Below are 57,671 nucleotides of genomic sequence, written 5' to 3'. Positions count from 1 at the left end.
CTTTCCTTGCCCCGGTTCCAAAGCGGGGCAAGCGCAACGAACCCGGATACGTCGCCCATACGGCACGGCGTCTGGCGCAGGTGCGGCAGATGGACGATGACAGGTTCGCGGCGCTGACGACGGCCAATTTCCACCACCTGTTCACCAGGGCGGCCTGAACGATGGAAATGACCATTCTGGGCTGCGGGGGATCGGCGGGCGTTCCCATGATCGGCGGACCCGACGGGGCAGGGGACTGGGGCGAATGCGATCCACAGGAACCACGCAATGCCCGTACCCGCTCCTCCGTCCTGCTGCGCGACGACAGGGGGCATGCGCTGCTGGTCGATACGGGGCCGGACCTGCGCGCGCAGCTGCTGGCGCAGCGGATTTCGCGTGTCGATGCGGTCATCTATACCCATGCCCATGCGGACCATATCGCGGGGCTTGATGAACTGCGGGCGATCAACCGCATCATGGGATGTCCGATTCCGGCCTATGCCACGCAGGATGTCATTGATGAACTGATCATGCGCTTCGATTACGTGTTCCGTCCATGGACGCCGCCATCCTTCTACCGTCCGGTCCTGGTCCCGCATGTCGTGACCCCCGGCGACGAGGTGGAAATCGCGGGCATGAAGGTGCGTATTTTCGAGCAGGTGCATGGCCGCACCCTGACCCTTGGCCTTCGGGTCGGGCCGATGGCCTACTGCACCGATGTCGCGGAACTTGATGAAACGGCGCTGGATATCCTGCACGGGGTCGATACCTGGGTGGTTGGATGTTTCCAGCGTGCGACCCATGTTTCCCACGGCTGGCTGGAACAGGTCCTGCGGTGGCGCGAACGCATCCAGCCCCGGCGCACCGTCCTGACCCATATGGGCCCCGACATGGACTGGGGCTGGATGCAGGCGCATCTGCCACCGGGGGTTGAGGCCGCGCATGACGGGATGGTGCTGCGGACCTGACGGCCGCATGACGGGGACCCTACCAATGCTTCATGCTGAAAATTTAGGTTGAATCCCGCGCATCCGGAGCGATAGCGTAAATGGACGGGCCGATCCGTGATCGGGACCCGCTGTTTACGGGGTGACAAAATCACTAGGTTATATCAGGGCAATAATGCCCGACCTCACGATACCACGCCCATGCAGGCGAAAGGTCGTGTCATCACCGCCAAACGTTAAAGAGACAGGTTGCCGATACCCCCTTTGCATGCAGGGGACGGATTACAAGACAAGATACGACGAACGCTCATCCTAAGGTTCACCCCGAACCCTGCTGATTTCGGAGAAATCTGCTGATGGCCAATGAGTTCAATGTCTTTTCCCTTGCGACGGCAATGCGCGACGAACACCGCGAAGTCGAAATGGGACTGTCCGACTACCTCGAACACTGCAAGGCTGATCCATCCTGTTACGCCACTGCGGCGGAGCGCATGCTGAGCGCGATCGGAGAGGCCGAGACGATCGATACGTCACGCGACCCGCGCATGTCGCGTATCTTCATGAACCGTACGTTACGGATCTATCCCGCCTTTGCCGATTTCTACGGGATGGAAGAAACCATCGAGCAGATTGTCGGCTTTTTCCGTCACGCGGCGCAGGGGCTGGAGGAACGCAAGCAGATCCTCTACCTGCTCGGCCCTGTGGGGGGGGGCAAGTCCTCGCTGGGCGAACGCCTCAAGGCGCTGATGGAAAAGGAGCCGATCCATGTCCTAAAGGCGGGACGGCAGATCAGCCCGGTTTTTGAAAGCCCCCTCGGCCTGTTCGACCCCGAACGCATGGGACCCGCGCTGGAAAAGCAGTATGGCATTCCGCGTCGCCTGCTGACGGGCATTGCAAGCCCGTGGGCCATAAAGCGGCTGGAGGAATTCGATGGCGACCTTTCACGTTTCAGCGTCGTCAGGCTGCATCCCTCGCGGCTGCGCCAGATCGCGATCGCCAAGACCGAGCCCGGCGACGACAACAACCAGGACGTGTCCGCGTTGGTGGGAAAGGTCGATATCCGCCAGCTGGAAAACTACAGCCAGAACGATCCCGACGCCTACAGCTTTTCAGGCGGGCTGAACCGCGCCAATCAGGGCATCCTCGAATTCGTGGAGATGTTCAAGGCGCCGATCAAGATGCTGCATCCCCTGCTGACGGCAACGCAGGAGGGTAATTATGTCGGCACGGAAAACATCGGGGCCATTCCCTTTACGGGCGTCATCCTGGCCCATTCGAACGAGGCGGAATGGCAGACCTTCCGCAACAACCGCTCCAACGAGGCATTTCTGGACCGCGTATGCGTCATCAAGGTGCCCTACTGCCTGCGTGTGACCGAAGAGTCGCGGATTTATGAAAAACTGATCGATACCTCCAGCCTGTCAGCCGCCCCGTGCGCGCCGAACACGCTGGAAATGCTGGCGCGCTTCGCCGTGCTGTCGCGGCTGAAGCCGCACCCCAACTCCACCCAGTTCGCGAAAATGCGTGTCTATGACGGGGAAAACATCCGTGAAACCGACCCCAAGGCGCGCACGATGCAGGAATATCGCGACGCGGCGGGCGTGAACGAGGGCATGAACGGGATTTCCACGCGCTTCGCCTACAAGGTGCTGTCGGCCACGTTCAACCACGACCCGACGGAAATCGCGGCCGATCCGGTGCACCTGATGTATGTCCTTGAACATGCCATCCGGCGCGAACAGTTCCCCGCAGAGGTCGAGGCACAGTACCTCGCCACGCTCAAATCCGATCTGGCCGGGCGTTATGCCGAATATCTGGGCCATGAAATCCAGAAGGCCTATCTGGAAAGCTATAACGATTATGGCCAGAACCTGTTTGACCGGTATCTGGAACATGCGGACGCATGGATCGAAGATCAGGATTTCAAGGATCCCGACACCGGACAGATGCTCAATCGCGACCTGCTGAACTCCGAACTGACCAAGACGGAAAAACCCGCCGGGATCGCCAACCCCAAGGATTTCCGTAACGAGGTAGTGAAATTCGCCCTGCGCGCGCGCGCCAATAACGCAGGCCGCAACCCGTCCTGGACGTCCTATGAAAAAATCCGCGACGTCATTGAAAAACGGATGTTCAGCCAGGTGGAGGACCTTCTGCCGGTCATCAGCTTCGGTTCGAAAAAGGACAGGGAGACCGGGCACAAGCACGATGAGTTCGTCGGACGCATGATTGCGCGCGGTTATACGGAACGCCAGGTCCGCCGGCTGGTTGAATGGTACATGCGGGTCAAGCAGTCCGCCTGACACATGGAACATGGTGGTAATGCGCAGTGGACATCATTGACAGACGTTCCAATCCCCATGGGAAAAATATCGAGAACCGGCGTCGGGTCATCGAACGCGCCCGCGACGCCGTTCAGAAATCCGTGCGCGAGGCCATAGCGCACGGTAGCATACAGGAGACCGGACATGACAGAAGCGTCACCGTACCCGCCGATGCCCTGCATGAACCTTCCTTCCACCGCGTCTTCAGCGAGGGCAGCCGCGATTTCATCCTGACGGGCAACAAGGAATTCTGTCGCGGTGACAAGCTGCAGCGCCCACCCGGAGCAGGTCAGGGCGGTGGCAGCGGGGAAGGAAACGCATCAGAAAAGGGGGAGGGGGAAGACAGCTTCCGCTTTGTCCTCAGCCGGGAGGAATTCCTTGATCTGTTCCTCGACGATCTGGAACTGCCGGACCTTGTGAAGCGTGAACTGGCGACGACCGAAACCACGACCCCGGTGCGGGCGGGGCTGAGCAATGACGGCTCCCCCTCCCAGCTGGACCTTTCGCGCACGATGCGCCGCTCCATCGCGCGGCGCATCGGGCTGCGCCGGCCGCGCCCGGATGACATGACCCGGATGGAACAGCGCATCCATGCGCTGGAACAGCAGCGCCCCCTGAGCGATGGCGAGCTTGCCGAACTTCAGGACCTGCGGGAACAGCGCACGGTCATGCAGCGGCGTCTGGCCCGCATTCCATGGGTGGACCCGGTTGACCTGCGCTATCGCCGCCATGCCGTGATGCCCCAGCCGGTCACGCGGGCGGTCATGTTCTGCCTGATGGATGTTTCCGGATCGATGACGGAGCGGATGAAGGACCTTGCCAAGCAGTTCTTCGCGCTTTTGCACGTGTTCTTGGAACGGCGTTACCGCACGCTTGACATCGTCTTCATCCGTCATGCCGAACGGGCGGAGGAAGTGGATGAAAACACATTCTTCCACGATCCCAGCACGGGGGGGACGCTTGTCTCCTCCGCGCTGGAACTGATGGCGGGCATCCAGAAACAGCGCTATCCGGTTCACAGCTGGAACATCTATGCGGCACAGGTGTCCGACGGCGACAACCTGCCGTCCGACATGGGACGCGCCTGCGCCCTGCTGAGCGATGAAATCCTGCCGAACGTGCAGTATTTCGCCTATATCGAGGTTTCCGCCTCCGGCGCCGTCATACGCGGACAGACCGACCTGTGGCGGGCCTATCACGAAATCTCCACGCATGTGCCCCACCTTGCGGTCCGGCGCGTGGCCGAACGCAAGGACATCTTCCCTGTCTTCCGCGACCTGTTCTCCCAGCAGCCTGAAAGGGAAAACGCATGATGGACCTCCACCTCGGCCCCGCGCCTGTCCGGACCGGGTCGTCCCTGCTGTATCAGGGGAACGACTGGAACTTTGAAATACTGCGCGACTGCTATGACGCGGTGGCGGAAATCGCGGATCGTGAACTCGGTCTTACGGTCTATCCCAACCGGCTGGAGATCATCACGTCCGAACAGATGCTGGATGTCTATACCGCCCATGGCATGCCCCTGGGCTATCGCCACTGGTCACTGGGCAAACGGTTCATTTCCCATGAAAACGCCTATCGCCGGGGGATGATGGGGCTGGCGTACGAGGTCGTCATCAATTCCGATCCCTGCATCAGTTACCTGATGGAGGAAAACTCCGCCACGATGCAGACACTGGTGATCGCGCATGCCGCGTTCGGCCATAACCATTTTTTCCACAACAACCGCCTGTTCCGCGAATGGACCAACGCATCGGAAATCCTCGATTACCTTGAATTCGCCCGCGGCTACATCCACCAGTGCGAGGAACGCTACGGCATCGCGGCGGTGGAACGCATCCTTGACGCCGCCCATGCGCTGCAGGGGCAGGGGGTACATCGCCATTCGGGGGCACGGCGCCTCGACCTGCGGGGCGAACAGCTGCGCGCGCAGGCCCGCCGGCAGCATGAGGAGGCAACCTTCAACGACCTGTGGCGCACGCTGCCCCTCGACGATGAGCAGCCGCCGGAGACCGCATCCAGCGACCCGATGCGCCGCCGTCTTGGCCTGCCAGAGGAAAACCTCCTCTATTTCCTGGAAAAGCACGCGCCGCTGCTTGCATCATGGGAACGCGAGGTCATCCGCATCGTCCGCATGATCGCGCAGTATTTCTATCCCCAGCCGCAGCTCAAGATGATGAATGAAGGATGCGCGACGTGGGTTCATGATTACATCATGCGGCGGCTGCATGAAAACGGGCGCATCGATGACGCATCGTATCTGGAGGCCATCCATTCCACCAGCAACGTCATCACGCAGCCCGACTTCGATGCTGGCGGCGGCCCCTCCTTCAACCCCTATGCGCTGGGATTCGCCATGATGCGCGATATCGCGCGCATCTGCGCCGCTCCAACGGCGGAGGACCGGGCATGGTTTCCCGACATCGCGGGCAATGGACAGCCGATCGAGACGCTGAAGCATGCCTGGGCCGAATTCCGCGATGAAAGCTTCATCCTGCAGTTCCTCTCCCCCGCCGTGATACGGCAGTTCCGCATGTTCCGCATCCACGATGACACGTCTACCCCCTACCTGCTGGTCGATGCGATCCACGATGATGCGGGATATCGCGACATCCGGCGCACCGTGGCCCAGGCCCACGACCCCGCCAACATGCATGCGGAAATAGAGATTACTGGCGCGAACATGCATACCGACCGCCTGCTGACGATGGAGCACCGCACGATAAAGGGGCACCAGCTCCAGCCGTCGGACGCGCGCCAGACGCTGCAGCACATGGCGGACCTGTGGGGATATGGCGTGCAGCTGATCGAGCGGGACATGCACGACGGCACGGTGCTGACCACCTATGAGGCGACGGGAGGGAACGCCCGGAAACGCGAATGATCCTTTTATGGGACAAAGGGGCTGCAGAATGCTTGCAAGCCCCCGATTCACGGCTTATGAGGGTGCGCCAACGGTCGGGTACCCGCGGCACTGGGGACCCTCCACTGTCTGATGAGGTTCCTGCAGCATGTCTTCCACGACGAAACCGGTTTCCACTCCCCGCATTGAGGATCGCATCCGCGAGGCCCTGGCATTTGACGACGTGCTGGTGGTGCCGGACGAATCCAACGTCCTGCCGTCGGAAACATCGACGAAAACCCGCCTGACACGACGCATAAAGCTTAATATCCCGCTTGTTTCCTCGGCCATGGACACGGTGACCGAGGACAACATGGCGATCGCCATGGCGCAGAATGGCGGCCTTGGCGTCATTCACAAGAACCTGACCATCGAACAGCAGGCCGAACAGGTCCGTCGCGTCAAGCGTTTCGAATCCGGCATGGTGGTCAACCCGGTCACGGTTTTCCCTGACCAGACCCTGGCGGAGGTCAACGCCATCATGTCGCGCCACGGCATCAGCGGCCTGCCGGTGGTGGAACGCGAGACCAACCGGCTGGTGGGGATCCTGACCAACCGTGACGTGCGCTTCGCCACCGATCCGGGGCAGCGCGTCTATGAACTGATGACGCGCGAAAACCTGGTGACCGTCAATCACGACGTGGCGCGTGAACAGGCACGCCAGCTCCTGCATCGCCATCGCATCGAAAAGCTGCTGGTCATCGATGAGGAGGATCGCTGCGTCGGCCTGATTACGGTCAAGGACATGGACAAGGCCGTCATGCACCCCAACGCCAACAAGGATGAGCTGGGGCGCCTGCTGTGCGCGGCGGCGACGGGCGTGGGCGAAGATGGCCTGACGCGGGCGCGTGAACTGATCGACGCGGGCGTGGACGTGATCGTGGTCGATACCGCCCATGGTCATTCGCGCGGGGTGCTGAGCGCCATAGAGAAGATCAAGGCCATCCGGGAGGACATCCAGATCGTGGCGGGCAACGTCGCCACGCCGGAGGCCGCGCGCGCCCTGATAAAATCAGGCGCCGACTGCGTGAAAATCGGCATTGGCCCGGGGTCGATCTGCACCACGCGTATCGTCGCGGGCGTTGGCGTTCCGCAGTTTTCCGCCGTCATGGAAACAGCAGCAGCCTGCCATGAACTCGACATTCCCGCCATCGCGGACGGGGGCATCCGGACCTCAGGCGACGTGGTCAAGGCGATTGGCGCGGGGGCGGATGTCGTCATGATCGGCTCCCTGCTGGCGGGGACCGAGGAAGCACCAGGCGAGGTCTTCCTGTATCAGGGCCGCACCTATAAATCCTATCGCGGGATGGGCAGCCTTGGCGCCATGGCGCGTGGTTCGGCCGACCGGTATTTCCAGCAGGAAATCAAGGACACCCACAAGATGGTCCCCGAAGGGATCGAAGGGCGCGTTGCCTACAAGGGTGCGATGGGGGCCGTGGTGCACCAGCTTGTCGGCGGCCTGCGCGCGGGCATGGGCTATACCGGGTCGGCCACCGTGCCCGACCTGCAGCGGCGTGCCCGGTTCCGGCGCATCACGGGGGCGGGGCTGCGTGAAAGCCACGTCCATGACGTGTCCATCACGCGTGAAGCACCGAATTACCGCCAGGATTGATAGCGTCATAACAAAAGCGATTACAGTTCAATGACCCCCAGTGCCCGGCTGTCGGCCACCATCGACCTTCTTTCCGCGATGGAGGCCACGCCGTACCGGCCAGCCGACGCGGTTGCCAATTCGTTTTTCCGCGAACGCCGTTATATCGGCGGGGGCGACCGCCGGGCCATTTCGGCGCGGGTCTGGGACATCCTGCGTCACTGGCGGCGGCTATGCTGGTGGATCGAACGGGCCGGCGCCCCGGTTACGCCACGCAGCCTGACGCTGGCGATGGTCGTGCTGGCGCGTCAGGACCGCATGACGCCGGAGGAGCTTTTCAGCGGCGAACGTTACGCGCCCACGCGCCTTTCGGCACGGGAATCCGAGTTGTGCAATTTCCTAAGGGAACAGCCCCTCGATCATCCCGAAATGCCCCGTCCCGTCAGGCTGGAAGTGCCGGACTGGCTGCTGGCGCATCTGGATAACGCATTTGGCGACCAGACGGAGGCGGAACTTGCGGCAATGGGGGGCGAGGCCACGCTGGATTTACGCGCCAACCTGCTGAAAACCACGCGGGAGGCGGCACGCGCGGCCCTTGGGGAAGAGGGTATCGTGACGCGGGAAACCGCGCTATCGCCCTGGGGCCTGCGGGTCGCGGGCCGGCAGCCCGTGACCTCCACGGCGGCGTTCCGGGCGGGACTTGTCGAAATACAGGACGAAGGCAGCCAGCTGATTGCCGCTGTCGTCGGGGCGGAACCCGGGATGCGGGTGCTCGATTATTGCGCGGGCGCTGCGGGCAAGACGCTCGCGATGGCCATGACGATGAACAATCGCGGCCATATCGTCGCGTGCGATGTCTCCGAACCGCGGCTGGAGGGGGCAGTGCGGCGCCTACGCCGCGCGGGCGTGCACAACGCGGAACGTCACCTGCTGGTCCCCGGCGACAAATGGGCGCGTCGTCGCGCCGGCAGTTTCGATCGGGTTCTGGTGGACGCGCCGTGCACCGGCACGGGAACGTGGCGGCGCAACCCCGACGCGCGCCTGCGCCTGCGGGAAAGCGATTTGCGTGAACTGATGGAAAAACAGGCCGATATCCTTGACCGGGCGGCAAAGCTGCTGCGGCCGGGGGGGCGTCTGGTTTACGCCACCTGTTCCATCCTGCCCGAAGAAAACCAGAACCAGATCGCCGCCTTCGTGCAGCGTAATCCGGAATTCCGGATGGTCACGCCACCAGCGGTCGAGGGGGGCATGCCCGCCGGATTGCTGGTTGACGGAAAAATGAGCCTTTCGCCGTTACGCAACGGAACGGACGGCTTTTTTGCCGCTATCATGGAACGTGCCGCCTGAGAGGCTTTTTTCAATCCTGATTGACGGGCATGCCGGCCACGGCAATGGCAGCGGGTTCATGCACTCCGGCATGACGGCCATCCTGTCTGCCGGACGGCGTGACGATGCCTGCTGAAACGGAACGATACGGGAAATAAAGATGCAGGATAATCTGGCGATTGGCATTCTGTGTGTTCTGGGCGGCGGAATCGCGGCCCAGTGGGTCGCATGGAGGTTCAGGCTGCCGGCCATTGTCCTGCTGTTCACGCTGGGGCTGATATATGGGCCGGGTCTGGGCCTGCTGCATCCGGCGGCGGCAATCGGACAGTATTTCCACCCCCTGATTTCAATGGCAGTGGCCTTTATCGTCTTTGAAGGCGGGCTTGCGCTTGACCTGCGCCAGTGGCGGACCTCGGGGGAGGGGGTGCTGCGGCTGACGGCGGTGGCGCTGCCGATCAACTGGGTCCTGGGGACGCTGGCGGCCCATTTTGTCGGCCACCTGCACTGGGGCACGTCATGGCTGTTCGGGGCGATCATCGTGGTGACCGGCCCGACAGTCGTCCTGCCGCTGCTGCGCCATACCAAGCTGCGTCCGCGCGTGGCCGCCTTCCTGCGATGGGAAGCCATCGTCAATGACCCGGTGGGGGCGATCCTTGCGACGTTCGTCATGGAATTCCTGCTCCTCCAGCCCTCCCACACCGCCGGCGTATCGCTGGCGGCCGTGGAAATCTGGCCCCATCTGCTGTTCAGCACCATGTTCGCCATCGGATGCGGCATCTTTCCTGCTCTGCTGGTCAAATTCCTGTCCATCCGCGACCTGCTGCCAGAGATCCTGCGCATTCCGATTATCCTGACCCTGGCCATGAGCATGGCGTCGGTCTGCAATCTGGTCATGGAGGCAACCGGCCTGATGGCGGCCACGGTGTTTGGCATGGCGCTGGCGAACCTGCATGTCGTCGGGATTTCCGAACTGCGCCGCATCAAGGAATCCCTGGGCGTCATCGTGGTGTCATGCCTGTTCGTCATCCTGACGGCCGACCTCCATCGCGAGGTGCTGGAGCGGCTGTCGCTGCCAATCCTCGCCCTGACGTTCACGGTCCTGTTCGTTGTGCGTCCACTCGGGATTTTCCTGTCGACCATCCGTTCCGACCTGTCATGGCAGGAACGGCTGTTCGTGGGATGGATCGCGCCACGGGGCATCGTGGCCGCGGCCGTCGCGGGCGTCGCGGGCCTGCAGCTTGGGGAAACGGGCGATCCCAGCGCGGCCCTGATTACCCCGGCCGTCTTTGCCGTCATCGCCACGACCATGCTCCTGCATGGATTTTCCCTTCGACCGCTGGCCCGTTACCTGCACCTGACCCTGTCCGACGAACCCGCGCTTGCGATCATGGGGGCCAACGCATGGTCCACCAATCTGGCCGTGACCGTTCATCAGCAGGGCATTCCCGTGATGCTGGTCGATACCTATTCCGGCGCGCTGGAAAAGGCGGCGCGACAGGGCGTGCCGACCCTGAAGGCCGAACTGCTGTCGGAAGAGGGGCTCGAAAGTCTGGAGGAACGTCCTGCGGACTATCTGATCGCCGCGACGCCTGATGCCATCTATAACGGTCTGGTCTGCGCCCGACTGGCCCCGGACTTTGGACGTCAGCGGGTCTTTCAGGTCAGTCCGGGTCTGGCCCGGCTTGACCTATATCGCGGCGTCAGCCGTGAATCCCGGGGGAAGGTACTGGGGGAACCGACATGGAATTTCTCCATGATTGATTCCCTGTTCGACCGGGGCTGGCGTTTCCAGGCCCACGTCATGACGGCCCCCGCGCAGGAAAATGAGTTCCCCCCGGCGAACACGCTGCTGTTCATGATCATCCGCAAGGGCGTCGCAATCTGGATTTTCTCGGCCGAAGACGAAATACAGTCCGAACCGGGGGAAGGGGACATGGTCATCCTGCTTCAGCCCCCGCCGCATCCTGCCCCGTTGCATCCTGCCCTGGCGCCTGCCGCCCTGCCGCAGTCCTGAGGGACGTTATCGCTGCCCCGGGGGCAGGACCTCGATTTCCCTCATGCCCATCCTGAGCAGTTTACGCAGTTCAGGCTCCGCAATGGCGATGCAGCCTTCGGTGGGACGACAATGGGGCGGCGGAAGGTGAAGGAAAATGGCGGACCCGCGCCCCGGCACAGGCGGCGCGTCGTTATATCCCAGCACGACCACCAGATCGTACAGATGATCATCGCGCCACAGTCGCTCATGCCGCGCCGGATGGGGCAGCATCACATAGCGGTTATAATCGGAATGGGTAGGATCATCGCACCACCCATCCTGTCGCGACAGCGGCTCCACCGGCAGATGACAAACAGGTGATGCCACCCGGTCGGCACGGTAAAAAACCTGCCGCAAAGGAAAAATTCCCGTCGGAGTGGCGTGATCTCCCTCAATTTTGTGGGTTTTGATGCCTCCCGCCCCGATGGTGGCAGGGATCCGTTCGTTCATGCAATGCAGTTGTGCGTCCAGACCGGTATTCGATTGCAAAATAGCGCGTATCATGAATTTCTCTGTGCAGGGTCGCATTTATGTTATGTCCGGCCTGAGGGGCTGGATATGGTTTCGCGATCATTGGGCGACAGCCTGATGCGACATGTTATCGTATCATGAAAGTCGAATAACCGATTCCGAATCTCGGAACGGACAAAGTTATAAAAGAGGGTTCGATGGCGGGTGCACGTCCCATTCTGATAGCGGACGACGATCAGACGTTACGTCAAATGCTCGTTGAACAGCTGCAGGTTGAAAGTGAATTTGAGGCGATCGAGGCAGGGTCCGTTGCGGAAGCGTGGGAAAAGCTGAATGCACCGGGCGCCCGTTTCGATGCGATCATCCTGGATGTTTCGCTACCTGACGGTGACGGACGGGATTTCTGCGCCGATCTGCGGCGCAAGGGCAAACGTATTCCGATTATCATCCTGACGGGATCGGATGATGAAACGGACGTGGTGCGCGGGCTGGATGCCGGCGCCAATGATTACGTGGCAAAGCCGTTCCGTATCGCCGAACTGCTGGCGCGGCTGCGTGCGCAGATGCGTATTTTTGAAAACAGCGAAGACGCCGTCTTTGCCATTGGGCCCTATATTTTCCGCCCTTCGGCCAAGCTGCTGCAGGAAACGGAAAAGAACCGTCGCATTCGCCTGACCGAAAAAGAGGCGGCCATCCTGAAATTCCTGTATCGCGCGGGCACGCGTCCGGTCCCCCGGCAGGTCCTGCTGAACGAGGTCTGGGGATATAACGCGGCGGTGACGACGCATACGCTGGAGACGCACATCTATCGCCTGCGTCAGAAGATCGAGCCCGATCCGACCAATGCCACGCTGCTGGTCACCGAAGGTGGTGGCTACCGCCTTGACCCCGAAGGCGGCAAGAACGCGGCCTGAGCACGCGCCCATTGCGGAAAATGTGGGGTGAAACGCCATCCGCGTTTCCTCACACCGACTGTCCCGGACAGGAAATGGTGTTCCCGCCCTTCCTGCCCATCCTGTCGGGGAGATGATTTCTCCCCGGGCACAGGTGGTTATTCTCCAGCTGCCAGGTCGATCATTACCGGCACATGATCCGATGGTTTGTCCCAGTCACGGGCCGACCGCAGGACCGACATCGCCCTGAGGTCCGGCACAAGATCGGGCGTCACCCATACATGATCCAGCCGCCGTCCCCGATTGGAAATGCTCCAGTTCCGGTTGCGGTACGACCACCATGTATAAAGCTTCTCCTCAGGCGGGACGAAATGCCGCATGGCATCGACAAAGCCGCTCTGCTGCCACGCAAGCAGGCGGGAGGTCTCCTCCGGCGTGTGGCTGACGATCTTCAGAAGCTGCCTGTGGCTCCAGACATCCTGTTCCAGCGGCGCTATGTTCAGGTCCCCCACCACCACGGTGCGACGCAGGTCGCGTGCCGCGAACCAGGCGCGCGCTTCGTCCACGAATGCAAGCTTGTGGGCGAATTTCGGGTTTTCCACCGGGTCGGGAATGTCACCGCCCGCAGGGACATAAAAATCATGCAGGATAATGGGATTGTCATCCGTGCCGCAGGCCACGGCGATATGGCGGCAGTCCCCCCGGCTGCACCAGTCCGGCATGTCCGGCAGCACCCGTATGGGAAGCCGGCTGAGGATTGCGACACCGTTATAGCTTTTCATGCCGCGAAAGCATACATGGGCAAAACCCAGCGCCCGCACGGCCTCCAGCGGGAACAGGTCATCCGTTACCTTGGTTTCCTGCAGGCAGACGATGTCAGGCTGGATTTCACCACACAGACGCTCCAGCAGGGGAAGCCGCAGGCGAAGCGAATTGATATTCCATGTCACGATACGCATAGGGGTGCATTACCCATCGGACCGGCAGTGACAAGGGCAATCCTGCAACAGGGATGACAGTTTTTCCTCCGCATGGCGACTTCCCCCCGATCGGGCGACAGGGGGCCGGTGGGACGAAAACAGGAACGGTTTTCCAAGCCCCCTTGAAATTACATGCGAAAATCTCGAAATACCGTGTGCCCTTCCTTGAAATGAGTTTTATTCACCTCGGGACTTGACATCATTGTTTTCCAATAAGTTGTGTCACCGTTTCGCCTCTTTTACGTACAGGCGGCCGCATAATCATTTCAAATCAACAGGTTATTCGTTGTGACGTTTTTTTGGGCAATCCAAGGGCAAGGGAGGAAAACCGCCATGCGCATGATTTTTTCTGCCTCTGCTCCACAGGCTTATCCACAGCATCGGTGGATGAACGGTTTTCAATGACCGCTGACACACAGACCCTCGCCACCATCGCCCCCCCGCAGGGTGTCGCCGCGATCCAGAAGGCGCTGCAGACCATGCCGATGTCGCCGGGCGTGTATCGCATGCTCGGCCGGAAGGGGGAGGTGCTGTATGTCGGCAAGGCGCTGGCGCTGAAAAAACGCGTCACGTCCTATACCCAGATCCACCGCCTGCCGGAGCGGTTGCGCCGCATGGTGTCGGAAACGGCATTCATGGAGATCGTAACCACCCATACCGAGGCCGAGGCCCTGCTGCTGGAGGCCAACTACATCAAGCGCATGCAGCCGCGTTACAACATCCTGCTGCGTGACGACAAAAGCTATCCGTGGATCATCCTGACCGACCGGCATGATTTCCCCCAGATCGCGAAACATCGGGGCAAGCCGGTCAAGGGCGCGTCCTACTGGGGGCCATTCGCCTCCGCATGGTCGGTCAACCAGACCCTGAACCTGCTGCAAAAGGCATTCCTGCTGCGCTCATGCACCGATTCCGTGCTGAAATCACGGACGCGCCCGTGCCTGCTGCATCAGATCCATCGCTGCTCTGCGCCGTGCGTGGACCTTATCAGCAAGGAAGATTATGCCGATCTGGTGCAGCAGGCGCGCGATTTCCTGTCCGGTCGCAACCCGCGCATGCACGAGGAACTGGTGCAGCAGATGGAAGAGGCCGCCAGCGCGCTGCAGTTCGAGCGCGCGGCCGCCATCCGCGACCGCATCCGGGGCCTGTCGGCGATGCAGCAGGATGCCAGCGTCATCAATCCCAGCACGATGTCGGATGCCGACATCATCGCCATCTGGCAGATCGCGGGACAGTCGTGCATTCAGGTCTTCTTCATCCGTGGTGGCCGCAACAACGGCAACCGCGCCTTTTTCCCCAGCCATGCCCGTGACGAGGACGCAGCCGACGTGCTGGCGGCGTTCATGGCGCAGTTTTACGACGACAAGCCGCCGCCCGGACAGATCCTGGTCAACCATGCCATTTCGGACAATGACCTCCTGATAAGCGCGCTGGAACTCCGCCGTGGGAGGCGTGTTGAGATCATCCACCCTCAACGTGGGGAAAAACGTGCGGTGCTGGAGCATGCCGAACTCAACGCGCGCGAGGCGCTCGAACGCAGGCTGGCGGAAAGCGCCGGACAGGCAAAGCTGCTTCACGGCGTGGCCGAACTGTTCGACCTGCCCGAACCTCCACGCCGCATAGAGACGTATGACAACAGCCATATCATGGGCAGCAATGCCTATGGCGTCATGGTGGTGGCGGGGCCGGAAGGCTTTGAAAAACGCGCCTATCGCAAATTCGCCATCAAGGGTCCCGTGACCCCCGGCGACGATTTCGGCATGATGCGCGAGGTGCTGGAACGTCGTTTCAGCCGCGCGCTACGCGATCGGGAGGAGGGAACGCGCCCCGATGACTGGCCCGATATCCTGCTGATTGACGGGGGCGCGGGACAGTATTCCGCCGTAAAGGCCGTGCTCGACGAACTCGGGGTGACGGACGTGACCCTTGTGGGCATTGCCAAGGGCATCGACCGCGACGCGGGGCGGGAATGGTTTCATACCGCCACGCGCCCCCCGTTCCAGCTGCCGCCGCGCGATCCGGTGCTGTACTACCTTCAGCGCCTGCGTGACGAGGCCCACCGTTTCGCCATCACGACCCATCGGGCGGGACGGTCAAAGACGTTGGTCAGATCCGAACTTGATGATATCCCCGGTATCGGTCCGGCGCGAAAGCGCGCGCTGCTGAACCGTTTCGGCTCGGCGCGTGGCGTGCGTCAGGCCGGGCTGGCGGAACTGGAATCCGCGCCGGGCATCAGCCGCGACACGGCACGGACGGTCTATGGCTTTTTCCATCCCGAATGGAACGGGAATTGACCATCATGTCATGCAGATGTGAGCAAATGACCGGGCAGACCAGCGTTATAGGTGTTTTTGATTCATGCTTTCGTTGGATATAGCTGGTGAACCATGCTTACTGATCTGCCAAATCTCCTGACTTTGTCGCGGATTGTTGCGGTTCCTGTCGTTGTCCTGCTGGTCGTCATCAACACGCCGGGCACCGACTGCGCGGCCTGCGTGATCTTCATCCTTGCCGGAATCACGGATTATCTTGATGGCAAGCTGGCCCGCGCATGGCATCAGAATTCCGACCTTGGCCGGATGCTCGACCCGATCGCGGACAAGCTGCTGGTGGGGGCGTGCCTGATGGTGCTGGCGGGACTGTCGCGCCTGCCTTACTGGACGCTGTATCCCGCGATCATCATCCTGTCGCGCGAAATCCTGGTCAGCGGCCTGCGTGAATATCTTGCCACGACCAAAGTGGGGCTGCCGGTCACGCGGCTGGCGAAATGGAAAACCGGTTTCCAGATGACGGCCATCGGCTTCCTGCTGGCGGGCGACAGCACGGCCGTACTGCTGCATATGGCATGGCTGCCGGTCAACCTGCTGGGGGCGGCGATGCTCTGGATCGCGGCGGCGCTGACGCTGGTGACAGGGTGGGATTACCTGTCGACCGGCATCCAGCACGTTACCCGCAATAATCAGTCGGTTAGCAACATCACCCCCTGATCGGGCCATTGCCGTGGCATAATGCCACTTGTGGTTGTGGTCATATCCGGGCAAATTCTCCTTATGGTTGTGAATCCTTCATGAACCAGGGAGAATGTGATGCGTCCGACAGCCCCGTTGTTACTGGTACTGACGCTGACGGGGTGCGGCGGCTTCGGCAAGGTACTGGCCGACAATACCGAACTTCCCGGCAGCCTGCCGAACATGCCCAGAATGGAAGTGGAATCGGAAAATCTCCGCCGTTCCATGGGCCATGCCGCCGCCGAACCACCGATCCTGCCGCAGGGACACAACATATGGCCGACCGGGATACAGGAGATGCCGACCCTGGCGGACATCAGTTCCGGCCGGGTTCATGCCGTGTCGGGCCATTTCATGCGTCGTTCGGCTGATGGCAGCCAGCAGCTGCCTGATGGCGGATCGCTCAGCATCGGTGACAGCGATGACCCGTCGGGTGAACTGGCCGCACCAGAGACCGGAATTCCCGCAAAGCAGGATCAGGGCCACACGGTCGCCGCGAATTCCGATATCATCGTGCCCCATGCCGATGGCAGCAAAACCGTGATCGGCGCGGACGGCACGGTGGTGGAGCAGCAGCATCCCTGATATATCGCTCTCCGATCTTGGGACCTGACGTAACAAAAGGGCAGGTGGATGCCGGATATCCTCTATTTCGCATGGCTACGTGACCGTCTCGGCCGGGAACGCGAGACCCTGACCCTGCCGTCGGACGTGACCCATGTGCGGGATCTGGTGCGCCTGCTGCATGACCGGGGTGGGGAATATGGCGAAATTTTCAGCCGTCCCGAACTGGTGCGGGTCGCGGTCAACCAGTCCTTCGCAACGCTTGGGGACCGCGTGAGACCAGATGACGAGATAGCCTTCTTTCCACCGGTAACGGGGGGATAGTCACCATGTCGCGCATTTCCGTTCGCGTGCAGACCGCCCCGTTCGATCCGACGCATGAAAGCACGTTGCTGCTGGCGGGACAGTCCGGCATCGGCGCGGTGGCATCCTTCACCGGGCTGGTCCGTGGCGATGGGGGGCTGAAGGCGCTGGAGCTGGAACATTACCCCGGCATGACCGAATCGATGATGACGCGAATCGCCGAATCGGCGATGACCCGATTCGCGCTGTCCGGTTGCACCGTCATCCATCGTGTCGGACGGCTGGAGGTGGGAGCCCCCATCGTGCTGGTCCTGTGTGCGTCAGCCCATCGGAGCACGGCGTTTCAGGCGGTCGAGTTCGTCATGGACTGGCTCAAGAGCCGGGCGCCTTTCTGGAAAAAAGAGGAATTCATGGACGGTCGCATCCAGTGGGTGCAGCCCCGCGAACAGGATGCGCAGAGCCTGCGGCGATGGGGGGAGGGGGACGCCTGACGACCGGGCGTTGCGAGGGTATTTTTCCCGGCAAAACCCGACTCAAAAATATCTTTTTTCCCCTTGACGACGGATTGTCCAAGAGTCGGGAAACCTGACCCCGGTCATATATCTAGTGCGCCGGGCGGTCTTTTGGTCCATATATAGCGCCACAGCAGCAATGACCGGACAGACGAGAAACGGGATTCCCCGATCCTGCGGCATGTCACGGCCAGCTTATGGAGTTTAAGTGGATGAGTCTGGACGGCATCTCCGGTTCTACAGTCGAACATCACAGTGACGGACAGGATGTCATCCAGGGAAAGGATGCAGCCACCATGCCAGAGATGTTTGATGATGTCGTCCATCTGACGGGCGGCTTTCCCGTCCGCGTTGACCGCAGCCGTGACGCCCTGCTGACCGCTTTTGGCAAGGCGACGCTGGACAACCGCTACCTCCTGCCGGGCGAGGGGTATCAGGACCTGTTCGGGCGCGTGGCGTCCTATTACGGCGCGGACGAGGGACATGCGCAGCGGCTGTATGACTACATCTCGCGTCACTGGTTCATGCCGGCGACTCCCGTCCTGTCGAACGGGGGCACGACGCGCGGACTGCCGATCTCGTGCTTCCTGAACGAAGCCAATGACAGCCTGCGCGGCATCGTCGACCTGTGGAATGAAAATGTCTGGCTGGCCTCCAAGGGCGGCGGGATCGGATCCTACTGGGGCAACCTGCGCTCGATCGGTGAAAATGTCGGGCGTAATGGCAAGACGTCAGGCGTCATTCCGTTCATCCGGGTGATGGACAGCCTGACCCTGGCCATCAGCCAGGGCTCCCTGCGTCGCGGGTCCGCCGCCGTCTATCTGCCGGTCTGGCATCCGGAAATCGAGGAATTCATCGAACTGCGCCGTCCCACGGGCGGCGATCCCAACCGCAAGGCGCTCAACCTGCATCATGGGGTCCTGATTTCCGACGCGTTCATGCGCGCCGTTGCCGATGACGAGGAATGGGCCCTGCTGTCGCCCAAGGATGGCAGCCATATCCGCAAGGTTTCGGCCCGGGCGCTGTGGATCCGCATCCTGACCGCCCGCATGGAGCAGGGCGAGCCCTACATCATCTATTCCGACCATGTGAACAACGCGCGTCCCCAGCATCACAAGCTGGCGGGGCTGGAGGTCAAGACCTCCAACCTGTGCGCGGAAATCACCCTGCCCACCGGGATGGACCACCATGGCAAGGAGCGCACGGCCGTGTGCTGCCTGTCCTCGCTGAACCTCGAGACGTGGGACGAGTGGAAAGACAATCCGCAGTTCATCGAGGACGTGATGCTGTTCCTCGACAACGTCCTGCAGGATTTCATCGACCGTGCCCCCGACGACATGGCGCGGGCGAAGTACGCTGCGGCGCGTGAACGCTCGGTCGGGCTGGGCGTCATGGGCTTCCACAGCTTCCTGCAGGCCAAGAACATCCCGTTCGAAAGCGTGATCGCCAAGGTGTGGAACAGGCGGATTTTCGAACATATCCGCAAGGAAGCCGACGCCGCGTCCCACAATCTGGCCCAGACACGCGGCGCCTGTCCGGATGCCGCCGAATATGGCGTCATGGAGCGGTTTTCCAACAAGATGGCGATCGCGCCCACGGCGTCCATTTCCATCATCGCAGGCAATGCAAGCCCCGGCATCGAACCGATCGCGGCCAATGTCTTCCTGCAAAAGACGCTGTCGGGATCGTTTACGGTGCGCAACCGTCACCTCGACCGGCTGCTGACGCAGAAGGGGCAGAACACGGATGAGGTCTGGTCCTCCATCACCCTGAACAAGGGCAGCGTCCAGCATCTTGACTTCCTGACCCAGCATGAAAAGGACGTCTTCAAGACCGCCTTTGAACTGGACCAGCGCTGGGTTGTCGAACATGCCGCCGACCGGGCGCCCTTCATCTGTCAGGCGCAGTCGATCAACCTGTTCCTGCCCGCTAACGTGCACAAGCGCGACCTGCATCAGATCCACTACATGGCATGGAAACGCGGCGTGAAATCGCTGTATTACTGCCGTTCGCTGTCGGTCCAGCGGGCCGATGCCGTCAGTGACGGCAAGGGGAAGAACGATATCATGCAGAAGGAAAGCGACGCCGTCCTGCCGCCGCTGCCGCCTGCCGCGTCCTCGACCGATTACGAGGAATGCCTCGCCTGTCAGTAAGAGCATTCCTCAAAACAACCATTTGATAAAAAATAAAGTTTCCGGGTGCTGCCTTTTTTTTAAAAAGGCAGCGTTCTTCGAAGCTTTTTGAGAAAAGCTTCACCGAAACTTTGACAGTTTGCACAATGCTTCCCGAACCGGTTTTTCAGGTTGCGTCTGGCTACTCTAATCGATAAGCGGTGAACCTATTTGGCTTCAGATAGGGTGAGCACCATGAGCGATACATCATCCGGCCCGGGCATCCAGGCCGAGCAGCATTTCGACCTGCTGACCGCGAACCCGGTTTACAAGCCTTTCCGTTACCCCTGGGCCTATGACGCGTGGCTGACGCAGCAGCAGGTCCACTGGCTGCCCGAAGAGGTGCCGCTGGCCGATGACGTCAAGGACTGGCATCGCAGCCTGACGGAAAGCGAACGCCATCTGGTGACGCAGATTTTCCGCTTCTTCACGCAGTCCGACGTGGAAGTGAACAACTGCTACATGAAGCATTACAGCCAGGTCTTCAAACCGACCGAAGTGCTGATGATGCTGTCGGCCTTTTCGAACATCGAGACGATCCATATCGCGGCCTACAGCCATCTGCTTGACACGATCGGCATGCCCGAAGCCGAATATTCCGCATTTCTGAAATACAAGGAAATGAAGGATAAATATGACTACATGCAGAAATTCTCGGTCTCGAACAAATACGAAATCGCCCGCACGCTGGCGGCTTTCGGCGCGTTTACCGAGGGGCTGCAGCTTTTCGCGTCGTTCGCGATCCTTCTGAATTTCCCACGTTTCAACAAGCTCAAGGGCATGGGACAGATCGTCTCGTGGTCGGTGCGCGACGAAACGCTGCACTGCATCTCGATGGCGCGGCTGTTTCGGGTCTTCATCCAGGAAAACCCCGAAATCTGGACGGACAGGCTGCAGGACGACATCCGCCAGATCTGCCGCGATATCGTGGAACACGAAGACGCCTTCATCGATCTGGCGTTCGAAATGGGGGCTGTCGAAGGGCTCGATGCGGATCAGGTCAAGCAGTATATCCGCTTTGTCGCCAACCGCAGACTGGGACAGCTGGGCCTGGACGGGCTGTATGACATCGCCACCAACCCGCTGCCGTGGGTGGATGAGATGGTCAATGCGGTGGAGCATGCCAACTTCTTCGAAAACCGTTCCACCGAATACAGCCGCGCGGCCACGACCGGCACGTGGGATGAGGCCTTCAGCTGATACGAAATCGCATCAGGGCAGCAATGCCTGCCCATCGCGCAGGATGGCGCGCGCCTCATCGGTGAAGGCGCCATCCGCCCGGTGCAGCACGATGCCCGGCAGCAGGCGGGCAGGGGCGCGTGACGCCATGCGCCCGCGAAGCAGCACGATCTTTGCCGCAACACCCTGACGGGGCCAGCAGGGAAAGATTGTGATATCGCCCAGCCGGCTGTCATCCATGGCGCTGATCGCGTGATCGAGCAGCCGCGCCGGAAGGGCGAGCGTCAGCGTGCCGTGATGACGCAGCTGCGCCGACAGGCTGCCAACCCATTTTGCCAGATCCGCCTTTGGCAGCCGTCGCGCCATGTCCCTGCGCCCCATGGGGGAGGAGGTACTGGCATGGTCATGCCACGGGGGGTTGGCGAAGGCATGGTCGATCCGACGGATGGCCGGCCCGCCCAGCAGGCTGTCATCCGGCATCACCGGAAGGGTTGCATGCAGGATGCGAATCGAATCGAATCCGTTCTCCCTCAGGTTGGCCCGTGCCAGCGCAACGGTGGGGGAATCGCATTCCAGGCCGATGCCCACGATATCCGGCACCCGCGATGCCAGACACATCAGTCCCGCGCCCGCGCCACAGCCGCCCTCCACGACGCAGTCCCCGCGTCGGGCAGGCACGCATGCAGCCATCAGGACAGGCTCCAGCCCCGTGCGGTTGCCATCACGAAACTGTTTGTAATGGATCCGCCCGTCAAGGAGCGTTCCCTGTGTCACGACGGGCATCGTATCCATGCGCGAGACCACCGTCATACGTGCGCATTGAGCATTCGGTTTCGTCCTCCGGCTTGACCGGCTTTCCGGCGCCGCTCATATACTCTGATACATCGAACCTTCGGAACCGGGAGAATAACCTTTTGGGCCTAGCAGTTACTCTGCCGGAAACCGACAGAACGGCAAGTCAGAAAGACAAAGGGGCCCGACGCCCGATGGCAGACGGATCTGAGGTTGCCCTGCGCGACCTGGCGGAATATCTCGCCGATGACATGGCGGCATGCAATCGCGCGATCGTGGAGCGCATGGACAGTCCTGTCGCGCTGATCCCCCAGCTCGCCGCGCATCTCGTCGCGGCGGGGGGAAAACGGCTGCGTCCGTTGCTGACGCTGGCGTCGGCGCGGCTGTGTGGATACAAATCCGATGCCACGCACCAGCGTCACGTCGCGCTGGCGGCATGCGTGGAGTTCATCCATACGGCGACCCTGCTGCATGATGATGTCGTGGATGAAAGCACCCTGCGACGCGGACTGGCCAGCGCCAACGCCATTTTCGGCAACAAGGCGTCCGTCCTGGTGGGTGATTTCCTGTTCGCCCGTTCGTTCCAGCTGATGACGGACGATGGCTCCCTGAAGGTCATGAACATCCTTTCCTCTGCCTCCGCGACCATCGCGGAAGGGGAGGTGCTGCAGATGTCCACGCAGAATGACCTTTCGACCAATGTGGAAAAATATCTGGAAGTCATTCATGGCAAGACGGCAGCCCTGTTCGCTGCCGCCTGCCGCGTCGGTGCCGTGGTGGCTGACCAGCCGCTGAAGGCGGAAGAGGCGCTTGATTCCTATGGCACCAATCTGGGCATGGCATTCCAGCTGGTGGATGATGCGCTGGATTACGCGGCCGATCAGGCCACATTGGGCAAGACGATCGGCGATGATTTCCGCGAGGGCAAAATCACCCTGCCGGTCCTGACCGCCTATGCCGCAGGCAATGAGGAAGACAGGGCCTTCTGGCGACGCGTCATCGAAGAAAGCGAGCAGAAGCCCGGCGATCTGGAACATGCCTTTGACCTGATCGCACGCACAAACGCCATTGGGGTCACGCTGGACTATGCCACGCGCTATGCCACCGCGGCGTCAGAGGCGCTGGACATCTTCCCGCCATCGCGCCTGAAGCAGCTTCTGCAGGATACGGCTTCCTATACCGTCAGCCGCCTGCGTTAAGGGCGGCCTCAGATTTTCAGGTCCGTTCCGTAAAGGGATGGACCGCTGCATATCCCATAAGCCGCAGCCCGGGCATCAGGGCCGACACGTCATCGGGCAGGGCGGTAAAGAAAGCCTCGCCAGAAGTGGGTAGGTCTGTTTCCGCTTTCCCGATATCGCTGCTCAGCCTTGCTGCCTGCCGGGACACGGCTTCCGCCGGATCAATCCATCTGATGCCCGGCCGTCCCAATTTCCGGAAGCGGTCGAGCAGAAAGGTGTAGTGGGTGCATCCCAGCCCCACGACATCAATGGCGTCGCCCCCCGGCTGGGAAAACAGCCCCTCCATCTCCGCCAGTATGGCATGATCGGAAACCGGTCGGCCCCGGAACGCCAGTTCGGCCAGATCCGCAAGATTGCGGGCCCCATAGGCGACAAGCCTGCGGTCAGGGGCAAAACGCGCCTGCAACATGCGCAGGTAGGGACGGCTTACCGTCGCCCGCGTCGCCAGCAGGCCGATCGTGCCGCTGTGTGTCAGGTCGGCCGCCCATTTGATGGGCGGCACACATCCCACGAAAGGCAGGCGATAACGCGCGCGCAACGCATCCAGCGCCAGCGTGCTGGCGGTATTGCAGGCAATTACCACCAGATCCGGCTGTAACCGCTCTATGGCGCGTCCCACAAGTGCTACGATATGGGTGACCAGAAAATCATCCGGCTGCTCCCCATAGGGAAAGACAGCCGTATCGGCGAGATAATCGATACAGGCATCGGGGATTTCGTTCCTGAGACACCTTACGATTCCCAGACCGCCAATCCCCGAATCAAAAGCCAGGATTCGTACCACCGATCACGCCGTAAGTTCAGGAGGCCTTGTCCGCCGCCGTCTTGCGGGCCAGGGCTTCCTCGGCGCTGGCAACGCCGCCATGCTTTGCGGACCATGCACAGGGATTTTCAAGAAAGCGCCTGACTTCCGTCGCATCCTTTTCAGAGAAATAGGGCTTCCCCGCACAGGCTTCCAGAATATCCCACCATGTGCACAGGGCGTGCAGGGTAATATTCATGTCGGCCAGCGTCTGGTACGCGCCGGGGAAAACGCCATAGAAAAAGACAACGAAGGTATGGTCCACGATGGCGCCGGCATCACGCAGGGCCTGGGCGAAACGCACCTTCGATGATCCGTCTGTCGTCAGGTCTTCGACCAGGAGGGTGCGCATGTTTTCCGGCACATCGCCCTCGATCTGGGCGTTGCGGCCAAAGCCCTTGGGTTTCTTGCGCACATAGGCCATCGGCGCCATCATGCGGTCGGCAATCCATGCGGCGAAGGGAATCCCCGCCGTTTCCCCGCCGACCACCGCGTCGATGCTTTCATACCCGACATGGCGACCGATCTTCTCGACCCCCAGTTCCATGATCTTCTGGCGGGCGCGGGGGAAGAAAATGATCCGGCGGCAGTCGATATAGACAGGCGATTTCCAGCCGGACGTCAGGGTATAGGGTTCGTCAGGACGGAAATTGACGGCCTTGATTTCCAGCAGCAGACGCGCCGTGGTCAGCGCCGCGTCCCGATCCCATGCGGTCGAACCGGTTGAAAGACCTGCGCCATTTCCTGTTGCGTCGTGCATTTACCCTGCCTCCGGACAATGAATGTAAAATATTGCAAAGACGCTTACCGGGAAAGGCTTGGAAAATCCATAATTAGCGCGCGTCCTTGGAACATTCTGTTCCCCGGTCCGCATTTTCCTGACAAAACATGAATTTGAAACCGGGAAAGAAGTGTTGTGTTGATTTGTGGTAGGATTATCTATTAAACTTCTGTCAGTTAATAATAATTCTCATTTTCGGGTGGTGTCTTATCGTGGGTTCTGAAACAAGCCATATCGTTCGCAATTGTGAACGGGCCGTTGTGACCGCCTATCAGGAACTGCGTCAGGTCGGGACAACTGATGTGTCCGCCTTTCACGCCTGTACGACGCTGTATCGCATTCACCATCCCGAAGCATCGCTGAACGAGGCACGGCGCCTGGTGTCCGAATGGATTGACCATCATGTCGTCCATCACAAACAGGGCCCCACCGCCGGCTGCGACTGCGCCTGAGCCATCCGGCATCGCCGGAACGTGTGGCAGGACGGGATGCCACACGAAAGGGCAGGGGCCAGTAATTTCCAGTCCCTTCAGACATACTGAAAACGGGCCTTTCCCATATGGCGGGAAAGGCCCGTTTTCATTGACCAGCACATGATCACCGCAACGCCCCGGCCCATTTCCGGGCCGGGGAACTCGGGATATCAGGCGCGTTCGGAGAAGGGGACGAAATCGCGCTGCGGCGATCCGACATACAGCTGACGGGGACGGCCGATACGCTGGCCGGGTTCCTCGATCATTTCCTTCCACTGGCTGATCCAGCCCGTCGTGCGCGCGACCGCGAACAGAACGGTGAACATGCTGGTGGGAATACCCATCGCCTTGAGGATGATGCCGGAATAGAAATCGACATTGGGATACAGGCTGCGCTTGACGAAATATTCGTCATGGATCGCGATCTTTTCCAGCTCGATCGCCAGATCCAGCAACGGATCGTCCTTGATCCCCAGTTCGCCCAGAACCTCGTGACAGGTCGCCTGCATGATCTTGGCGCGCGGATCGAAGTTCTTGTACACGCGATGGCCAAAGCCCATCAGCCGCACGCCGCTGCTCTTGTCCTTCACCTTGGCGATGAAGTCGGGGATGTTGTCCTTGTGCCCGATCGACGCCAGCATCTTCAGCACGGCTTCGTTCGCGCCACCATGCGCGGGTCCCCACAGGGCCGCGATGCCGGCGGAAATGCAGGCAAACGGATTGGCGCCCGTGGACCCGGCCAGCCGCACCGTCGAGGTGGAGGCATTCTGTTCATGATCGGCATGCAGGATCAGGATGCGGTCCATGGCGCGGGCCAGAACCGGGTTGATCTTGTACGGTTCGCTGGGAACCGCGAACATCATGGACAGGAAGTTCTCGGCATAGGACAGGTCATTGCGCGGATAAATGAACGTATCACCCTGCGTATAGCGGTAGGCCCATGCCGCGATGGTCGGGATCTTGGCGATGATGCGCATGGCCGACAGGTTGCGGCTGGCGGCATTCGAGATGTCGATCCCGTCATGATAGAAGGACGACAGCGCGCCAACGGTGCCACACAGGATGGCCATCGGATGCGCGTCACGACGGAACCCGTTGAAGAAGTTGCGGATCTGTTCATGCAGCAGGGTATGATGCTTGATATCGGTTACAAACGCATCATACGCCTTCTTGTCCGGAAGCTCCCCGTTCAGGAGGAGATAGGCGACCTCCATGAAGGTGGCCTTTTCCGCCAGCTGCGCGATCGGATACCCACGGTGCAGCAGAATGCCCTTTTCACCGTCGATAAAGGTGATCTTGCTGGTGCACGACGCCGTTTCGCCATAGCCGGGATCAAAGGTGAACACGCCAGCCTGGGCAGGCAGCTTGCGGATATCAACGACATCCGGCCCCAGCGTGCCGGACAGAACCGGCAGCGTTGCGCTTTTTTTGCCTAGCGAGATAGTCGCGGTTTTTCCTGACTCGCTCATCAAACACTTCCTCCTGGTCGTCCGCCGTCGCTGTCGCGGCATGGCGAAACGTGTCTCCAACCTTGGGGCAGTCTGTCGTTCTGGCGACAGTTTCGTTCCCGCCCGCATTTTATGTGCCTGCCGGCTCCATGCGGATGACGGCAGGCGTTGAAATCGAGATAAGGACGAAATGCCACTCATGGCAATCCGGGGCAGCCATGCCCGTCAGACATCAGTCACACAGGGCGCGATAGAATGTAATTGCGTGATTCTGGGCGATATTCCACGGAATTGCGCTGAAAAAGCACGCCATCGCGGCAGGTGGGAAGCCAAGGGAGAGGGAGGGCGGGACATGGCCGGAACCATGACATCCCGCCAGTTCCATCGCCAGATTACCGATCCCGGGATTATGAGATAAGATAATGATATTATTGTATTTTTTATCCACTTCCCACAGCATGTCACGGATACGGTCCGCACTGGTTTCATAAAGTGCGTTCACATATTGGACATCGGGGGAATGATCTCCGAAAAATGATCCCATTTCCTCCCATGTCTGGCGCGTACGCAGGGCAGGACTGACCAGCGCCAGATCGGGAACAAACCCGACAGCACGCAGTTCCCGGCCCCGCAGATGTGCAACAGAACGCCCCTGTGGCGTCAGGGGCCGCCTGAAATCGGCCTGCGGGCCAAAATCGCCAAAACCGGCAGGCGCCGCCTGCGCGTGACGCATCAGGACCAGTCGGTGCGTGGCCTGCCGCCAGTCATCATCAGGTTCGGACATGACGGAAATATCAGGGCTGCGGCTGTTCATCGGCGCGGCGTGCGATCGCCTCATGATGGCGGATGACTTCGCGTATGATGAACGCAAGGAATTTTTCAGCGAAATCAGGGTCAAGGTTGGCGCTTTTCGCCAATGCCCGCAGGCGCGCAACCTGTTCCGCCTCACGCGCCGGATCGGCAGGGGGCATGTGATGCCGGGCCTTGAGACGCCCGACCGCCTGGGTATGGCGAAAACGCTCCGCCAGCAGATAAATCAGCGCGGCGTCGATGTTGTCGATGCTGCGACGCAGTTCCAGCAGTGCATCGCGCGCTTCATCCGGCGTCGTGGCAACGGGGGTTTCATTCATTCTGGATCAGGGCTCCCGACTGGACAGGTGGGTCATCACTCTACTTTCTTTCGCAACGCTCACGACGTGGGACAAGGAATATCGATCGCGGGAAGATCGATCCATGCCAGATGCCCGCCCTTGCCGGCACCGGTGTCGGTGAAAATGGCGGTTCCCCCGCCGCGGCCGTTGCGCACCCACGGCCGCCCGTCGGTCGAACGCCGGTCATGCCCGCAATAGACGGTGTAGCCCGCAGGGATATGATCGACCCAGTTCAGGCGCCGTTCGGGATAGCCGTCTTTCTGCATGCGCCCCGTCGTTTCGCCGAACAGGGCGCGCGAAAGCAGGGGGGTCACCGTTCCCAGGCCGGGCGGTGGCGCCTCATCAAGCATGCGGACGTGAAAGCCGCCATGAACGAAGACATATTTCCCCAGCACGATCCACGCGGGCGCCATGGCAAGGTCATTCAGCGCGCGCTGACGGACATCCTCGTTTTCCGGCAGAAGAAACTGCGTCAGGGTTTCCATGAGGGGCGGGTCGCGCCGCATCTTGCGCCCATGCAGCGCGCGGGCAAGCTTGCGGTCATGATTACCCAGCACGAACAGCCCGCGCCGTTCGTCGATCAGCTGCTGCATCAGGCGGAAGGTGCCGACACTGTCGGGTCCATAATCGACCAGATCGCCCAGCTGGATCAGGAACCTGTCGGTCGCTGCCGCATGCCGGAAGGCATGCAGGTCACCATGTACGTCCCCCACGATCCGGATGCGCCGCCCCCCGATCAGGCGCGCTATCTCCTCCCTGTCGGGGGCAGGCGCGTATTGCGGCATGGGAGGGACGGGGGAGGCGGAAGAAAACATCCGGGAAGGGGCATCCGGGGAAACGCCACCCGTAACGACATGATGAGAGGGCAATCGACGTCTCAAACGAAAATCCTCTCCCTGCATTATGGCGGGCGGCCGTTCACCGCCAGCCGACTGAAATACCCGACCGGATGCCCTCACAGGCGTTCATGGGAAACATTATCCATCAGGATAACGCTCCTTGCACCATCCGGAAACACAGGGGTGTCGTGTTTCATGGCCCCACGATGCCGCATATCGACAGGAAATTAATGCCCCGGATGCCCAAGCCCCGCGAAATACGCATATGAAAGTTGCAAATTATTATATCCGGTTCGGAAACTAGAGCAATCGTGAAGTCCCCGACCGACACGGCGCCCGAGTGTCACACGCTTTTGTTGTGACGCATGGAACAAGACGGAGAACAGATATCAGGAGGGAAGCCGGGACGTATTCCTCCCGTTCGCCTGACTCGTAACAATCCTGTAAGGGAGAGCGAAAGGGCATGGACCGATCCAACGGTCCGGCACAGGGAAATGCGTGAAGGTGGTTCGCGCGGAACGTGGGATGAATGACAGTCCCGCGCCGCGCGCCGGCCGCCACCAGGGACAACCGGCCCGGCGCAATACATGCGCTGGTGCAAACAAAAAAGACTTTGAGGGAAAGTTCATGATCGACCATACCCGAATCCGGAATGCGGCGCTCCGGGCCAGGATCACGACCGCTGAACAGGCCGCGTCGTTCATCAAGCCCGGAATGACGGTGGGTACCAGCGGCTTTACCGGGGCAGGCTATCCAAAGGCGGTTCCCGAGGCACTGGCCACCCTGATGGAAAGTGAACATGCCAAGGGGAACGATTTCCGGATCCGCCTTCTGACGGGCGCGTCCACCGGCCCGGAACTTGATGGCGCGCTGGCCAAGGTCAACGGCATCTCCTTCCGCATGCCCTACAACTCGGACCCGACGCTGCGCGCGCGCATCAACAAGGGCGAGACCGAATATCTTGACATGCATCTAAGCCATGTCGCGCCGATGGCGTGGGCCGGCTTCTTCGGGCAGATCGACACCGCGATCATCGAGGCCACCGCCATCCGCGAAGACGGCAGCATCGTGCCGTCCTCTTCCGTCGGCAACAGCAAGACCTGGCTGGACACGGCCAAGCAGGTCATTATCGAAGTCAACAGCTGGCAGGACAGCGCGCTGGAGGGGATGCATGACATCTGGACCGGCACGGCCCTGCCGCCGCATCGCCAGCCCATCCCCCTGATCCGCCCGGATGAGCGCATCGGCGATACGTTCCTGCGTGTCGATCCGGACAAGATCGTGGCCATTGTCGAAACCCACGCCCCGGACCGCAACGCCCCGTTCTCCCCCCCCGATGCCACGGCGAAGGCCATTGCCGGGCACCTGATGGAATTCTTCCGTCATGAGGTTGCGCACGGCCGCCTGCCGCCCTCGCTGCTGCCGCTGCAGTCCGGCGTGGGCAACGTCGCCAATGCCGTGATGGGTGGTCTTGAGGAAGGTCCCTTTGAAAACCTGACCGCGTTTACCGAGGTGATTCAGGACGGCATGCTTGGCATGCTGGAGACGGGCAAGATGCGCGTCGCGTCGGCCACCGCGTTCTCCCTCAGCCCCGATGCGGCGGAATCCCTGAACAAGCGCATGCGGGACTTCCAGAAGAAGATCATCCTGCGTCCGCAGGACATCAGCAACCATCCCGGCCTGATCCGCCGTCTGGGCTGTATCGCGATGAACGGCCTGATCGAATCCGACATCTATGGCAACGTCAATTCCACCCAGATCATGGGATCGAAGATCCAGAACGGAATCGGCGGATCGGGTGATTTCGCCCGCAATGCCTACATCTCCGTCTTCATGACGCCTTCCACGGCAAAGGGTGGCAAGATTTCCGCGATCGTGCCGATGGCGTCGCATGTCGACCACATCACGCAGGATTCGCAGGTTCTGGTTACCGAACAGGGTCTGGCGGACCTGCGTGGCCTGTCACCGAAACAGCGCGCGGAAGTCATCATCGCCAACTGCGCGCATCCCGACTATCGCCCGATGCTGCAGGATTATTACAAGCGTGCCCGCGCGGGATCGTTCGGACAGCAGTCGCCGCACCTGCTGACCGAAGCCCTGTCGTGGCATCAGCGCTTTATCGAAACCGGCTCCATGATGCCTGCCTGATCAATAACGACGCCAGCCTGTCCCTATGCCCGGGGTGGGCTGGCCTTCCGTTTTTCCATGCCGTTTTTCACGATTTCCGGCGACACGCCCGCAACGGGCGTCATACGGTTTCCGTCGCGTTCGCCCTGTCCTGCGCGACCATTTCCGACGCACGTTCAAGGTCGATCGACAGAACCCGGCTGACCCCGCGTTCCTGCATGGTCACGCCATACAGGCGATCCATGTGCGCCATCGTCAGCTGATGATGCGTCACGACCAGAAACCGTGTCCCGGCTTCGGCCACCATGTCGCCCAGCAACCCGCAGAACCTGCCGACATTGGCATCGTCCAGCGGCGCGTCCACTTCGTCCAGCACGCAGATCGGCGCCGGATTGCAGCGGAAGACCGCGAAAATCAGGGACAGGGCCGTCAGTGCCTGTTCCCCCCCCGACAGCAGCGACAGGGTCGCCAGCTTCTTGCCCGGTGGCTGCGCATAGATTTCGAGTCCCGCCTGCAACGGATCATCATTCCCGACCATCCCCAGATGGGCGCGCCCGCCGTTGAACATCCGGGTAAACAGGGCCTGAAAATGCTGATCGATCCGGGAAAAAACCGCCATCAGGCGTTCACGTCCCTCACGGTTGAGGTTGCCGATCGTCCCGCGCAGCCGGGCAATGGCGGATTCCAGTTCGCCACGCTCCGTCATGATGGTGCCGATCTGCTCTTCCGCCTCGTTCGCTTCGATTTCCGCGCGCAGGTTTACCGGCCCCAGCTCGTCACGCTGACGCTCAAGGCGACCGACCTTGCGCCGCAGGCCGGCCTCGGCCGTTTCACTCAGGTCAGTGGGGACGATCCCGGCGGGCGGCTGCGATTCCGCCAGAAGCTGCGCGAGGATGGCCTCGGCCTGTTCCTGCCGGCCTTCGGCGCGCAGTACGTCCTCACGCATGCGGATCATGGCCGCGTCCGCCTTTTCGCGCGCGCCCTGCGCGGCAGACAGGACATTTTCCGCCGTCTTCAGGGCCTCGGCCGACTGGTTGTAACGGCTTTCCGCCGTGGACAGATCCGTGGAAATGGCTTCGCGCCGGTGAATGATCTCCTCCGGCTGGACGGCGATCCGGTCGTGTTCTTCCTCGGCAGCGCGCAGGCGGTCCTGCGTAACGGTGACGTCCTGCGAGGTGGTCGCGACGCGGCCGCGCCATTCCTCCATCCCTGCGCGGCAGGATGCGAGGCGCTGCGTCAGGGCCGCTTCCTCGGTTTCGAGACGCCCCAGCAGATCGCGCCCCTCCTGCTCCGCCTGACGCGTATCAGCCAGACGGGTCCGCAGTTCCTCCACCTCACGCGCCAGCGCCTCGGGATCGGGCAGGGCGGCCAGATCGGCGGCAATCCGGTCACAGACCTCCGTCGCGGCTGAAACCTCGCGTTTCAGTTCCTCGATCCGTGGTTCCCGCGCATCAAGGAGACTCTGGATCTCATGCTGGCGATGACCCGCCTGCGTCCGCTCATGCGTGCTGGCCTCAAGGGTCCTGTGCGTCGCATCGCGATTTTCCTGCGCGGCGGACAGGCCACGCGCCGCAGCTTCCGCAGCGGCTTCCGCCTGCTGCTGCGCGGATGCCGCATGTTCTTGCGGGGGCAGGGCGGCCTGATAGGCCTGCGCCTTTTCATGATCCTGACCAGCCTGCTCAAGGTCCTGCGCCACGCGCGCCAGCGCGGGCAGGATCGCCTGAAGACGGGTTTCCGCCTCGCCATGACGGTTGATCGCCTCATTCAGGGCACGCTGGGTGGTTTCCTGCGTGCCCTGCGCCTTCTGGCGTGCCTGTCGCGCCGCTGTTTCGTCCTGCCGCGCCTTTGCCGCCGCCTGCGCCGCGCGATCCATTTCCGCCTGCATCAGCGCAGCGGCGGGCAGGGCAGCTTCTTCCTGTTCCGCCTTTTCAAGGGTCTGGCGTGCTTCCGCATCCGCGCCACGCGCATTTTCGAGCTGCAGCGCAATGGTGTCCAGCCGCGCGCGAATGGCCGCGTCCTGCCGGCTGAGCTCCGCCTCCTGCCGCCGCAGCAGCCCCAGCTGTTCCTCCAGCCGGGCGCGTTCGCCACGCGCCCCGTTCATGGCTGCCGTCGCGGCTTCCATGGCCGATTTCGCATCCTGTGCGGCCTGCCTGCGGGCGGGCAGTTCATTGCGAAGACGTTCCTGCCTGGCACGGATATCACGCAGGCGGCTGATCTGACGCAGTTTCAGCGCCGCACGGCTGGGCAGGGTATCCGACAGGCAATACCCGTCCCAGCGCCATAGCGCCCCGCCCCGCGTCACCAGACACTGTCCGGGCGCAAGCTGCCCCTGCAGCGCATTGCCATCCGCAGCATCGTCAATCAGGCCGGCAAAGGCCAGAATACGTCCCAGCGCATCCGGCGCGTCAATCAACGTCGTCAGCGGGCGCACGCCGCTGCCCGGAAAGGCGGGGGGCGCCAGTGCCGGCAGGTCACGCCACCGCCGCGCGGCCGCCGATGAAACCGATGCGTCCAGCCCTTCGGACAGGACCACCGCCAGCGCCGTTTCAAGCCCTTCGGGGATATGAAGCAGGGTCGCGACATCCTGTCCGTCCTGCCCCTCCTGCGCTTCGCCATCCGCCGCCAGTGCCTTGGCCAGTCCGTCGGCCTCGGCCTCCATGCCGGTCAGGGCGGTTTCCAGTTCAGCCAGACGTCGCGCCTGATCCTCGCTGTCGGCCCGGCAGCGGACAATGGCCTGTTCGGCCGTCTTCAGGGTTTCTTCGGCGCTGGCATGGTCCGCTTCGGCGGCCTCGCGGGCCCTGACCGCCTGTTCCAGTTTCCCCGGCGGCAGGGCCTCGCGCTCGATCCGGGCGGATTCCTCCATCAGCGAGGAAAGCTCGGCCGCCGCGCGTGCGCAGGCGGAGCGCGCGGAACTCGTCGCCTGTTCCAGCGCATCGCGTCGCGAGATGGCCTGTTCCATCCGGGCCCGGACCTCGATTTCGGCGGCCGAGGTCTCGGCGCGGACGATTTCGGCCTGTTCCAGCGCCTCACGCGCGGCAGCAAACGCATCCGCCGACGCGGCCGCGTCGGCCCGCAGCCGCGCGAAATGATCCTCAGGCACCAGCGCCTCACGCGCCCGCGCCTCGCGTTCGGACAATGCGGCATGATCGCGCCGCAGGGTTTCCAGACGCGTCGTGGCCTGCGCCAGCGCCTGGGCGGCCTGTTCATGCTGGCGCCGCGTTTCGGCGGCCTCGTTGCGTGCGATGTTCTCCTTCAGCACCGCGTCGGAATGCAGTTGCATCGCCACGTCAAGATCCGTGCGGGCCTGCGTCGCGGCCTGCGTCGCGGCGGCAACCTGTGCATCCAATGCCGCAAGCTTTTCCTCGCCGGGCATTTCGGTCCGCAGCCGCGCGACCTCGGCCGCGATCTCGTCATGTCGCGCCTGCAGGTGGGCACGGCGTTCATTCGCCTCGGTCCGCGCCTGTTCCATCTGGGCAAAGCGCAGCTGCGCCTCGCGCGCCATGACGCTGGCCTTTTCAAGGGCCGCAGCGCACTCACGTGCTTCCGCTTCCGCGCGCGCCAGTTCGTCACGCGCCTGCGTCCTGCGCTGTGGCAGTGCCTCAAGGGCTGCCTGCGTCTCGGCCTGTTCAGTTTCCAGCCGTTCCAGCATGGCGCGCGCATCGCCCTGCCGCGCAAGGGCGGCCTCGTGATCGGCGCGGCACTGTTCCAGGCGGGCATGCGCATCTTCCACGGCGGCATTGGCGCGCGCGACCTCGGCGGCGATGTTTTCCGCCATGACGCGGTGCCGTTCCAGCAGGCTGCGCTGGGTATCCGCCTGCGTGCGCAGGTCCGGCAGCGCCCGCGTCGCCTCGAAATGGGCGATGGTTGCGTCTTCGGCTTCCTGCTCGGCCGTGATCAGCGCCTGACGTGTCGCATGCAGGTGATCCCTGGCCTGAACGACGGCGTTGCGTGCCCGCGCGTGCAGCAGTGCAAGCAGCATCGTCTCGCTCTCCCTCAACCCCTGGGAGAGTTCGCGATACCGCGCCGCCTGCGTTGCCTGCGCCTGAAGATCGCCCAGCCGCGCCTCCAGTTGCAGGCGCAGGTCCTCGGCGCGTTCAAGATTGGCTTCGGTGGCGCGTAATTTCAGTTCCGCCTCATGCCGCCGCCCATGCAGCCCGGTGATGCCCGCAGCTTCCTCAAGAATGGTGCGCCGCTCTTCCGGACGGGCATTCACCAGCGCGGACACACGCCCCTGACTGACCATTGCCGACGAACGCGCGCCGGACGCCAGATCGGCAAACAGCGTCTGCACATCGCGCGCGCGCATCGCCCTGCCATTGACGCGATAGCCACTGCCCGCGCCGCGTTCGGCACGGCGGGTAACTTGCAGTTCGTCCTGCCCCTGGAAGGGAGGGGGCGCGACCTGCGCCGTTCCTTCCAGCGACAGGGTGACTTCGGCCGTATTGCGCGCGGGCCGTGCCGCGGTGCCGGCGAAAATCAGGTCATCCATTTCCCCGCCGCGCAGGGACCGCGCGGACGTCTCGCCCATGGCCCAGCGCAGGGCCTCCACCACATTCGACTTGCCACAGCCGTTCGGACCGACAATTCCCGTAAGACCGGGAAGGATTTCGATGGAGGCCGGATCGGCGAAGCTCTTGAATCCGGCGATGCGAAGTCGGGCGAAACGTGCTGTCATGAAGGAACCGGCTGGCTTGGGGATCAGGAAAGGGACGCGACCTTCTGGGCGAACTGCTCGTACGTCAGTTCCTGCGACACCTGTTCCTTGTCATTGAAGCGGAAGGTCGGCGTGCCGTCGATCTTGTACTGGGCCTGCGCGCGATCTTCCTCGTCCATGATTGCATGGCGCAGCTTGTCATCGGCCAGCGTCTGCTGGAACTGATCTGCCGACATGCCGGCCAGCGCCGCCATCTTGCGCAGTTCCTCCTGCGGATTGACATCCTTGCCAAAGGCCCAGCGATCCTGACTGGCGAGCAGGGCGAGCACGAAGGCCTCGTACCGTTCGCCCGGCAGCGCGCGCGCGATCATCGCGGCCGACAGCGCGACCTGATCGAGGGGGAAGTCACGGAAAATGTAATAGACCTTTCCCGTATCGATCAGCTTGCTGCGGATCTCGGGGAAGACTTCCTCGGCAAAGCGGGCGCAATGGGTACATGTCAGGGAAAACCATTCCTCCACATGCACCTTGGCCGACGGACTGCCCAGCGCACGGATGGCAAGGCGCGGATCGCTTGCCTGTGCATGCGCAACCGACGCCGCGCCCGCGCCAAGCAGGAGGGCCGGGGCGGCGGAAGCAAGCAGTGTGCGACGTTTCATAAGCATTGCGGGGGACCCTCCGGGTGGGAAAATACATCTCGATCAGGCAAAGAACTGTCAAAGTTCCGATGCGTCAAGGCCAATGACGCCATGTCGGCGCGAAGTCGCGGCCGACATGGCATGAACCCTGCCGCTGACACACCGGACGGGAAGCGCGGCCTTCACTTCCCCGGCGCTGGCACCGGATCGGGGATCGGGTCCACAACCGGGCGGACCCGCAGTTTACGGATATGACGCGCATCGGCATCAAGAATCCGGAATACGGTCCCGCTTTCATGCGTCACGACTTCGCCACGGGTGGGAACATGCCCGGCGAGGCGGAAGACAAGCCCACCCACCGTTTCGATTTCCGCCTCCCGCTCGTCCTGGGTCAGAATCGGGCCCGTGCGCAACTCGAACTGGGCGATGGGCAGGCGTGCATCGACGTCAAATGTTCCGTCGCTGCGTTCCTGCAGCATGGCCGCCGTGGGTTCGTCATGTTCATCGGAAATGTCGCCCACGATGGTTTCGATCAGGTCCTCGATGGTGACCAGACCGTCGATGCCGCCATATTCATCGATCACCAGCGCCAGATGCACATGCCGAAGCCGCATCTGCAACAGCAGGTCGAGCACCGGAAGCTGGGGCGCGACCATGAGAGGCTGGCGCAGCAGGGGTTCGATACTGAAGGCCTCGCTGGTGCCGACATAGGCGATGAGGTCCTTTACGTGGATCATGCCGACAATATCGTCGAGCTGATCGCGATAGACCGGCATGCGCGAATGGTTTTCGCGCCGCATCATGGCCAGTGCCTCATCAAGGCTGATGGACACGGGCATGGCGACGATATCGGCGCGCGGGATCATGACGTCATCGGCGGTGATGCCGCGCAGGCGCAGGACATTCGCCAGAAGCGCGCGTTCCTGCCGGTCCAGTTCCGATGACGGGGATTCCGTCGTGTCATCCGCCGCCGCGTCCGCCTCCTTGACCAGGGCTGCAATGGAATGGCGCAGGCCCTGTTCATTGCGGCGCCGTCCGAACAGGGACAGGAATCCCCGCGATCGCGGGGGAGGGGCGTCATCGCCGGGTTCCGAAGATGAAGGGCGGCTCATCGTGCGCCTCCATCCGCGCGGCCACTGCGGTGCTTCCAGGGGTTGGCAATCCCCATCCTTCCCAGAATGCGCGCCTCTTCCATCTCCATGGTGCGTGCGTCGCCCGCATGATGATGATCGTATCCCGAAAGATGCAGCACGCCATGCACCAGCAGATGCAGCATGTGGCTGCGCACGGTGCGTCCCGCCGCCATGGCCTCGCGCCGGACCGTGGGGAAGGCGAGGATGATATCCCCGCCCCACGCGCCCCCCTGAGGACCTGCCGGGGCATATTCGAATGTCAGGACATTTGTCGGCCTGTTCCTGCCACGATGAAGGTAATTCAGCCGTTGCACCGTCCGGTCATCGGCAAGGATCACCGATACCGGTCCCGATACGCCAAGGTCATGCATCGTGGCCATGACCGCCCGCGTGACCTGTGCTGCCGGATTGCGCATCGCGCCATACCAGCGCCGGTCCATGATACGGACGTCTATTTCCTCCCACAGGGGAGGTTGGGGAACCGGCCCGTCATCCGGACCGGTCGCCCTGCTGTCTTCATGCGCCCCGTCCACCTCGGGAAGGGGGGCTGTTCTACTTCGCGGTTCCATTGTTCTCCTGCCGCGATCTGGCGCGCGTGGCTTCCCTGCTTGCCTCGGCGCGCTGATCGTATGCGTCCACTATACGCGCAACCAGCGGGTGACGCACTACGTCACGCGATTCAAACCGTGTCATGGCGATCCCCGGCAGTCCCTCCAGCGTTTCCACCGCCTCACGCAGTCCCGATGTCACGCCGCGTGGAAGGTCGATCTGGCTCAGGTCCCCGGTGATGACCATGCGCGTGCCGGTGCCCATGCGGGTAAGGAACATCTTCATCTGGGCCGATGTGGTATTCTGCGCCTCGTCCAGAATGACGAAGCTGTGGGCCAGCGTGCGTCCCCGCATGAAGGCGAGGGGGGCGACCTCGATCTCCCCCGTCGCCATGCGGCGCATGACCTGATCGCCCGGCATCATGTCATGCAGCGCGTCATAGAGCGGGCGCAGATAGGGATCGATCTTGTCCTTCATGTCCCCCGGCAGGAAGCCCAGACGCTCCCCGGCTTCCACCGCCGGGCGCGACAGGACGATGCGATCCACCTGTCCGGCCTGCAGCATCGCAACAGCCTGCGCAACGGCAAGATAAGTCTTCCCCGTGCCGGCCGGCCCGATGCCGAACACCATTTCCTGCCGCGCCAGCATGTCCATGTAACGCGCCTGTCCCGCCGAGCGCGGGGCAATCGCGCCACGGCGCGTCATGATGGTGGGCAGGTCCGCCATGCGCGGGGAGGCGGCCTCCTGCCGCGCGACGGGGGAAGCTGGGGCCATGAATCTGACATCCTGATGGGAATCCGGGGCGGAAAAAAGCTGGGCCGACATGCGGATGGCGGCATCCACCTCTCCGCTGTCGAGGGCATGGCCCGCCTGCAGCCTGCGGTAAAGGGAGGTAAGGGCGGACTGTGTCACCGCGACCCGTTCGGGGCCGCCGGTAATGGCGATCCGGTTGCCCCGGCATGACAGACGCACCTCAAACCCGCGCTCAAGATGCAGAAGATGACGGTCATGATCCCCGACAAGCTGGGCAAGGAGGATATTGTCATCGAACTGCATCGTTACCGTATGCCCCCCGGACGGGTGGGGCATGCCGGTAACGGAAGAAGACCGGCCGTCCTCGGGACGGCGGGACGGGATCATGGATGCCGCATGTTCTCTCAAGCCTTGCCTGTCTCCCCTGTCAGAACACCACCGAGCGAGTTGGTGTAGAGCTTCACGATATCGACTTCCGCCACCTGACCGATCAGGCTGTCGGGGCCATCGACATGCACCGCCTGCAGATACGGGCTTTTCCCCGAAATCTGTCCGGGCTTGCGACCCCGGCCGGTGAACAGGACGGACACGCGCCGTCCCACCGTCGCCGCGTTGAAGGCGTCCTGCTGTTCACGCAGCAGCGCCTGCAGTTTCTGCAGCCGCGCGTCCTTGACCTCCTCGGGCACCTGTCCGCCCGCGCCCGACGCCGGGGTTCCAGGACGGGGGGAATATTTGAACGAGTATGCCTGAGCAAAGCCCACGTCGCGGATCAGTTGCATCGTCTGTTCAAAATCATCCTCTGTTTCGCCCGGATGGCCGACGATGAAATCCGACGACAGGGCAAGGTCGGGCCGCGCCGCGCGCAGGCGCGTCACCAGATCACGGTATTCCTGCGCGGTATGGCCACGGTTCATCGCCGCCAGCACCCGATCCGAGCCGGACTGTACCGGCAGGTGCAGGAACGGCATGAGGGCGCGCTGGTCACGATGGGCCGCGATGAGGTCGGCGTCCATGTCGCGCGGATGCGATGTCGTGTAACGGATGCGCGCCACCCCGATCCCGTCGGCCAGTTCCGCCGTCAGGCGGGCCAGCCCCCAGATCGCGCCATCCGGTCCCTCGCCATGATAGGCGTTGACGTTCTGCCCCAGCAGCGTGATCTCCTTCACGCCATGCGCCACAAGCCTGCGCGCCTCCTCCAGCACGGCGTTCACGGGGCGGCTGGCCTCCGCCCCGCGGGTATAGGGCACGACGCAGAAGGAACAGAATTTGTCGCATCCTTCCTGAATGGTCAGGAAAGCAGCCCCCCCGGCCGGGACCTCGCGCTCGGGCGGCAGGAAGTCGAATTTCTGCTCCACGGGGAAATCCGTCTCGATGACGGCCCCTGCGGCACGGGCGGCGCGGGCGACCATTTCGGGCAGGCGATGATAGGTCTGCGGCCCCAGCACGATGTCGACATAGGGCGCGCGGGCCAGTATCTCCCGTCCTTCCGCCTGCGCCACGCATCCCGCAACGGCCAGAACGGTTTTGTGCCCGGCCTGCGCGCGCGCTTCCTTGACCAGACGCAGCCGACCGAGTTCGGAAAACACCTTTTCCGCCGCGCGATCACGGATGTGACATGTATTGAGGATGATCATGTCGGCGTTGTCGGGCGCGTCCACCGCCCTGTACCCAAGCGGACGCAGCACGTCGGTCATGCGCGCGCTGTCATAGACGTTCATCTGACAGCCCCATGTAATGACATGCAGCCCGCGTGCCTGTTTACCGGACTGCGCGCTGGGAACGCATGGAAGGGGGGACATCTCATTCACGCGAACGGGTTCCTTGACATCGTGCGGGACAATCCCGCGTGGCGGCGCAAACACATCGGGTGTGTCGTGCGGATGGTCAAGACCCGAAACCACATGTCATAAAGGATGAAGACCCCATATCGTGACATTATCCCCCAATTGGGACGATCAATCCAAATCTCCCGTCCCGCCAATCATGACGGATGGGGCAGGGGATTTGTCAAGGACGCCGTGCATCCAGCGCACGATTTCCACGGCAATGGTGCAGGGCGATGATCAGGGGCACGAATCATCATGTTGTGGCCATATTTTCCCTGTAGCCTGCGGCCGGGTCGAAATATGCCTATGGGACTGCGGGGGAACGGATTGCGCCAGAAATTGCCCCGGATGATGCATCCCCGTCCGGCATCCCCCCCACATCGCGGTGGTCATTGACATATCGCCATGGGCCGAAGACGACGCATTGATGGCGTTCATCACCAACAGGGCGTCCGACAGTAACGCCATCATCCGGACACATGAAGGATGCCTAATGGGGTCATCTGATTGAAAATTCTTCTCCGATTCATTGGAACCCGTTCATAATTCCGCAATGTTCCAACGATACCGGCACGGACCTTACCGCAACGGCCGCCCCTGGCGTCGCCATCATCCATTCACGACAGATCCACAGCGGACCTCAGGCGAATATGGGTTTGAATATGCGTCATGGGAATGGCAGATATCGAAGGGAGGGATTCCCTCCGTCATCATGGGCAGACTCCATGTCTGAGGGGCATCACGCAGGTGGGCGAATGACAGAACCGAGAACGGGGACAACTTGACGTTTTTTCGTCATTTTCTGACGACACGGCATTTCCGGCCTGCGCCGGATGAAACCGGAACTCCGATCTGTGGTTCACTGTGGCGGTCCCATGCACGACTGTGGGGCATGGCCCTGACGGTCCTGTGGGCGGGCATGACGGGTGCGCGTGCAGCGGACCCACAGCCCTATGTCACGGTCATCCGCCCCACCGGCAATGCCGACCTTGATGCCGCCGTGCGGGCTTCATCCGATCTGCTGGGCCTGCAGAAGACACATACTGTCAACCCGTTCGCCCTGGTGGGGCGCATTCACAATGACTATGCCCGCATCCGCAGCGCGCTGGAAAGCTTTGGCTATTACGCGCCGGACATACGCATACAGGCGGCCATTGCATCCAAGACGGGGGAGGGCACGCCACAGGACGGTCATGACCCCGACCTGCCGGAATGGATGCAGGCGATCCCGGCGAACCAGAAACTCGAACTGACCATCTCCATCACCAAGGGAACGCAGTTCCATATCGGCGTCATCACCCTCAATCCGGCGAAGGGACAGCCGCCCGTCCGGCTGGACGATCACGAAAATGCGGCGCTGGGCATAAAGACGGGCGATCCCGCGATCGCCGCCAATATTCTCAAAGCACAGTCACAGCTGCAGACGGCGCTGGCGGAAGAGGGATACGCACTGGCGGATGTCGGCACGCCGCAGGCCTGGCTTCGCCCGCAGACCAAAACCATCGACCTTGCCTTTACCATCATGCGCGGGCCGGTCGTCAATCTGGGGGCGTTCGGTTTCGGCGGCCTGCGCCGGACCCATCCTGCCTATGTCGTGCGGCGCCTGACCATTGCACCGGGCGAACTGTACCAGCCCTCGCGCATCGAGGCCGCGCGGCAGGGCCTGTCATCGATGGGGGTGTTTTCCGACGTTCAGGTGCGCCATGACCAGCAGCTTGCCTCTGACGGGACGCTGCCTCTGGACTTCAGGTTCGTCGAATCAAAGCGCCACAGCGTGGGTGTCGAAGGCGGGTATTCGACGGATCTTGGCGGTCGCGCCGGCGTGTCGTGGACGCATCGCAACCTGTTCGGCAATGCCGAGCGCCTGCGCCTGACCGCACTGGTGACGGGGCTGGGCGGTTCCGCGGAACAGGGGCTGGGCTATGACGTGTATGCGGACCTGATGAAGCCGGATTTCGGGTCGCGCAACCAGAATCTCAGCGCCCGGATCGAATGGATCCGCCAGCTTCTGTATTCCTATCGCCAGACGGCCCTTCTGGCCCGCGCGGGCGTGGTGCGACGCGTCAGTTCCCACTGGAACGTCGCCTTTGGCGGGGAGATCGAACAGGAACGCATCGACCAGATGTCGCAGACGAACGACTATTTCATCGCTTCGCTGCCACTCAGCGCGACCTATGACGGGACTGGCGTCGACAATCCGATCACCCCCGCCACGCATGGCGTGCGCATCAACATGAACGTCACGCCTTCCGTGTCGCTGGAACACCGGACATCCTTCTTCGCGATCATGCAGGCCACGATTTCCACCTATTTCGACCTGAAGCATCTGGGGCTGTCGCGGCCGGGGCGCAGCGTTTTCGCCATACGCGGGACGATCGGCAATGTGGAAGGGGCATCGACCTTCGACATCCCGCCCGATCAGCGACTGTATGCCGGTGGCAGCGCGACGGTGCGCGGTTACCGTTATCAGGGGGTGGGGCCGCAGTTCCCCCACAGCCGCTATGCCATTGGCGGGACATCCATGGATGCCGGTTCCCTTGAATACCGTCAGCGCATCTTGCAGAAATTCGGGGCCGTCGGCTTTATCGACGTGGGGCAGGTCGCGGACGGCAGCACGCCGTTCAAGGGCACGCTGCGCGCAGGCGCGGGGGCCGGGGCGCGGTATTACACCCCCATCGGTCCGGTACGCCTTGACATCGCCGTCCCGCTGAACCGTCCGCCCCGTGGCGACAAGTGGGAGCTGTATGTCGGGCTGGGAGAAACGTTCTGATGAGCGATGAGCACAAGCCTGCCCGGACCTTCACCATCCGCGCGCTCCTCAAGGTCGCCGGGCTGGTCATCGCGGTGCCGACGGGGCTGGTGGTGCTGGCGGTTGCCCTGATCCTGGTGGGGGCCAATACCGGCATGGGCCGCCATGAAATCGAACGTCGCCTGCCCGGCCTGACGGGGGGCAGCGTCCGGCTGTCCGGGCTGTCGGGCCGGTTTCCCGACGCCCTGCGCATCGCGCATCTGGAACTCGACGATTATCGCGGCACATGGCTTGCGATCGACAATCTGGCGCTGGACTGGTCCCCCACGCGACTGCTCCTGCGCCGGGCGGTGGTCGATAACATCTCCATCGCGCATCTCTCCATCCCGAGGCTGAGCGAGGAAGATCCCGCGCATCCTTCCCCGCCGTCCAGACCGGACAATGACAACCTCCATATCGGGGTTGATATCCGCCACGCCCATATCGCGCGCATCGACGTTGGCGCACCACTTGCACGCGTCCCATCGACATTCAGCCTGGACGGCCATGCCCGGCTGGCGGATATCGCCCCGGTCCTCGACGGCATTTCGGTCGCCACGTTGCCCGCAGCCGACATCGACCTTTCGGTCCGGCGTCTGGATCATCCGGGGCTGCTGTCGGTGCGCACACGTCTGGATACCGGAACGCTTGCGCTTGATGTGCATGCGCATGAGGAACGTGAAGGCTTCCTGACCACGCTGAGCAACCTTCCCATGCTGGCGCCGCTGGACCTCGACCTGAGCATGAGCGGCCCGCGCGACCGCAGCAACCTTGTCTTTGCCATGCAGGCCGGCGCGGCGCAGGCCCATATCAAGGGACAGGTCGGCCTGATCCATCATGCGATGCGCCTGAACGCCACGCTGGATGCGCCGGCAATGATGCTGGGGCCGGATACGGGATGGCAATCCATTGCCCTGCGAACCGATCTGGGCGGAACGCTGGAGCGTCCCACGGGCCGGGGCAGTCTGGATATCGGGCAGCTGAATCAGGGGGCCATCGGCTTCAACACCCTGCATGCCGTCTTCGGCGGCCTGACGGGACAGACGGCGCAGGATGCCGTGAACGTGCATGCGGATATTGACGGACTGCGCATACCCGGCGCGCATCCCACCATATTCGCGGCACAGCCCGTGTCGATCGACCTGGCATGGCATCCCGATGCACAGGGGGCGCCTGCAGATATCGCGCTGAATCACGATCTGCTGCACATCAGGGGCAGTGTCCGCACCGCCGTTCCCCGGCACGGAACGCTGGCGATCGACCTGCCCGACCTTTCACCCCTTGCGGGACTGGCCGCGACAAAGCTGGATGGAAACGCGCATCTGCAGACGGATTTTGACATACCCGGCGCCAAGATGCCCGGCCACGCCGCGCTGGATGGTCAGGTGTCGATCACGGGCGGACAGCCGCAGACGGTTGGCCTGATCGGCAGGGAGGGCCACCTGCAGGTCATGGCCGACCTGCCGCCCACGGATGCTTCCCCCCGCAGCGTGCATGTAAGAACCCTGAAGGTGGATGGTCATGCACTCCATCTGGATGCGGGCGACGGCACGATCACCCTGTCATCGCCGACACGGCTCGACCTGCGGGCCAGACTTATGCTCGATGACCTTCAGAAACTCGCGCCCTCCCTGCGGGGGCAAAGCGACCTGACCCTGACGGCCACGGGGCCGGTCGATGACCTTGCCGCCGTCCTGCACGCGGAAACGCAGATCGGAACACCCCAGATCCAGCCGGCGGGACACCTGACAACGGACCTGAACTTCCGCCACCTGCCTGCGGTAAGGGAAGGGGAGGCCACGATAAAGGGGACGCTGGACCACGCGCCGGTCGCCCTTGACGCCGCCCTTACGACCGGCACGGACGAGGTGCGTCACCTGCATCTGGCGCAGCTTTCATGGAAAAGCCTGTCGGGACAGGCGGACATGTCCCTGCCAAAGGGGCATCTGGTGCCATCGGGCACGATGGACGTGCGCATGGCGCGGCTGGCGGACTGGCGTGACCTGCTGGGGCACAGCATCACGGGATATGTCACCACCGGCATCCATACCAGCGCGCGGACCGATCAGGCCCCCCCGATCGTATCGATAAAGCTGGATGGCGCCATCGGATCGCCCTGGGCGAATATCCGTCGCCTGACGCTGGGCGGTACCGTCAGGGACCCGGTGGATGCCCCCCATCCCGATCTGGATTTGGTGGTGGATGATGCCGACATCTCCGACATCCACGCCAATGCCCATGTGACGGCCAAGGGGCCGCTGAATGCGCTGCTGGTCAGCGCAACATCGCGCCTGTCCACGAAACAGCTCGGCCCCGCAGCCCTTGATACCGCGATGCTGCTGGATATGCCGGAACACAAGGTCACGGCCCGCACCCTGCTTGCCGAAGCGCGGGGGGAACGACTGCAGCTGCTGGCCCCCGCCACCGTCAGTTATGGCGCGACGATGGGGGTCGATCACCTGCGCGCAACGCTCTCCGCACCACAGGGACAGGCTGCGGACATTGATATCGCGGGTGGCATCCGGCCGACGCTGGATCTGAAAGCGGACGTCACGCACGTTACTCCGTCCCTGTTGCGGCCCCTCATGCCCACATTGCGTGCCGATGGCGAAATCTCCGCACAGGCACGGCTGACCGGGACGCTCGCGCGGCCGGGGGGGCGTATCTCGCTTCGGGCGGATGGCCTGAAATATCATACGGATTATACGTCTTCCCTGGCGGCCGCCAATCTGGACGCCACCGCAGTGCTGAATGGCGCACAGGCCCAGATCGACGCCAGCCTGAATGCCGGCCGCCAGATCGGCCTGACACTGAAGGGAAGCGCCCCGACAAACATGAACGGAGCGCTGGCGCTGCATTCGAGTGGCGTGATGGACATGGCGGCGGCCAATGCCTATCTGGGGGCGCAGGCACGTCAGGCGGGGGGACAGTTGCGGATGAACGTGGACGTGCGCGGCACGCCACGCAGCCCCCTGATTACAGGCACGCTCGACCTTGCGGACGGCACGTTCCATGATTACGCGCAGGGGATCCAGCTTTCCTCCATAAAGGGGAGCGTGCTGGCGCAGGGCAGCCGCCTTGTCATACAGTCACTCAGCGCGCAGGCGGGGAAAGGCACCATTACGGCGGCCGGTTCCTATGGCCTGCTGGAACCGGGACAGCCCCTTGACCTGATGATCACGGCCAGAAACGCCCGTCCTCTGGCAAGCGACCTTATCACCGCGACGCTGGATACGAACCTCAGCATAAAGGGGCAGCTGGCCTCGCGCATCAATGTGGGCGGGGACATCAACCTGTCGCGCGTGGATGTCAATATTCCGGATTCACTGCCCACGTCGGTCGCGCACCTGAATGTCATCCGCCCCACCGACACCACAACCGTCGCACAGCCCCATGAATCCCCGCTGATCGTGGGACTGAATCTGGATGTCCGTTCGCCGGGGCAGTTCTTCGTGCGTGGACATGGCCTGAATACGGAAATGCACGGTCACCTGCAGGTGGGGGGCACAAGCGATACCCCCCTGATCACCGGGGCATTCGCCATGACGCGGGGAAGCTTTGCCCTGGGCGGGTTCTCGCTCAATTTCAGCAAGGGCAACGTGGGCTTCGACGGAATCGGCGTGACGCACAGCATCGACCCCAGCCTTGATTTCGTCGCGGAGCGCAGCACGAACGAAGGGGTCGCGCGCCTCAATGTCGGGGGATATGCCAGCGCGCCGAAAATCACCTTTTCCTCCACCCCGCCACTGTCACAGGACCAGATACTGGCGATCCTGCTGTTCGGCACCGATTCACAGTCCCTGTCCGCCACGCAGATGGCGCAGGTCGCCTCTGCCATCGCCACGATCAGCGGCGGTTCTGCCTTTGACCCGCTGGGCATCGTCCGAAAGACGCTGCATCTCGACCGTCTTCAGATGAGCAGTTCGTCCAACGGTTCAGGCGGCAACGACACCGGCAGCATCGAGGCCGGGAAGTATGTCATGCGCGGGGTCTATGTCGGGGCCAAGCAGGCGACTTCCGGATCGGGAACGCAGGCGCAGGTGCAGGTGGACCTTACCAAACGGCTCAAGCTGAATACCACGGTGGGAACGGGGGGGAATGTCACCGGCTTCACCACGCCTGAAAACGATCCCGGCAGCAGCATCGGCCTTCTTTACCAGTTCAATTACTGAACCCGGTAATGCAGAGCCGTCCGTCCGGCATTTCCCCTGGCATCAGGACATGAAAAAGCCTGCCGGAAGATCTTCCGGCAGGCGTGGGGTTCTGGTCCGGGGATGGCCCGAAACGGGGTCAGGCCGCCTTCATGACAGCCGTCAGCGTTTCCAGGACGGCCGCGGGCTCCTTGCCCTCCAGCACGGCGACTTCCGCCACGAAACGTTCCTGCGCGGCTTCGAACAGCTTGCGTTCGCTGAAGCTGCCGTCAAGGCTGTCGACATTGCGGCGCAGGTCACGCAGCACCTCGGCGATCTGGACCAGATCACCGGAATTGATCTTTTCCTGATAGGCGACGGCGCGACGCGCCCACATGCCACGGCTGACATGCGGCTTGCCCTTGATGATCGCCATGGCTTTGTCCACGATCTCGCGCGAGACGATCTTGCGCAGCCCGGACTTGCGCGCCTTCGACAGGGGAATGCGCAGGGTCATCTGGTTGCCCGGAAACGAAATCTGGATCATCTCCAGCTTCGTGCCCGCGATTTCGTCAATGCCGATTCGGTCAACCCGTCCCACGCCATGCGCCGCATAGACGATGGCGTCACCTTCGCGGAACGGATCCTCGTCCTTTTCCGGCTTGCTGCTTTTGGCTTCGGCTGCGGTCACTGCTGCTGCGGTCCGCGCCATTGCATCGGTCACACTGCCCTTCGGGGTCGTTCTGAACATGCTCATGACATCTCTTGTAGCACAAATTTCCCCATATGTCTTGACCTGATCGAAAGCACCGGCGACGCGCGCCCCGGTCTTCAGGACTGCACGCCGCGAACCGGCGCAAGGGACGGGGGCGCTTCCTCCCCGCAGGACTGCAGCAGGTCGATTTCGATGGTGCGCGCGATGGTGCGCATCGGCATGCCATGCGGGGTGGAGGCAAACGGTTCCTGCAGGTCGCTGCCGATCTTGTCGAGCGCCACGAACAGCAGTCCCACCAGCGACGACCCCAGCGGCGTGATCCATCCCAGCGTCTGCACCATCGAAAGCGGCAGGATAATGCAGAATACCGCCGCCACCAGCTTTGGCAGCACGGAAAACTGGATGGCCAGCGGCGTGTTGCGGATACGCTCCAGTCCGCCCTGCGCGTTGCTCAGATCGGAAAGGATACGGTCGATCTGCCCCTGCAGCGCCCCGTCTATGCCCAGCATGCGGGCGCGCGCATCGACGCCACGGCCCAGCTGGAACAGGATCGCGGCGGGAATGTTCACGTGTCCCTCGATCCCGCGCAGCATGTCCTCCGGCAGAAGCCGCCTGACATCCTCCATCGTGTCCGTGCGCCCCAGCGCGCCGCGCAGGGCATGGGGATAGGCCGCCATCGCGCGCGCCAGTTCAGGGCAGCCCTGCAGGATCGTGCCGACCTGACGGCCAAAGGAACGGCTGTTGTTGGTGACCGCCCCCCACAGCGTCCGTGCCTCCCACCAGCGGTTATAGGCCGTGTTGTTACGGAAACTCATGAACAGGACCAGCGCCGAGCCGATAAGCGAAATCGGCAGCGTTGGCTGTTCCATCCAGTCCTGGTGATAGATCTGGAACATGACGACAACCACGATGTCCCATGCCGCCAGCAGCACAAGGGACAGGAGGCTTTCGCGCATAAGGATCCACAATCCGATCCTGCGATTCACGATCATCTGGATAATGTCCCGAAATGGATGAAGCCGACGAAAACAGCCGGTCGCCCCGAAAGGCGTACCAGTTTTGTGCACATACCATATCGTCGCGCGATAAAACGCCGCGGCCTCACGATTGTATAATTTGTAATACCCGCCATCAGCGGCGACGCTGTTCCAACATCATTGACGTATCAGGGCGGGAGCGTTTCTTATGACCGCAACAGCCACTCCCGTTTCCTTATTGCAAAGGGTTTAAAGATCTATGGATGTCAGGGCAGCCGTCGCGTTCGAAGCCGGGAAACCACTGGAAATCGAGACCGTCCAGCTGGAAGGCCCCCGGGAGGGGGAAGTCCTGGTGGAAATCAAGGCAACCGGCCTGTGCCACACCGATAAGTACACCCTGTCCGGCGCGGACCCCGAAGGGCTGTTTCCCGCCATTCTGGGCCATGAAGGGGCGGGCGTCGTGGTCGAGGTCGGTCCGAGCGTGCGGCATCTGAAGCCCGGCGACCATGTCATCCCGCTCTACACACCCGAATGTCGCGAATGCAAATCGTGCCTGTCGCGCAAGACCAACCTGTGCACCGCCATCCGCTCCACCCAGGGCAAGGGCGTCATGCCGGACGGCACCTCGCGCTTTTCCTTCAAGGGGAAGCCGATCCACCATTACATGGGATGTTCCACCTTTGCGAACTATACGGTCCTGCCGGAAATCGCGCTGGCGAAAATCCGTCCCGACGCCCCCTTTGACAAGGTCTTCTATATCGGTTGCGGCGTGACGACCGGCATCGGCGCCGTGCTGTTCACCGCAAAGGTGGAGGCCGGGGCCTCGGTCGTTGTCTTCGGGCTTGGCGGGATCGGGCTGAATGTCATCCAGGGCGCGAAGATGGTAGGGGCGGACAAAATCATCGGCGTCGACATCAATCCCGCGCGCGAAGCCATTGCCCGGAAGTTTGGCATGACCGATTTCGTCAATCCCAACGACCTTGGTCCCAATGGCGACATCGTGGGGCATCTTGTCGAGCTGACAGGCGGCGGCGCCGATTATTCCTTTGAATGCGTCGGCAATCCCACGCTGATGCGCCAGGCGCTGGAATGCGCGCATCGCGGGTGGGGTGTTTCCACCATTATTGGCGTCGCGGGCGCGGGACAGGAAATCAGCACGCGTCCGTTCCAGCTTGTGACCGGGCGGCGCTGGATCGGATCGGCCTTTGGTGGCGCGCGCGGTCGTACCGATGTGCCCAAAATCGTGGACTGGTACATGGAAAACCGCATCGATATCGATGACCTGATCACCCATCGCCTGCCGCTGGAACGCATCAATGAAGGATTCGACATGATGACGCGGGGCGAAAGCATCCGCACAGTGGTCGAATTCTGATCATGAGTGGCATGATCCTGTCCGATCCCGGCAAGGAACTGACGGTTCGCGCGGAACATGCCTGCTGCGGAGGACATGTGGGCTTTTACAGCCATGCCTCCCGCACGCTGGGGCTGGAGGCACACTTTGCCGTCTTCATGCCGGCGGGGGCGACACAGGCACGGCGCGCGCCGGTCATCCATCTGCTTGCGGGACTGACCTGTACCGAGGAAACATTCCTCATCAAGTCCAACGTCATCCGCTTCGCCGCGCGGCATGGCATCGCGCTGGTGGCGACCGATACGTCCCCACGTGGCGCGGGCGTGCCGGGGGAGGACGAATCCTATGACCTTGGCACCGGGGCGGGGTTCTACCTTGATGCCACCCGCGCGCCGTGGAACGCCCATTACCGCATGGGCAGCTATGTTGCCGAGGAACTGCCCGAACTTACGCAGCGGCTGTTCGCACTGGACGGGACGCGCCGGGGCATCATGGGTCATTCCATGGGGGGACACGGGGCGCTGGTCCATGCCCTTCGCGCGCCACAGGCATGGAAGTCCGTCTCCGCCTTCGCGCCGATCGTCCATCCGGCTGTCGTGCCATGGGGGGAAAAGGCCTTTTCGACCTATCTGGGGCAGGACCGCTCCGCATGGGCCAGGCATGATGCGACGCTGCTGCTTGAGGCGGGACATACGCATCCCACCACCATCCTTATCGATCAGGGGGATGCGGACCAGTTCCTCCAGACACAGCTGCGTCCGGACCTGTTCAGCAATGCCGCGGCAAGGGCGGGGCAGGCGCTGCGGTTACGCCATCATAAGGGATACGACCACTCCTACTGGTTCATCCAGTCATTCATCGAGGATCATATCACCCATCATGCCGCCATCCTGACGGCATGATCCAGTGCCCCTGCCGGGCAGGGCAGGGGATATGGGGCAGACGGCCGCTCAGTTCCCGATGATATGCAGGACGATTTCGCGCCGGTGCGCCATGCGCCGGTGTTCGAACAGGTACAGGCCCTGCCACGTCCCCATTACCGGTCGGCCATCTGCCACCGGAATCGACAGCTGCGTATTGGTCAGCATGGTGCGCAGATGGGCGGGCATATCATCCGGCCCTTCGTCATCATGGATGTAACGGGTGGGATCTTCGGGCACCAGGGCCTCGAAATACCGTGCGATGTCCTCCTGCACGGTGGGATCTGCATTTTCCTGCACCGTCAGGCTGGCTGACGTGTGACGGCACCATAACGTCAGCAGGCCGGTCTCGATCCCCGTTGCCGCGACCCAGTCCAGCACCGCGCGGGTAATGGAAACCAGCCCCTTGCCATGCGTCCTGACATGCAGGCTGTGCAGTTCCTGACGCATGGCGTTCTCCCGGTTTATTTTAAGAATCCGACAAGGGATTCGGCTTCGGACACGATGGGTTCCGCGATCGTGCGGGCGCGCCGGGCACCGTCGCGCAATGTATCCTGCAGAAAGCCCGGCTCCTTCAGCAGGCGGGTCGTCTCGTCCGCGATGGGGGCGATATGCTGCACCAGCACATCCGTCAGGGCTTTCTTGAAGGGACCAAAACCCTCACCCCCATGCCGGTTCAGGACGTCCTGTATGCTGCATCCCTGCATCGTCGCATAAATCGTCACCAGATTACGGGCTTCGGGACGGCTTTCCAGACCGGCCTCTTCGCTGGGCAGGGGTTCCGGGTCCGTCTTGGCACGACGTATCTTCAACGCGATCGTATCGGCGTCATCCGTCATCTCGATCCGGCTCTGTGCGGATGGATCGGACTTGGACATCTTTTTCGTGCCGTCGCGCAGGCTCATGACACGTGCCCCCTGCGGGGGGATCAGGGCCTCGACAGTCGGGAAGAATTCAAGGCCGTAATCGTGGTTGAATTTCTGTGCGATATCGTTGGTCAGTTCCAGATGCTGCCTCTGGTCATCGCCTACAGGCACCGCCGTGGCCTTGTAGGTCAGGATATCCGCCGCCATCAGGTCGGGATAGACATACAGCCCCGCCGAATGGTTTTCACGGTCCTTGCCCGCCTTGTCCTTGAACTGCGTCATGCGATTCAACCACCCCAGACGGGCGACGCAGTTGAAAATCCATGCAAGACGCGCATGCGCCGTCACTGCGGACTGATTGAACAGGATATGGCGCTGCACATCGATGCCAGAGGCCAGCAGCACCGCCGTCTGCGCCAGCGTCTGCTCCCGCAGGGCTTTGGGGTCCTGCCAGACGGTGATGGCGTGCATGTCCACCAGGCAGAAAATACATTCGTTGTCGCGTTGCAGCCCGACCCAGTTGCGTATCGCACCGAGATAGTTGCCAAGCTGCGGAACACCAGTCGGCTGGATGCCGGAAAATATGCGTCGCATATCGCTGTTTTCCGCTCTTTACCGCCCCGACGTCAAGCGCGTTGATATCAGGGGAGACGATGAATCCCATCAAGGCGGCGACGCTCATCCGCCACGGCGCTGGGGGGAAGGGGATGCGCCCGCAGCGCGGCGATTTCCTCCGCCGTGAAAACGGGCGGCCGGGCCGAATCACCACGTGCCGCCAGATACGTCAGGATGGAGGCGATTTCGTGATCGGACAGGCGGTTCCTGAAGGAGGGCATGGAAAAATTATAATGCACGCCCCGGATATCCAGCGGGCCATTCAGGCCGTTGAGCAGCACATCGGCCAGATAATGCCGTCCTTCGGCCGTGGCGGCGATCAGGTCGATCCGCCCGATCAGCGGGGGGATCTCCCCCTTCATGCCTTCGCCACCATGATGGCAGATCCCGCAGTTGGTGCGATAGCGTGCCGCCCCCTCATGCTTGCCCGAACATGCCGTCAGTATCATGCCCCCCAGACAGAAGAGGACCGCACGTCGCGCGACACGACGCATGTTTGTAAAAGTCAGCATGCGTTACGATAGCACGCGCGATTGAAGAGGACATGAAAAACGCCACCAGAATCCCTTCTGATGGCGTTTTATGGTCTATCGCCGATCCTGACGGGCGGTGCAGGCGATATCAGCGCGTGCGCGAAACACCCAGCAGCTGGATCTTGAAGATCAGGGGACTGTCAGGCGGGATGATTCCCATGGACCTGTGGCCGTAACCCAGTTCAGGCGGGACATACAGCATCCACGTATCGCCCACATGCATCATGGGAACCGCTTCCTGCCAGCCCTTGATGACCATTTCCAGCGGCATCTGCATATAGGCGCCATGCCCGTGCTGGTCAGAGCTGTCGAAAATACCGCCATCCGGCAGGCGACCTTCGTAAATCACCATGACGCTGTCATTGACCGTGGCCTGCGCCCCGTCCTTCGGACCGGACTTCAGCACCTTGTAGGCCAGTCCGTCCGGCAGGACCTTCACGCCGGGCTGCGTCTTCACGTTCGCCATGAACTGGGCTGGGGTCAGGTCCGGCTCATCATGTTTTTTGCTTCCACCACATGCGACCAGCGGCACCGCCAGCGCAGTCGCCAGAAGAAAGGGAATGACGCGTGAAAAACGTTTCATGACACCTCGGCTAATGAAGATGAACGATGCAATGCCTCAGAGGGCGCCGCCACGACGCCCGATCTTGGCCCCAAGACGCAGGCGCAGGGCGTTAAGGCGGATGAAGCCCTGCGCATCGGCCTGATTGTACGCGCCTTCGTCATCCTCGAACGTGACGACACGCGTATCATACAGGCTGTTGGGGCTTTCGCGACCGACACAGATGACGTTGCCCTTGTACAGCTTCAGACGCACGCGTCCGCTCACCGAATGCTGGCTCTGGTCGATCAGCGCCTGGAGCATCCGCCGCTCTGGCGAGAACCACAGGCCATTATAGATGATCTCGGCATAACGCGGCATCAGGCTGTCCTTGAGGTGCATGGCCTCGCGGTCGAGCGTGATGCTTTCGATGCTGCGATGCGCCGTCAGCAGGATGGTGCCGCCCGGCGTTTCATAGATGCCGCGCGACTTCATGCCCACGAAACGGTTTTCCACCAGATCCAGCCGTCCGATACCGTTGGCGCGACCCAGTTCATTCAGGCGCGTCAGCAGCGTTGCGGGCGAAAGGGCCTCACCATTCAGGGCGACCGGATCGCCTGAGACGAAATCGATCGTGATTTCCGTCGCCACGTCCGGTGCGGCTTCGGGCGAAATGGTCCGCTGGAAGACGATTTCATCCGGTCCGATGGCCGGATCTTCCAGCAGCTTCCCTTCCGAGGAGGAGTGCAACAGGTTTGCATCGACAGAGAAGGGGGCCTCGCCCCGCTTGTCCTTGGCGATGGGGATCTGGTGCTCCTCGGCAAAGGCCAGCAGGCGCGTGCGCGACGTCAGGTCCCATTCACGCCATGGCGCGATCACGGTGATGTCGGGCTTCAGCGCGTAATAGGCCAGTTCGAAACGCACCTGGTCATTGCCCTTGCCGGTCGCGCCATGCGCCACCGCATCGGCGCCGACCTGTTCGGCAATCTCGATCTGGCGCTGCGCGATCAGCGGCCGCGCGATGGACGTGCCAAGCAGGTACTGCCCTTCGTACAGCGCATTCGCCCGGAACATCGGGAAAACGAAATCCTTGACGAAGGTTTCGCGCAGATCCTCGACAAAGATCTCCTTCACGCCGAACATCTCGGCTTTCCTGCGCGCGGGTTCCAGTTCCTCGCCCTGACCAAGGTCGGCGGTAAAGGTCACGACCTCGCACCCATAGGTGGTCTGTAACCATCGAAGAATCACGGACGTATCGAGACCGCCTGAATAGGCGAGCACAACCTTCTTGACGTCCTTGGCGGCCATGGGGAGAGGTCTCCTGTCGACAAAACTGAAATTTCCTGCCGACCACCCTGTCGGCAGCATGCCGTCCTAGCACCACAAAGCCCCGACGACCAGAAGCCAGCCGAGGTTTTATGGGCATCCCGACGCAGCCGGGACCGTGCGGACGGCGATTATGGCTTATGTATTTTCCGCACCCGGCGCGCCGGACGAACGACGCGCGCGCTGGCTTTCGGTGCGAAGCTGCCCGCAGGCGGCAAGGATATCGCGTCCACGCGGCATGCGGATGGGCGAGGCAAAGCCCGCATCCATGACGATAGCCGCGAAACGGTCGAGCTGTTCGCGGGTGGAGGGCTGAAAACGGCTGCCGGGCCACGGGTTGAAGGGGATGAGGTTGACCTTTGCCGGGATGCCCGAAATCAGGCGCACCAGTTCGCGGGCATCGGCCTCGCTGTCGTTCACACCGCGCAGCATGATGTATTCAAAAGTGATGCGTCGCGCATTGCTGGCCGCCGGGTAACGGCGGCAGGCGGCGATCAGGTCGGCAATCGGGTATTTGCGGTTCAGCGGCACCAGTTCGTCGCGCAGGTCGTCACGCACCGCATGCAGGGAAATGGCAAGATTGATGCCAAGTTCCTCGCCACACTGATCCATCATCGGAATGACGCCGGACGTGGACAGGGTAATCCGCCGGCGCGACAGGCCGATCCCTTCGCCATCCATGATGATTTTCATGGCCTTGGCGATGTTTTCGTAATTGTACAGCGGCTCGCCCATGCCCATCAGCACGATGGTGGACAGCAGGCGGGGCGTTTCCCCCTTGGGGCTGGGCCATTCGCCATAGCTGTCGCGGGCGGCCATGAACTGGCCCACGATTTCAGCAGCACCCAGATTGCGGACAAGCCCCTGCGTGCCGGTATGACAGAACGTGCACGAAAGCGTGCATCCGACCTGTGATGAAATGCACACCGCGCCCCGATCCTCCCGCCGGTCGGGGATATAGACGGTCTCCGCCTCCTGTCCGTCGCGAAAACGGAACAGGAACTTGCGCGTCTCGTCGCGGGAGGTCTGGACCGTGGCAGCCTGCGGGCGTCCAACGACAAAACGTTCCGCCAGCTTTTCCTGCAAAGGTCTGGCAATCGAGCTCATCCGCGAAAAATCGGTCGCGCCCTGATGATAGATCCAGTGCCACAGCTGTTTGGTGCGAAACGGCTTTTCGCCAATTTCCGTCAGGATTTCCGTCAGCTCCGCGCGCGACAGTCCTACCAGGTCACGCCGTCCGTCCGGCAGCACGGCGGATGGCGGGGCGAACTGCGCCGACTTGGCAAGGATCCGGCTACGTTCATCATCGGTAAGCGCCGCAGCCGATGCGGCCTCCCGAACGGGGCGGGCATAAAGGGGAGGAGCGATGGACATAGCGAAAGACGCCTTAACGTTCAGACAGGGACAGGTGCGCGAAAGCGGGAATTGCCGCTCCCTACCACATCTGCCCGGTCAAAAGCGACCGTGGATCAGGCGTCCCTGCGCGCGGCGATCAGGAATTCACGATTTCCTTCCGGCCCGGTAATCGGGCTGGGTTCGATACCGACAACCGACCAGCCCTCCAGCGACTGCCACCAATCGCGGATCGTGGCGCATACGGCTTCATGAACCGCCGGGTCGCGCACGACGCCCTTGGGGCCGATCGCCTCGCGTCCCGCCTCGAACTGCGGCTTGATCAGGGCGATGGCCCATGCGCCGGGCATGCACAGTTCCATCGCCGCGGGCAGGACGGTCCGCAGCCCGATAAAGCTGGCGTCACAGACCAGCGCGCCGATGGGATCAGGTATCACCTGCGACGTCAGGTGCCGGGCATTGCATTTTTCCAGCACGACAACCCTGGGATCATTGCGCAGCTTCCATGCGATCTGCCCATGTCCCACATCGACGGCATAAACCTTTGCCGCGCCGTTATTCAGCAGGACATCGGTAAAACCACCCGTGGACGCGCCGACATCAAGGCAGGTCAGGCCCTCGGGCGAGAAACCGAAATGCTCCAGCCCGTGCGCCAGCTTGATCCCCCCGCGCGAAACCCACGGGTGATCCTGCCCCTTGACCGTCAACGGCACATCCTCGGGCAGCTGGTCGCCCGGCTTGTCGATACGGCGGTTGGGCGCGAATACCAGACCGGCCATTATCAGCGCCTGCGCACGCGTCCGCGTCTCGACAAGTCCCCGATCAACCAGCATCTGGTCCACGCGCCGCTTTGCCACTGCCGTTTTTTCCGGATCAGGCCATCTGCTGCGATGGGGAACGCCCCAGCGCGCCCAGTGCCGTGTCCACNGATCGCCTGCGCGTCGAGGCCTGCCTCGTGATACTGTGCGGTCTGGGTGTTGTGGTCGATGAAGCGGTCGGGCAGCGCCATGGGGCGGAAGCGCACGCGGTCCAGCAGGNCCGGTTTTCGCAAGGTGCATCATGACGAAGGCGCCGAACCCGCCGGGCGCGCCCTCCTCGAGGGTGATCAGCACGGCATGGTTGCGCGCCAGCTGCTCGATCAGCGCGGTGTCCAGCGGCTTGGCG

The 57,671-nt window shown here is 62.3% G+C and carries 47 protein-coding genes and 1 pseudogene (1 of these 48 cut by a window edge); 23 read left to right on the top strand and 25 right to left on the bottom strand.

Features of this window, described 5'->3' with window-relative positions:
- From NJLHNGOC_RS12545 to NJLHNGOC_RS12510, 8 genes are all read left to right on the top strand, one after another.
- On the top strand, positions 1-158 hold the 3' end of the coding sequence (locus NJLHNGOC_RS12545) for a TatD family hydrolase (RefSeq protein ID WP_113596673.1). 640 nt of this gene lie to the left of the window's left edge; 158 of the gene's 798 nt are visible here — the last part of the coding sequence; its start codon lies off the left edge, out of view; its stop codon occupies positions 156-158.
- Positions 159-161: 3 nt separating this feature from the next.
- Entirely contained in the window at positions 162-947 is a 786-nt protein-coding gene (locus tag NJLHNGOC_RS12540; protein WP_113596672.1) for an MBL fold metallo-hydrolase, read from the top strand.
- A 335-nt stretch (positions 948-1,282) separates the two neighbouring features.
- On the top strand, positions 1,283-3,229 hold the full coding sequence (locus NJLHNGOC_RS12535; protein ID WP_113596671.1) for a PrkA family serine protein kinase: 1,947 nt from the start codon (positions 1,283-1,285) through the stop codon (positions 3,227-3,229).
- A 26-nt stretch (positions 3,230-3,255) separates the two neighbouring features.
- Entirely contained in the window at positions 3,256-4,563 is a 1,308-nt protein-coding gene (locus tag NJLHNGOC_RS12530) for a YeaH/YhbH family protein (protein ID WP_113596670.1), read from the top strand.
- Complete coding sequence (locus NJLHNGOC_RS12525; protein WP_113596669.1) at positions 4,560-6,134, top strand: SpoVR family protein; 1,575 nt, start codon at positions 4,560-4,562, stop codon at positions 6,132-6,134. Before NJLHNGOC_RS12530 ends, NJLHNGOC_RS12525 begins: the two co-directional genes overlap by 4 nt.
- A 127-nt stretch (positions 6,135-6,261) precedes the next feature.
- Positions 6,262-7,764 carry an IMP dehydrogenase gene (gene guaB, locus NJLHNGOC_RS12520; RefSeq protein ID WP_113596668.1) on the top strand — a complete coding sequence of 501 codons (1,503 nt, stop codon included), beginning with the start codon at positions 6,262-6,264 and terminating at the stop codon, positions 7,762-7,764.
- Between the two features lie 30 nt (positions 7,765-7,794).
- Positions 7,795-9,090, top strand: a complete 1,296-nt coding sequence (locus NJLHNGOC_RS12515) for an RsmB/NOP family class I SAM-dependent RNA methyltransferase (protein ID WP_113596667.1) — start codon at positions 7,795-7,797, stop codon at positions 9,088-9,090.
- A gap of 139 nt (positions 9,091-9,229) precedes the next feature.
- Positions 9,230-11,083, top strand: coding sequence for a cation:proton antiporter (locus NJLHNGOC_RS12510; RefSeq protein WP_113596666.1), 1,854 nt, complete (start codon positions 9,230-9,232; stop codon positions 11,081-11,083).
- Between the two features lie 6 nt (positions 11,084-11,089).
- Here NJLHNGOC_RS12510 and NJLHNGOC_RS12505 read toward each other — a convergent pair whose 3' ends face one another.
- The gene (locus tag NJLHNGOC_RS12505) at positions 11,090-11,554 is read right to left on the bottom strand and encodes a L,D-transpeptidase family protein (RefSeq protein ID WP_113596665.1); all 465 of its coding nucleotides are present in this window, start codon (positions 11,552-11,554) and stop codon (positions 11,090-11,092) included.
- Positions 11,555-11,772: 218 nt separating this feature from the next.
- On the opposite strand from NJLHNGOC_RS12505, the gene NJLHNGOC_RS12500 reads away from it, so the two are divergent.
- A complete protein-coding gene (locus NJLHNGOC_RS12500; RefSeq protein ID WP_110529422.1) occupies positions 11,773-12,489 on the top strand; it encodes a response regulator transcription factor in 717 nt (238 codons plus the stop codon).
- Positions 12,490-12,626: 137 nt separating this feature from the next.
- Here NJLHNGOC_RS12500 and NJLHNGOC_RS12495 read toward each other — a convergent pair whose 3' ends face one another.
- Positions 12,627-13,427, bottom strand: coding sequence for an exodeoxyribonuclease III (locus tag NJLHNGOC_RS12495; RefSeq protein WP_113596664.1), 801 nt, complete (start codon positions 13,425-13,427; stop codon positions 12,627-12,629).
- Positions 13,428-13,849: 422 nt separating this feature from the next.
- Between NJLHNGOC_RS12495 and uvrC the strand changes: the two genes are divergently transcribed.
- The 7 genes from uvrC to NJLHNGOC_RS12455 all read left to right on the top strand — a co-directional run bounded on the left by uvrC (position 13,850) and on the right by NJLHNGOC_RS12455 (position 21,206).
- Positions 13,850-15,742: an excinuclease ABC subunit UvrC gene (uvrC, locus tag NJLHNGOC_RS12490; RefSeq protein WP_113596663.1), complete on the top strand. Its 1,893-nt coding sequence runs from the start codon at positions 13,850-13,852 to the stop codon at positions 15,740-15,742.
- 93 nt (positions 15,743-15,835) lie between these two features.
- Complete coding sequence (gene pgsA, locus NJLHNGOC_RS12485) at positions 15,836-16,435, top strand: CDP-diacylglycerol--glycerol-3-phosphate 3-phosphatidyltransferase (protein ID WP_113596662.1); 600 nt, start codon at positions 15,836-15,838, stop codon at positions 16,433-16,435.
- Between the two features lie 99 nt (positions 16,436-16,534).
- Positions 16,535-17,041 carry a hypothetical protein gene (locus NJLHNGOC_RS12480; protein WP_133258747.1) on the top strand — a complete coding sequence of 169 codons (507 nt, stop codon included), beginning with the start codon at positions 16,535-16,537 and terminating at the stop codon, positions 17,039-17,041.
- A 48-nt stretch (positions 17,042-17,089) separates the two neighbouring features.
- Positions 17,090-17,344, top strand: coding sequence for a molybdopterin converting factor subunit 1 (gene moaD / locus NJLHNGOC_RS12475; protein ID WP_113596660.1), 255 nt, complete (start codon positions 17,090-17,092; stop codon positions 17,342-17,344).
- A 5-nt stretch (positions 17,345-17,349) separates the two neighbouring features.
- Positions 17,350-17,814, top strand: a complete 465-nt coding sequence (locus NJLHNGOC_RS12470; RefSeq protein WP_113596659.1) for a molybdenum cofactor biosynthesis protein MoaE — start codon at positions 17,350-17,352, stop codon at positions 17,812-17,814.
- Positions 17,815-18,131: 317 nt separating this feature from the next.
- Positions 18,132-19,988, top strand: a complete 1,857-nt coding sequence (locus tag NJLHNGOC_RS12465) for a ribonucleoside-diphosphate reductase subunit alpha (RefSeq protein ID WP_239021520.1) — start codon at positions 18,132-18,134, stop codon at positions 19,986-19,988.
- Positions 19,989-20,201: 213 nt separating this feature from the next.
- Positions 20,202-21,206, top strand: a complete 1,005-nt coding sequence (locus NJLHNGOC_RS12455) for a ribonucleotide-diphosphate reductase subunit beta (RefSeq protein WP_113596656.1) — start codon at positions 20,202-20,204, stop codon at positions 21,204-21,206.
- Between the two features lie 12 nt (positions 21,207-21,218).
- Here NJLHNGOC_RS12455 and NJLHNGOC_RS12450 read toward each other — a convergent pair whose 3' ends face one another.
- The gene (locus tag NJLHNGOC_RS12450) at positions 21,219-21,977 is read right to left on the bottom strand and encodes a tRNA1(Val) (adenine(37)-N6)-methyltransferase (protein ID WP_239021519.1); all 759 of its coding nucleotides are present in this window, start codon (positions 21,975-21,977) and stop codon (positions 21,219-21,221) included.
- 194 nt (positions 21,978-22,171) lie between these two features.
- Between NJLHNGOC_RS12450 and NJLHNGOC_RS12445 the strand changes: the two genes are divergently transcribed.
- Complete coding sequence (locus tag NJLHNGOC_RS12445) at positions 22,172-23,176, top strand: polyprenyl synthetase family protein (RefSeq protein WP_113596654.1); 1,005 nt, start codon at positions 22,172-22,174, stop codon at positions 23,174-23,176.
- Between the two features lie 16 nt (positions 23,177-23,192).
- On the opposite strand, the gene murI is transcribed toward NJLHNGOC_RS12445, so the two are convergent.
- Together murI and NJLHNGOC_RS12435 are read right to left on the bottom strand one after the other, a co-directional pair.
- On the bottom strand, positions 23,193-23,999 hold the full coding sequence (gene murI, locus NJLHNGOC_RS12440) for a glutamate racemase (RefSeq protein ID WP_113596653.1): 807 nt from the start codon (positions 23,997-23,999) through the stop codon (positions 23,193-23,195).
- A 16-nt stretch (positions 24,000-24,015) separates the two neighbouring features.
- Entirely contained in the window at positions 24,016-24,777 is a 762-nt protein-coding gene (locus NJLHNGOC_RS12435) for an orotate phosphoribosyltransferase (protein WP_113596652.1), read from the bottom strand.
- A gap of 233 nt (positions 24,778-25,010) precedes the next feature.
- Here NJLHNGOC_RS12435 and NJLHNGOC_RS12430 point away from each other — a divergent pair, with 233 nt between their 5' ends.
- Positions 25,011-25,250 carry a hypothetical protein gene (locus tag NJLHNGOC_RS12430; RefSeq protein ID WP_113596651.1) on the top strand — a complete coding sequence of 80 codons (240 nt, stop codon included), beginning with the start codon at positions 25,011-25,013 and terminating at the stop codon, positions 25,248-25,250.
- A gap of 191 nt (positions 25,251-25,441) precedes the next feature.
- Here the strand turns inward: NJLHNGOC_RS12430 and gltA are convergent, their stop codons facing one another.
- The 4 genes from gltA to NJLHNGOC_RS12410 form a co-directional block, all read right to left on the bottom strand.
- The gene (gene gltA / locus NJLHNGOC_RS12425; RefSeq protein WP_113596650.1) at positions 25,442-26,740 is read right to left on the bottom strand and encodes a citrate synthase; all 1,299 of its coding nucleotides are present in this window, start codon (positions 26,738-26,740) and stop codon (positions 25,442-25,444) included.
- Positions 26,741-26,951: 211 nt separating this feature from the next.
- Positions 26,952-27,503 carry a SixA phosphatase family protein gene (locus NJLHNGOC_RS12420; RefSeq protein WP_113596694.1) on the bottom strand — a complete coding sequence of 184 codons (552 nt, stop codon included), beginning with the start codon at positions 27,501-27,503 and terminating at the stop codon, positions 26,952-26,954.
- 10 nt (positions 27,504-27,513) lie between these two features.
- A complete protein-coding gene (locus NJLHNGOC_RS12415) occupies positions 27,514-27,849 on the bottom strand; it encodes a chorismate mutase (protein ID WP_113596649.1) in 336 nt (111 codons plus the stop codon).
- 59 nt (positions 27,850-27,908) lie between these two features.
- On the bottom strand, positions 27,909-28,655 hold the full coding sequence (locus NJLHNGOC_RS12410; RefSeq protein WP_113596648.1) for a metallophosphoesterase: 747 nt from the start codon (positions 28,653-28,655) through the stop codon (positions 27,909-27,911).
- A 681-nt stretch (positions 28,656-29,336) separates the two neighbouring features.
- Here NJLHNGOC_RS12410 and NJLHNGOC_RS12405 point away from each other — a divergent pair.
- Complete coding sequence (locus NJLHNGOC_RS12405) at positions 29,337-30,857, top strand: acetyl-CoA hydrolase/transferase family protein (protein ID WP_113596693.1); 1,521 nt, start codon at positions 29,337-29,339, stop codon at positions 30,855-30,857.
- 100 nt (positions 30,858-30,957) lie between these two features.
- On the opposite strand, the gene NJLHNGOC_RS12400 is transcribed toward NJLHNGOC_RS12405, so the two are convergent.
- The 6 genes from NJLHNGOC_RS12400 to miaB form a co-directional block, all read right to left on the bottom strand.
- Complete coding sequence (locus tag NJLHNGOC_RS12400; RefSeq protein WP_113596647.1) at positions 30,958-35,511, bottom strand: AAA family ATPase; 4,554 nt, start codon at positions 35,509-35,511, stop codon at positions 30,958-30,960.
- 23 nt (positions 35,512-35,534) lie between these two features.
- Positions 35,535-36,155 carry a thioredoxin domain-containing protein gene (locus NJLHNGOC_RS12395; protein WP_113596646.1) on the bottom strand — a complete coding sequence of 207 codons (621 nt, stop codon included), beginning with the start codon at positions 36,153-36,155 and terminating at the stop codon, positions 35,535-35,537.
- Between the two features lie 155 nt (positions 36,156-36,310).
- Positions 36,311-37,240 carry a hemolysin family protein gene (locus NJLHNGOC_RS12390; RefSeq protein WP_113596645.1) on the bottom strand — a complete coding sequence of 310 codons (930 nt, stop codon included), beginning with the start codon at positions 37,238-37,240 and terminating at the stop codon, positions 36,311-36,313.
- A complete protein-coding gene (gene ybeY, locus NJLHNGOC_RS12385; protein ID WP_113596644.1) occupies positions 37,237-37,830 on the bottom strand; it encodes an rRNA maturation RNase YbeY in 594 nt (197 codons plus the stop codon). Before ybeY ends, NJLHNGOC_RS12390 begins: the two co-directional genes overlap by 4 nt.
- Positions 37,814-38,950 (bottom strand): PhoH family protein, encoded by a 1,137-nt coding sequence (locus NJLHNGOC_RS12380; RefSeq protein WP_206059791.1) that lies wholly within the window; start codon positions 38,948-38,950, stop codon positions 37,814-37,816. Before NJLHNGOC_RS12380 ends, ybeY begins: the two co-directional genes overlap by 17 nt.
- Before the next feature lie 17 nt (positions 38,951-38,967).
- Entirely contained in the window at positions 38,968-40,362 is a 1,395-nt protein-coding gene (miaB, locus tag NJLHNGOC_RS12375; RefSeq protein ID WP_113596692.1) for a tRNA (N6-isopentenyl adenosine(37)-C2)-methylthiotransferase MiaB, read from the bottom strand.
- 919 nt (positions 40,363-41,281) lie between these two features.
- Between miaB and NJLHNGOC_RS12370 the strand changes: the two genes are divergently transcribed.
- Positions 41,282-43,159: an autotransporter assembly complex protein TamA gene (locus NJLHNGOC_RS12370; protein ID WP_113596643.1), complete on the top strand. Its 1,878-nt coding sequence runs from the start codon at positions 41,282-41,284 to the stop codon at positions 43,157-43,159.
- Positions 43,159-47,349, top strand: a complete 4,191-nt coding sequence (locus tag NJLHNGOC_RS12365) for a translocation/assembly module TamB domain-containing protein (RefSeq protein ID WP_113596642.1) — start codon at positions 43,159-43,161, stop codon at positions 47,347-47,349. Before NJLHNGOC_RS12370 ends, NJLHNGOC_RS12365 begins: the two co-directional genes overlap by 1 nt.
- A 118-nt stretch (positions 47,350-47,467) precedes the next feature.
- On the opposite strand, the gene NJLHNGOC_RS12360 is transcribed toward NJLHNGOC_RS12365, so the two are convergent.
- Together NJLHNGOC_RS12360 and NJLHNGOC_RS12355 are read right to left on the bottom strand one after the other, a co-directional pair.
- The gene (locus tag NJLHNGOC_RS12360; protein WP_110529486.1) at positions 47,468-48,064 is read right to left on the bottom strand and encodes a CarD family transcriptional regulator; all 597 of its coding nucleotides are present in this window, start codon (positions 48,062-48,064) and stop codon (positions 47,468-47,470) included.
- A 74-nt stretch (positions 48,065-48,138) separates the two neighbouring features.
- On the bottom strand, positions 48,139-49,014 hold the full coding sequence (locus tag NJLHNGOC_RS12355) for a bestrophin family protein (protein ID WP_113596641.1): 876 nt from the start codon (positions 49,012-49,014) through the stop codon (positions 48,139-48,141).
- Between the two features lie 244 nt (positions 49,015-49,258).
- Here NJLHNGOC_RS12355 and NJLHNGOC_RS12350 point away from each other — a divergent pair, with 244 nt between their 5' ends.
- Positions 49,259-50,374 (top strand): S-(hydroxymethyl)glutathione dehydrogenase/class III alcohol dehydrogenase, encoded by a 1,116-nt coding sequence (locus NJLHNGOC_RS12350; protein WP_113596640.1) that lies wholly within the window; start codon positions 49,259-49,261, stop codon positions 50,372-50,374.
- A 2-nt stretch (positions 50,375-50,376) separates the two neighbouring features.
- Positions 50,377-51,255 carry an S-formylglutathione hydrolase gene (gene fghA, locus NJLHNGOC_RS12345; RefSeq protein WP_408890891.1) on the top strand — a complete coding sequence of 293 codons (879 nt, stop codon included), beginning with the start codon at positions 50,377-50,379 and terminating at the stop codon, positions 51,253-51,255.
- 48 nt (positions 51,256-51,303) lie between these two features.
- On the opposite strand, the gene NJLHNGOC_RS12340 is transcribed toward fghA, so the two are convergent.
- The 8 genes and pseudogenes from NJLHNGOC_RS12340 to NJLHNGOC_RS16405 all read right to left on the bottom strand — a co-directional run.
- Positions 51,304-51,723, bottom strand: a complete 420-nt coding sequence (locus NJLHNGOC_RS12340; RefSeq protein WP_113596638.1) for a secondary thiamine-phosphate synthase enzyme YjbQ — start codon at positions 51,721-51,723, stop codon at positions 51,304-51,306.
- A gap of 14 nt (positions 51,724-51,737) precedes the next feature.
- Positions 51,738-52,733: a tryptophan--tRNA ligase gene (gene trpS, locus NJLHNGOC_RS12335; RefSeq protein ID WP_113596637.1), complete on the bottom strand. Its 996-nt coding sequence runs from the start codon at positions 52,731-52,733 to the stop codon at positions 51,738-51,740.
- 47 nt (positions 52,734-52,780) lie between these two features.
- A complete protein-coding gene (locus NJLHNGOC_RS12330) occupies positions 52,781-53,266 on the bottom strand; it encodes a c-type cytochrome (protein ID WP_113596636.1) in 486 nt (161 codons plus the stop codon).
- A gap of 109 nt (positions 53,267-53,375) precedes the next feature.
- Positions 53,376-53,870 (bottom strand): FKBP-type peptidyl-prolyl cis-trans isomerase, encoded by a 495-nt coding sequence (locus tag NJLHNGOC_RS12325; RefSeq protein WP_113596635.1) that lies wholly within the window; start codon positions 53,868-53,870, stop codon positions 53,376-53,378.
- A 36-nt stretch (positions 53,871-53,906) separates the two neighbouring features.
- Complete coding sequence (locus NJLHNGOC_RS12320) at positions 53,907-55,136, bottom strand: argininosuccinate synthase (RefSeq protein WP_110529511.1); 1,230 nt, start codon at positions 55,134-55,136, stop codon at positions 53,907-53,909.
- Between the two features lie 156 nt (positions 55,137-55,292).
- Positions 55,293-56,528: a 23S rRNA (adenine(2503)-C(2))-methyltransferase RlmN gene (rlmN, locus tag NJLHNGOC_RS12315; protein ID WP_113596634.1), complete on the bottom strand. Its 1,236-nt coding sequence runs from the start codon at positions 56,526-56,528 to the stop codon at positions 55,293-55,295.
- A 95-nt stretch (positions 56,529-56,623) separates the two neighbouring features.
- Positions 56,624-57,364, bottom strand: a complete 741-nt coding sequence (locus tag NJLHNGOC_RS12310; protein ID WP_113596633.1) for a TlyA family RNA methyltransferase — start codon at positions 57,362-57,364, stop codon at positions 56,624-56,626.
- Between the two features lie 16 nt (positions 57,365-57,380).
- Positions 57,381-57,671: pseudogene (locus NJLHNGOC_RS16405) on the bottom strand (transketolase C-terminal domain-containing protein); the annotation flags it as partial.

The organism is Novacetimonas cocois (genome assembly GCF_003311635.1).
GTDB classification, from domain to species: Bacteria; Pseudomonadota; Alphaproteobacteria; order Acetobacterales; family Acetobacteraceae; genus Novacetimonas; species Novacetimonas cocois.
This window is presented reverse-complemented; position numbering and strand designations above follow the sequence as displayed.

Excerpts from the sequence above, each read along its gene's own strand:
- NJLHNGOC_RS12390 (WP_113596645.1), bottom strand. The coding sequence starts at position 37,240 with ATGAGCCGCCCTTCATCTTCGGAACCCGGCGATGACGCCCCTCCCCCG.
- NJLHNGOC_RS12540 (WP_113596672.1), top strand. The coding sequence starts at position 162 with ATGGAAATGACCATTCTGGGCTGCGGGGGATCGGCGGGCGTTCCCATG.
- fghA (WP_408890891.1), top strand. The coding sequence starts at position 50,377 with ATGAGTGGCATGATCCTGTCCGATCCCGGCAAGGAACTGACGGTTCGC.
- NJLHNGOC_RS12435 (WP_113596652.1), bottom strand. The coding sequence starts at position 24,777 with ATGCACGACGCAACAGGAAATGGCGCAGGTCTTTCAACCGGTTCGACC.
- uvrC (WP_113596663.1), top strand. The coding sequence starts at position 13,850 with ATGACCGCTGACACACAGACCCTCGCCACCATCGCCCCCCCGCAGGGT.
- NJLHNGOC_RS12455 (WP_113596656.1), top strand. The coding sequence starts at position 20,202 with ATGAGCGATACATCATCCGGCCCGGGCATCCAGGCCGAGCAGCATTTC.
- NJLHNGOC_RS12515 (WP_113596667.1), top strand. The coding sequence starts at position 7,795 with ATGACCCCCAGTGCCCGGCTGTCGGCCACCATCGACCTTCTTTCCGCG.
- NJLHNGOC_RS12445 (WP_113596654.1), top strand. The coding sequence starts at position 22,172 with ATGGCAGACGGATCTGAGGTTGCCCTGCGCGACCTGGCGGAATATCTC.
- NJLHNGOC_RS12420 (WP_113596694.1), bottom strand. The coding sequence starts at position 27,503 with ATGTCCGAACCTGATGATGACTGGCGGCAGGCCACGCACCGACTGGTC.
- pgsA (WP_113596662.1), top strand. The coding sequence starts at position 15,836 with ATGCTTACTGATCTGCCAAATCTCCTGACTTTGTCGCGGATTGTTGCG.
- NJLHNGOC_RS12510 (WP_113596666.1), top strand. The coding sequence starts at position 9,230 with ATGCAGGATAATCTGGCGATTGGCATTCTGTGTGTTCTGGGCGGCGGA.
- NJLHNGOC_RS12480 (WP_133258747.1), top strand. The coding sequence starts at position 16,535 with ATGCGTCCGACAGCCCCGTTGTTACTGGTACTGACGCTGACGGGGTGC.
- ybeY (WP_113596644.1), bottom strand. The coding sequence starts at position 37,830 with ATGGAACCGCGAAGTAGAACAGCCCCCCTTCCCGAGGTGGACGGGGCG.
- NJLHNGOC_RS12400 (WP_113596647.1), bottom strand. The coding sequence starts at position 35,511 with ATGACAGCACGTTTCGCCCGACTTCGCATCGCCGGATTCAAGAGCTTC.
- gltA (WP_113596650.1), bottom strand. The coding sequence starts at position 26,740 with ATGAGCGAGTCAGGAAAAACCGCGACTATCTCGCTAGGCAAAAAAAGC.
- NJLHNGOC_RS12525 (WP_113596669.1), top strand. The coding sequence starts at position 4,560 with ATGATGGACCTCCACCTCGGCCCCGCGCCTGTCCGGACCGGGTCGTCC.
- NJLHNGOC_RS12360 (WP_110529486.1), bottom strand. The coding sequence starts at position 48,064 with ATGAGCATGTTCAGAACGACCCCGAAGGGCAGTGTGACCGATGCAATG.
- NJLHNGOC_RS12470 (WP_113596659.1), top strand. The coding sequence starts at position 17,350 with ATGTCGCGCATTTCCGTTCGCGTGCAGACCGCCCCGTTCGATCCGACG.
- NJLHNGOC_RS12465 (WP_239021520.1), top strand. The coding sequence starts at position 18,132 with ATGCCAGAGATGTTTGATGATGTCGTCCATCTGACGGGCGGCTTTCCC.
- trpS (WP_113596637.1), bottom strand. The coding sequence starts at position 52,733 with ATGCGACGCATATTTTCCGGCATCCAGCCGACTGGTGTTCCGCAGCTT.
- NJLHNGOC_RS12340 (WP_113596638.1), bottom strand. The coding sequence starts at position 51,723 with ATGCGTCAGGAACTGCACAGCCTGCATGTCAGGACGCATGGCAAGGGG.
- NJLHNGOC_RS12395 (WP_113596646.1), bottom strand. The coding sequence starts at position 36,155 with ATGCTTATGAAACGTCGCACACTGCTTGCTTCCGCCGCCCCGGCCCTC.
- NJLHNGOC_RS12495 (WP_113596664.1), bottom strand. The coding sequence starts at position 13,427 with ATGCGTATCGTGACATGGAATATCAATTCGCTTCGCCTGCGGCTTCCC.
- NJLHNGOC_RS12330 (WP_113596636.1), bottom strand. The coding sequence starts at position 53,266 with ATGCTGACTTTTACAAACATGCGTCGTGTCGCGCGACGTGCGGTCCTC.
- moaD (WP_113596660.1), top strand. The coding sequence starts at position 17,090 with ATGCCGGATATCCTCTATTTCGCATGGCTACGTGACCGTCTCGGCCGG.
- miaB (WP_113596692.1), bottom strand. The coding sequence starts at position 40,362 with ATGTCCCCCCTTCCATGCGTTCCCAGCGCGCAGTCCGGTAAACAGGCA.
- NJLHNGOC_RS12500 (WP_110529422.1), top strand. The coding sequence starts at position 11,773 with ATGGCGGGTGCACGTCCCATTCTGATAGCGGACGACGATCAGACGTTA.
- NJLHNGOC_RS12415 (WP_113596649.1), bottom strand. The coding sequence starts at position 27,849 with ATGAATGAAACCCCCGTTGCCACGACGCCGGATGAAGCGCGCGATGCA.
- rlmN (WP_113596634.1), bottom strand. The coding sequence starts at position 56,528 with ATGTCCATCGCTCCTCCCCTTTATGCCCGCCCCGTTCGGGAGGCCGCA.
- NJLHNGOC_RS12535 (WP_113596671.1), top strand. The coding sequence starts at position 1,283 with ATGGCCAATGAGTTCAATGTCTTTTCCCTTGCGACGGCAATGCGCGAC.
- NJLHNGOC_RS12505 (WP_113596665.1), bottom strand. The coding sequence starts at position 11,554 with ATGAACGAACGGATCCCTGCCACCATCGGGGCGGGAGGCATCAAAACC.
- NJLHNGOC_RS12325 (WP_113596635.1), bottom strand. The coding sequence starts at position 53,870 with ATGAAACGTTTTTCACGCGTCATTCCCTTTCTTCTGGCGACTGCGCTG.
- NJLHNGOC_RS12365 (WP_113596642.1), top strand. The coding sequence starts at position 43,159 with ATGAGCGATGAGCACAAGCCTGCCCGGACCTTCACCATCCGCGCGCTC.
- NJLHNGOC_RS12405 (WP_113596693.1), top strand. The coding sequence starts at position 29,337 with ATGATCGACCATACCCGAATCCGGAATGCGGCGCTCCGGGCCAGGATC.
- NJLHNGOC_RS12350 (WP_113596640.1), top strand. The coding sequence starts at position 49,259 with ATGGATGTCAGGGCAGCCGTCGCGTTCGAAGCCGGGAAACCACTGGAA.
- NJLHNGOC_RS12450 (WP_239021519.1), bottom strand. The coding sequence starts at position 21,977 with ATGGATACGATGCCCGTCGTGACACAGGGAACGCTCCTTGACGGGCGG.
- NJLHNGOC_RS12355 (WP_113596641.1), bottom strand. The coding sequence starts at position 49,014 with ATGATCGTGAATCGCAGGATCGGATTGTGGATCCTTATGCGCGAAAGC.
- guaB (WP_113596668.1), top strand. The coding sequence starts at position 6,262 with ATGTCTTCCACGACGAAACCGGTTTCCACTCCCCGCATTGAGGATCGC.
- NJLHNGOC_RS12320 (WP_110529511.1), bottom strand. The coding sequence starts at position 55,136 with ATGGCCGCCAAGGACGTCAAGAAGGTTGTGCTCGCCTATTCAGGCGGT.
- NJLHNGOC_RS12380 (WP_206059791.1), bottom strand. The coding sequence starts at position 38,950 with ATGATCCCGTCCCGCCGTCCCGAGGACGGCCGGTCTTCTTCCGTTACC.
- NJLHNGOC_RS12410 (WP_113596648.1), bottom strand. The coding sequence starts at position 28,655 with ATGCCGCAATACGCGCCTGCCCCCGACAGGGAGGAGATAGCGCGCCTG.
- NJLHNGOC_RS12370 (WP_113596643.1), top strand. The coding sequence starts at position 41,282 with ATGGCCCTGACGGTCCTGTGGGCGGGCATGACGGGTGCGCGTGCAGCG.